61 protein-coding genes (2 of these 61 cut by a window edge) are annotated in these 57,671 nt (G+C 34.7%); 38 read left to right on the top strand and 23 right to left on the bottom strand.

Annotated elements, in window-relative coordinates; genetic code table 11:
* The 8 genes from M947_RS21205 to gyrA all read right to left on the bottom strand — a co-directional run.
* Positions 1 to 474: the 5' portion of a radical SAM protein gene (locus M947_RS21205; protein WP_021288162.1), read on the bottom strand. The gene continues 459 nt to the left of window position 1, outside the view; only the first 474 of its 933 coding nucleotides appear in the window; it begins with the start codon at positions 472 to 474; its stop codon lies off the left edge, out of view.
* An 8-nt stretch (positions 475 to 482) separates the two neighbouring features.
* Positions 483 to 1,523 carry a uroporphyrinogen decarboxylase gene (gene hemE, locus M947_RS21200; protein ID WP_021288161.1) on the bottom strand — a complete coding sequence of 347 codons (1,041 nt, stop codon included), beginning with the start codon at positions 1,521 to 1,523 and terminating at the stop codon, positions 483 to 485.
* Positions 1,524 to 1,569: 46 nt separating this feature from the next.
* Complete coding sequence (locus tag M947_RS21195; RefSeq protein ID WP_021288160.1) at positions 1,570 to 2,088, bottom strand: YqhA family protein; 519 nt, start codon at positions 2,086 to 2,088, stop codon at positions 1,570 to 1,572.
* Position 2,089: 1 nt separating this feature from the next.
* Positions 2,090 to 3,121: an aspartate-semialdehyde dehydrogenase gene (locus M947_RS21190; RefSeq protein ID WP_021288159.1), complete on the bottom strand. Its 1,032-nt coding sequence runs from the start codon at positions 3,119 to 3,121 to the stop codon at positions 2,090 to 2,092.
* A gap of 9 nt (positions 3,122 to 3,130) precedes the next feature.
* On the bottom strand, positions 3,131 to 4,273 hold the full coding sequence (locus M947_RS21185) for a sigma-54-dependent transcriptional regulator (protein WP_021288158.1): 1,143 nt from the start codon (positions 4,271 to 4,273) through the stop codon (positions 3,131 to 3,133).
* Positions 4,274 to 4,293: 20 nt separating this feature from the next.
* Positions 4,294 to 4,704, bottom strand: a complete 411-nt coding sequence (locus tag M947_RS23640) for a hypothetical protein (RefSeq protein WP_021288157.1) — start codon at positions 4,702 to 4,704, stop codon at positions 4,294 to 4,296.
* Positions 4,653 to 5,162, bottom strand: a complete 510-nt coding sequence (locus tag M947_RS21175) for an LPP20 family lipoprotein (protein WP_021288156.1) — start codon at positions 5,160 to 5,162, stop codon at positions 4,653 to 4,655. Before M947_RS21175 ends, M947_RS23640 begins: the two co-directional genes overlap by 52 nt.
* Positions 5,163 to 5,230: 68 nt before the next feature.
* On the bottom strand, positions 5,231 to 7,720 hold the full coding sequence (gyrA, locus tag M947_RS21170; protein WP_021288155.1) for a DNA gyrase subunit A: 2,490 nt from the start codon (positions 7,718 to 7,720) through the stop codon (positions 5,231 to 5,233).
* A 349-nt stretch (positions 7,721 to 8,069) separates the two neighbouring features.
* Here gyrA and M947_RS21165 point away from each other — a divergent pair, with 349 nt between their 5' ends.
* Complete coding sequence (locus M947_RS21165) at positions 8,070 to 8,408, top strand: P-II family nitrogen regulator (protein WP_021288154.1); 339 nt, start codon at positions 8,070 to 8,072, stop codon at positions 8,406 to 8,408.
* A 27-nt stretch (positions 8,409 to 8,435) separates the two neighbouring features.
* Positions 8,436 to 9,320: a patatin-like phospholipase family protein gene (locus M947_RS21160; RefSeq protein ID WP_021288153.1), complete on the top strand. Its 885-nt coding sequence runs from the start codon at positions 8,436 to 8,438 to the stop codon at positions 9,318 to 9,320.
* A 3-nt stretch (positions 9,321 to 9,323) separates the two neighbouring features.
* Here the strand turns inward: M947_RS21160 and M947_RS21155 are convergent, their stop codons facing one another.
* The gene (locus M947_RS21155) at positions 9,324 to 9,761 is read right to left on the bottom strand and encodes a nucleoside deaminase (RefSeq protein WP_021288152.1); all 438 of its coding nucleotides are present in this window, start codon (positions 9,759 to 9,761) and stop codon (positions 9,324 to 9,326) included.
* A 159-nt stretch (positions 9,762 to 9,920) separates the two neighbouring features.
* On the opposite strand from M947_RS21155, the gene M947_RS21150 reads away from it, so the two are divergent.
* Together M947_RS21150 and M947_RS23285 are read left to right on the top strand one after the other, a co-directional pair.
* Positions 9,921 to 10,868: a GGDEF domain-containing response regulator gene (locus M947_RS21150; RefSeq protein ID WP_021288151.1), complete on the top strand. Its 948-nt coding sequence runs from the start codon at positions 9,921 to 9,923 to the stop codon at positions 10,866 to 10,868.
* Positions 10,852 to 14,553, top strand: coding sequence for a PAS domain-containing protein (locus tag M947_RS23285; RefSeq protein WP_021288150.1), 3,702 nt, complete (start codon positions 10,852 to 10,854; stop codon positions 14,551 to 14,553). Before M947_RS21150 ends, M947_RS23285 begins: the two co-directional genes overlap by 17 nt.
* Positions 14,554 to 14,708: 155 nt before the next feature.
* Here M947_RS23285 and gdhA read toward each other — a convergent pair whose 3' ends face one another.
* Both gdhA and M947_RS21140 read right to left on the bottom strand, forming a co-directional pair.
* Complete coding sequence (gene gdhA, locus M947_RS21145) at positions 14,709 to 16,061, bottom strand: NADP-specific glutamate dehydrogenase (RefSeq protein ID WP_021288149.1); 1,353 nt, start codon at positions 16,059 to 16,061, stop codon at positions 14,709 to 14,711.
* A gap of 168 nt (positions 16,062 to 16,229) precedes the next feature.
* Positions 16,230 to 16,976 (bottom strand): response regulator transcription factor, encoded by a 747-nt coding sequence (locus tag M947_RS21140; RefSeq protein WP_021288148.1) that lies wholly within the window; start codon positions 16,974 to 16,976, stop codon positions 16,230 to 16,232.
* Between the two features lie 223 nt (positions 16,977 to 17,199).
* Between M947_RS21140 and thiS the strand changes: the two genes are divergently transcribed.
* Positions 17,200 to 17,400 carry a sulfur carrier protein ThiS gene (thiS, locus tag M947_RS21135; protein ID WP_021288147.1) on the top strand — a complete coding sequence of 67 codons (201 nt, stop codon included), beginning with the start codon at positions 17,200 to 17,202 and terminating at the stop codon, positions 17,398 to 17,400.
* Here the strand turns inward: thiS and acpS are convergent.
* Positions 17,368 to 17,742, bottom strand: a complete 375-nt coding sequence (gene acpS / locus M947_RS21130) for a holo-ACP synthase (RefSeq protein ID WP_021288146.1) — start codon at positions 17,740 to 17,742, stop codon at positions 17,368 to 17,370. The genes thiS and acpS overlap by 33 nt on opposite strands.
* Positions 17,743 to 17,889: 147 nt before the next feature.
* Between acpS and M947_RS21125 the strand changes: the two genes are divergently transcribed.
* The 9 genes from M947_RS21125 to M947_RS21090 all read left to right on the top strand — a co-directional run bounded on the left by M947_RS21125 (position 17,890) and on the right by M947_RS21090 (position 25,848).
* Positions 17,890 to 19,761: a sensor domain-containing diguanylate cyclase gene (locus M947_RS21125; protein WP_021288145.1), complete on the top strand. Its 1,872-nt coding sequence runs from the start codon at positions 17,890 to 17,892 to the stop codon at positions 19,759 to 19,761.
* A gap of 100 nt (positions 19,762 to 19,861) precedes the next feature.
* Positions 19,862 to 21,004 carry a methyl-accepting chemotaxis protein gene (locus M947_RS21120; RefSeq protein WP_021288144.1) on the top strand — a complete coding sequence of 381 codons (1,143 nt, stop codon included), beginning with the start codon at positions 19,862 to 19,864 and terminating at the stop codon, positions 21,002 to 21,004.
* 106 nt (positions 21,005 to 21,110) lie between these two features.
* Complete coding sequence (locus M947_RS21115) at positions 21,111 to 21,422, top strand: EF-hand domain-containing protein (RefSeq protein ID WP_021288143.1); 312 nt, start codon at positions 21,111 to 21,113, stop codon at positions 21,420 to 21,422.
* A 162-nt stretch (positions 21,423 to 21,584) separates the two neighbouring features.
* The gene (locus M947_RS21110; RefSeq protein WP_021288142.1) at positions 21,585 to 21,986 is read left to right on the top strand and encodes a DUF1924 domain-containing protein; all 402 of its coding nucleotides are present in this window, start codon (positions 21,585 to 21,587) and stop codon (positions 21,984 to 21,986) included.
* Between the two features lie 10 nt (positions 21,987 to 21,996).
* On the top strand, positions 21,997 to 22,503 hold the full coding sequence (locus M947_RS21105; RefSeq protein WP_021288141.1) for a diheme cytochrome c: 507 nt from the start codon (positions 21,997 to 21,999) through the stop codon (positions 22,501 to 22,503).
* 12 nt (positions 22,504 to 22,515) lie between these two features.
* Positions 22,516 to 23,628: a cytochrome b/b6 domain-containing protein gene (locus tag M947_RS23460; protein WP_021288140.1), complete on the top strand. Its 1,113-nt coding sequence runs from the start codon at positions 22,516 to 22,518 to the stop codon at positions 23,626 to 23,628.
* Positions 23,594 to 23,995 (top strand): Spy/CpxP family protein refolding chaperone, encoded by a 402-nt coding sequence (locus M947_RS21100; RefSeq protein WP_021288139.1) that lies wholly within the window; start codon positions 23,594 to 23,596, stop codon positions 23,993 to 23,995. The genes M947_RS23460 and M947_RS21100 overlap by 35 nt, the downstream gene beginning before the upstream one ends.
* Positions 23,988 to 24,653, top strand: coding sequence for a response regulator transcription factor (locus M947_RS21095; protein WP_021288138.1), 666 nt, complete (start codon positions 23,988 to 23,990; stop codon positions 24,651 to 24,653). The genes M947_RS21100 and M947_RS21095 overlap by 8 nt, the downstream gene beginning before the upstream one ends.
* Position 24,654: 1 nt before the next feature.
* On the top strand, positions 24,655 to 25,848 hold the full coding sequence (locus M947_RS21090; RefSeq protein WP_021288137.1) for an ArsS family sensor histidine kinase: 1,194 nt from the start codon (positions 24,655 to 24,657) through the stop codon (positions 25,846 to 25,848).
* A gap of 40 nt (positions 25,849 to 25,888) precedes the next feature.
* On the opposite strand, the gene fliL is transcribed toward M947_RS21090, so the two are convergent.
* From fliL to M947_RS21060, 6 genes are all read right to left on the bottom strand, one after another.
* On the bottom strand, positions 25,889 to 26,434 hold the full coding sequence (gene fliL, locus M947_RS21085; RefSeq protein ID WP_021288136.1) for a flagellar basal body-associated protein FliL: 546 nt from the start codon (positions 26,432 to 26,434) through the stop codon (positions 25,889 to 25,891).
* A gap of 53 nt (positions 26,435 to 26,487) precedes the next feature.
* The gene (locus tag M947_RS21080) at positions 26,488 to 27,141 is read right to left on the bottom strand and encodes a carbonic anhydrase (RefSeq protein WP_021288135.1); all 654 of its coding nucleotides are present in this window, start codon (positions 27,139 to 27,141) and stop codon (positions 26,488 to 26,490) included.
* A 3-nt stretch (positions 27,142 to 27,144) separates the two neighbouring features.
* Positions 27,145 to 27,405 carry a hypothetical protein gene (locus M947_RS21075; protein ID WP_021288134.1) on the bottom strand — a complete coding sequence of 87 codons (261 nt, stop codon included), beginning with the start codon at positions 27,403 to 27,405 and terminating at the stop codon, positions 27,145 to 27,147.
* A gap of 71 nt (positions 27,406 to 27,476) precedes the next feature.
* Positions 27,477 to 28,823: a DNA repair protein RadA gene (radA, locus tag M947_RS21070; protein WP_021288133.1), complete on the bottom strand. Its 1,347-nt coding sequence runs from the start codon at positions 28,821 to 28,823 to the stop codon at positions 27,477 to 27,479.
* A 126-nt stretch (positions 28,824 to 28,949) separates the two neighbouring features.
* Complete coding sequence (gene ftsY / locus M947_RS21065; RefSeq protein WP_021288132.1) at positions 28,950 to 29,831, bottom strand: signal recognition particle-docking protein FtsY; 882 nt, start codon at positions 29,829 to 29,831, stop codon at positions 28,950 to 28,952.
* A 12-nt stretch (positions 29,832 to 29,843) separates the two neighbouring features.
* The gene (locus tag M947_RS21060; RefSeq protein WP_021288131.1) at positions 29,844 to 30,416 is read right to left on the bottom strand and encodes a TlpA family protein disulfide reductase; all 573 of its coding nucleotides are present in this window, start codon (positions 30,414 to 30,416) and stop codon (positions 29,844 to 29,846) included.
* Positions 30,417 to 30,478: 62 nt separating this feature from the next.
* Here M947_RS21060 and M947_RS21055 point away from each other — a divergent pair, with 62 nt between their 5' ends.
* Complete coding sequence (locus M947_RS21055; protein WP_021288130.1) at positions 30,479 to 31,039, top strand: 5-formyltetrahydrofolate cyclo-ligase; 561 nt, start codon at positions 30,479 to 30,481, stop codon at positions 31,037 to 31,039.
* Positions 31,040 to 31,055: 16 nt separating this feature from the next.
* Entirely contained in the window at positions 31,056 to 32,624 is a 1,569-nt protein-coding gene (gene rny, locus M947_RS21050; protein ID WP_021288129.1) for a ribonuclease Y, read from the top strand.
* Between the two features lie 44 nt (positions 32,625 to 32,668).
* Here rny and M947_RS21045 read toward each other — a convergent pair whose 3' ends face one another.
* Complete coding sequence (locus M947_RS21045) at positions 32,669 to 33,400, bottom strand: competence/damage-inducible protein A (RefSeq protein WP_021288128.1); 732 nt, start codon at positions 33,398 to 33,400, stop codon at positions 32,669 to 32,671.
* 5 nt (positions 33,401 to 33,405) lie between these two features.
* Positions 33,406 to 34,299 carry a cation diffusion facilitator family transporter gene (locus M947_RS21040; RefSeq protein ID WP_021288127.1) on the bottom strand — a complete coding sequence of 298 codons (894 nt, stop codon included), beginning with the start codon at positions 34,297 to 34,299 and terminating at the stop codon, positions 33,406 to 33,408.
* Positions 34,300 to 34,637: 338 nt separating this feature from the next.
* On the opposite strand from M947_RS21040, the gene cmoB reads away from it, so the two are divergent.
* Both cmoB and M947_RS21030 read left to right on the top strand, forming a co-directional pair.
* Positions 34,638 to 35,519, top strand: a complete 882-nt coding sequence (gene cmoB, locus M947_RS21035; RefSeq protein WP_021288126.1) for a tRNA 5-methoxyuridine(34)/uridine 5-oxyacetic acid(34) synthase CmoB — start codon at positions 34,638 to 34,640, stop codon at positions 35,517 to 35,519.
* A gap of 13 nt (positions 35,520 to 35,532) precedes the next feature.
* Positions 35,533 to 36,006: a PaaI family thioesterase gene (locus M947_RS21030; RefSeq protein ID WP_021288125.1), complete on the top strand. Its 474-nt coding sequence runs from the start codon at positions 35,533 to 35,535 to the stop codon at positions 36,004 to 36,006.
* A 3-nt stretch (positions 36,007 to 36,009) separates the two neighbouring features.
* Here M947_RS21030 and M947_RS21025 read toward each other — a convergent pair whose 3' ends face one another.
* Positions 36,010 to 36,603, bottom strand: a complete 594-nt coding sequence (locus tag M947_RS21025) for an MBL fold metallo-hydrolase (protein WP_021288124.1) — start codon at positions 36,601 to 36,603, stop codon at positions 36,010 to 36,012.
* Positions 36,604 to 36,734: 131 nt separating this feature from the next.
* Here M947_RS21025 and M947_RS21020 point away from each other — a divergent pair, with 131 nt between their 5' ends.
* The 16 genes from M947_RS21020 to M947_RS20945 all read left to right on the top strand — a co-directional run bounded on the left by M947_RS21020 (position 36,735) and on the right by M947_RS20945 (position 51,124).
* Complete coding sequence (locus M947_RS21020) at positions 36,735 to 37,493, top strand: NAD+ synthase (protein WP_021288123.1); 759 nt, start codon at positions 36,735 to 36,737, stop codon at positions 37,491 to 37,493.
* Between the two features lie 34 nt (positions 37,494 to 37,527).
* A complete protein-coding gene (locus M947_RS21015) occupies positions 37,528 to 38,649 on the top strand; it encodes a DegT/DnrJ/EryC1/StrS family aminotransferase (protein WP_031348105.1) in 1,122 nt (373 codons plus the stop codon).
* On the top strand, positions 38,610 to 39,566 hold the full coding sequence (locus M947_RS21010) for a tetraacyldisaccharide 4'-kinase (RefSeq protein ID WP_021288121.1): 957 nt from the start codon (positions 38,610 to 38,612) through the stop codon (positions 39,564 to 39,566). The genes M947_RS21015 and M947_RS21010 overlap by 40 nt, the downstream gene beginning before the upstream one ends.
* Positions 39,563 to 40,414, top strand: coding sequence for an acetylglutamate kinase (gene argB, locus M947_RS21005; protein ID WP_021288120.1), 852 nt, complete (start codon positions 39,563 to 39,565; stop codon positions 40,412 to 40,414). The genes M947_RS21010 and argB overlap by 4 nt, the downstream gene beginning before the upstream one ends.
* A gap of 55 nt (positions 40,415 to 40,469) precedes the next feature.
* Positions 40,470 to 40,760, top strand: coding sequence for a DUF2018 family protein (locus tag M947_RS21000; protein WP_021288119.1), 291 nt, complete (start codon positions 40,470 to 40,472; stop codon positions 40,758 to 40,760).
* A 7-nt stretch (positions 40,761 to 40,767) separates the two neighbouring features.
* Positions 40,768 to 41,190 (top strand): hypothetical protein, encoded by a 423-nt coding sequence (locus M947_RS20995; RefSeq protein ID WP_021288118.1) that lies wholly within the window; start codon positions 40,768 to 40,770, stop codon positions 41,188 to 41,190.
* Positions 41,191 to 42,078: a polyprenyl synthetase family protein gene (locus tag M947_RS20990; RefSeq protein WP_021288117.1), complete on the top strand. Its 888-nt coding sequence runs from the start codon at positions 41,191 to 41,193 to the stop codon at positions 42,076 to 42,078.
* A complete protein-coding gene (gene hemA / locus M947_RS20985; protein ID WP_021288116.1) occupies positions 42,078 to 43,382 on the top strand; it encodes a glutamyl-tRNA reductase in 1,305 nt (434 codons plus the stop codon). Before M947_RS20990 ends, hemA begins: the two co-directional genes overlap by 1 nt.
* A complete protein-coding gene (gene proS / locus M947_RS20980) occupies positions 43,379 to 44,683 on the top strand; it encodes a proline--tRNA ligase (RefSeq protein ID WP_021288115.1) in 1,305 nt (434 codons plus the stop codon). The genes hemA and proS overlap by 4 nt, the downstream gene beginning before the upstream one ends.
* Before the next feature lies 1 nt (position 44,684).
* Positions 44,685 to 45,116, top strand: a complete 432-nt coding sequence (locus M947_RS20975; RefSeq protein ID WP_021288114.1) for an FxsA family protein — start codon at positions 44,685 to 44,687, stop codon at positions 45,114 to 45,116.
* Positions 45,079 to 45,903 carry a DsbA family protein gene (locus M947_RS20970; protein ID WP_245541263.1) on the top strand — a complete coding sequence of 275 codons (825 nt, stop codon included), beginning with the start codon at positions 45,079 to 45,081 and terminating at the stop codon, positions 45,901 to 45,903. The genes M947_RS20975 and M947_RS20970 overlap by 38 nt, the downstream gene beginning before the upstream one ends.
* Before the next feature lie 4 nt (positions 45,904 to 45,907).
* A complete protein-coding gene (gene hemC / locus M947_RS20965; protein WP_021288112.1) occupies positions 45,908 to 46,867 on the top strand; it encodes a hydroxymethylbilane synthase in 960 nt (319 codons plus the stop codon).
* An 83-nt stretch (positions 46,868 to 46,950) separates the two neighbouring features.
* On the top strand, positions 46,951 to 48,765 hold the full coding sequence (locus M947_RS20960) for a menaquinone biosynthesis decarboxylase (RefSeq protein WP_021288111.1): 1,815 nt from the start codon (positions 46,951 to 46,953) through the stop codon (positions 48,763 to 48,765).
* Positions 48,766 to 48,858: 93 nt separating this feature from the next.
* A complete protein-coding gene (locus tag M947_RS20955) occupies positions 48,859 to 49,191 on the top strand; it encodes a hypothetical protein (protein ID WP_021288110.1) in 333 nt (110 codons plus the stop codon).
* An 83-nt stretch (positions 49,192 to 49,274) separates the two neighbouring features.
* A complete protein-coding gene (argH, locus tag M947_RS20950; RefSeq protein ID WP_021288109.1) occupies positions 49,275 to 50,663 on the top strand; it encodes an argininosuccinate lyase in 1,389 nt (462 codons plus the stop codon).
* Complete coding sequence (locus tag M947_RS20945) at positions 50,660 to 51,124, top strand: OsmC family protein (RefSeq protein WP_021288108.1); 465 nt, start codon at positions 50,660 to 50,662, stop codon at positions 51,122 to 51,124. Before argH ends, M947_RS20945 begins: the two co-directional genes overlap by 4 nt.
* 13 nt (positions 51,125 to 51,137) lie before the next feature.
* Here the strand turns inward: M947_RS20945 and M947_RS20940 are convergent, their stop codons facing one another.
* Together M947_RS20940 and M947_RS20935 are read right to left on the bottom strand one after the other, a co-directional pair.
* Positions 51,138 to 52,325 carry a transglycosylase SLT domain-containing protein gene (locus M947_RS20940; protein ID WP_021288107.1) on the bottom strand — a complete coding sequence of 396 codons (1,188 nt, stop codon included), beginning with the start codon at positions 52,323 to 52,325 and terminating at the stop codon, positions 51,138 to 51,140.
* A 1-nt stretch (position 52,326) separates the two neighbouring features.
* The gene (locus M947_RS20935) at positions 52,327 to 52,683 is read right to left on the bottom strand and encodes a histidine triad nucleotide-binding protein (RefSeq protein ID WP_021288106.1); all 357 of its coding nucleotides are present in this window, start codon (positions 52,681 to 52,683) and stop codon (positions 52,327 to 52,329) included.
* Positions 52,684 to 52,821: 138 nt separating this feature from the next.
* Between M947_RS20935 and pheS the strand changes: the two genes are divergently transcribed.
* The 4 genes from pheS to M947_RS20915 all read left to right on the top strand — a co-directional run.
* On the top strand, positions 52,822 to 53,814 hold the full coding sequence (gene pheS / locus M947_RS20930; RefSeq protein ID WP_021288105.1) for a phenylalanine--tRNA ligase subunit alpha: 993 nt from the start codon (positions 52,822 to 52,824) through the stop codon (positions 53,812 to 53,814).
* On the top strand, positions 53,811 to 56,153 hold the full coding sequence (gene pheT / locus M947_RS20925; protein WP_021288104.1) for a phenylalanine--tRNA ligase subunit beta: 2,343 nt from the start codon (positions 53,811 to 53,813) through the stop codon (positions 56,151 to 56,153). Before pheS ends, pheT begins: the two co-directional genes overlap by 4 nt.
* Complete coding sequence (gene aroA, locus M947_RS20920) at positions 56,150 to 57,430, top strand: 3-phosphoshikimate 1-carboxyvinyltransferase (protein WP_021288103.1); 1,281 nt, start codon at positions 56,150 to 56,152, stop codon at positions 57,428 to 57,430. The genes pheT and aroA overlap by 4 nt, the downstream gene beginning before the upstream one ends.
* A gap of 126 nt (positions 57,431 to 57,556) precedes the next feature.
* Positions 57,557 to 57,671, top strand: the 5' end (the start) of a protein-coding gene (locus M947_RS20915; protein ID WP_021288102.1) for a 4-hydroxy-3-methylbut-2-enyl diphosphate reductase. It continues 719 nt past the right edge of the window; the window shows 115 of its 834 coding nt (coding positions 1-115); its start codon is at positions 57,557 to 57,559; its stop codon lies beyond the right edge, outside the window.

Raw genomic sequence — 57,671 nt, 5'->3', positions numbered from 1 at the left:
AAACTCTTGTACTTTTTTTACAACCTCCTCTACTCTTATATCTTTGTGAGGTCTATCTATCTTGTTAAAGATATCATTGCTAATGGCATCTAGGGAGAGTTTAACCTGATCTAGTTTTAAAAGAGCATTAAAGACTCTCTCATCTACTAGCATTGCACTATTTGTAAGTATAAGGGTTTGGGTATTGTTTTTTATCTGGTTTATCGCATCTATGAGTTCATCTAGGTGTGGATATAGTGTTGGCTCGCCATTTGCGGTTATGGTTATCACATCTATCTTCTCATCTAGATGCCCTTTTAGTTCATTAATGATTTGTTCAACACTAACAACGTTCTCTTGCGCATCTACTGTAACAGCAGGAGCTAGTTCGCAGTAGAGACAGTCGAAGTTGCATTGTTTTAGGGCAGGGGAGAGGTCTATACCCAAAGAAGAACCAAATCTTCTTGAGTTTATAGGACCAAAAATTGTTTTCAAGATCTTAACTACTTTTTGCTAACTCTTTGACACTCTTTTATAAAGTGTATAGCATTTTCTACTGGAACATCTGGAAGTATTCCATGTCCTAGGTTAAAGATATGTCTCTCTCCTTGCATCGTCTCTTGAATAATTTCTACACACTCAGTAGTAGCCTCTTTTGAGTAAAGACGACATGGCTCCATATTTCCTTGAAGAACATACTTGTCTCCAAGCTTTTCTTTAGCAAGGCTCATTGGAGTTGACCAGTCCACGCCAAATACTTCAAAGTTACCATAGACTTTGTCTAAAAATGCAGGAATACCTTTTGGAAACATAATGATTGGAATATGAGGATACTTCTCTTTTAAAAAGTCAGCGATTTCTACCATATACTTCCAAGAAAACTCATCATATTTGCCCGGCTCAATAGCGGCTGCCCATGAGTCAAAGATTTGAACTACATCTATCCCAGCTTCTATCTGCTTTTGCATATAGATTTTTACAACTTCTGTTACTTTTGCAAGTATTTTGTGTAGAAGTGCAGGGTTTGAATACATCATTTTTTTACAAATATTGTAAGTCTTTGTACCTTCGCCTTCTATCATGTAAGTTGCAAGTGTCCAAGGAGCACCAGTAAAACCGATAAGGGCAGTCTCGCCACCTCTTGCATCTAGCTCTTTTTTTATAAGTTCTATAGTCTCATAAACATAAGTTAGCTTTGATGCGGCTTCTTGTGCGCCTATGAGTCTATCTATATCAGCTTCTGTTTTTATAGGATTATGAAATTTTGGACCTGAACCTTTTATAAACTCTAAATCCATTCCCATCTCGTTTGGAACGACTAAAATATCGCTAAATAATATTGCTGCATCAACTCCAACTATATCTACAGGTTGAAGTGTGACTTCACAAGCTTTTTTGGGGTTATGGCAAAGTTTTAAAAAGTTTCCAGCCTCAGCTCGAACTCTCATATACTCTGGTAGATAACGACCCGCTTGTCTCATCATCCAAACCGGAGTGTATGGAGTCTCCTTGCCAAAACAGGCATCTACAAATATTTTACTCATTCTTATCCTTTAATCGTTGTGTTATTTTAGTCTACTTATCTTAAAACTAATGCTTTTTTCCTACTTTTGATAAAAAGTATAAACCTACTGCCACTGCAGTGATTGAAAGTGCTAAATAGAACAAATCTAGTGCACCTTCATATTTAGTGTAACCAACTTTTTGAAAAAATCCAACTACAAGTACCATAACTATGACTTTTGAGATCTTATCTTTTAACTGATCTAGTGAGTCGATAGCTAGTATTTTGTTCTCAGTTTCTTCTTCACACTTTGCTGCGTCTATATCTGAGATAAAAAGTTCATAGACACCAAATGAGAAGATAAGCATAACTATGCCGATAAGATAAAGGTCAACTGCACCGATAATACCACCAACTACATCTTCATGAAATTTATCTGGATGAGCACCTGTTGTATAAGTTATAAAAACATACTTAGCAGTAGAAATTATATCAATGCTCGCTACTGCAAATAAAATTACAGCACCAACAAGACCAAAAATAACAGCCAAAACAACTATAAATCTTGTGCTCCATAGAGTGTTTTCAAACAGTTTTTCTAACATATTACTTTGCTTCCATCTCTATCCATTTTTGAGCTATACGAACAGCATTCGTTGCAGCTCCGACTCTTAAATTATCAGCAACTACAAATAGATGAATGATGTTTTTTGCAAAGTTATCAGCTCGTATGCGACCTACAAAAGTTTCATTCATATCTACACAAGCTGCAGGCATCGGGTAGATGCTCTCACTAGGTTCATCTACTATAACTATGTTTGGAGCTTTTTGTAAAACATCTGTAACCATCTTTGCATCCACATCATTTTTAAATGTAAGTGTAAGCGCTTCAGCGTGACCACGAAGAGTTGGTACACGCACACAAGTAGCACTTAATGGAACTTCTCTATGCAAAATTTTACTAGTCTCATTTACCATCTTCATCTCTTCTTTTGTATAGCCATTATCCATAAAAACATCTATTTGGGGGATAACATTTAGAGCTATTTGATGTGCAAATGCTTTATGCTGGGCATCATCTAGTTTAAATGCAAAAAAGGCTTGCATTTGTGATACTAACTCTTCCATAGCACTTTTTCCCGCACCAGAAGTTGCTTGATATGTACTAGCATCTACTCTTGTTAAAGCGTAAGCGTCATCAAGAGGTTTTAACACTTGAAGCATCTGAATAGTTGAGCAGTTAGGATTTGCTATGATTCCTTTTACTCTCCACTTAGCAATGTCCTCTGGATTTACCTCAGGGATAACCAAAGGAACATCAGCATCCATTCTAAAGTGAGAAGTGTTGTCAATAACTACCGCACCAGCTCTAACTGCATCTTGTGCATACTTAGCACTAACGCTTCCACCAGCTGAAAAAAGTGCTATATCTATCTCTTCTTTTTCGAAGATATTACTTGTTAGCTCTTTTATCACTACTTTTTTTGAGTTAAATTCAACCGTATCTCCAGCACTCCTGCTACTAGCAAGTGGCACTAATTTTTTTATTGGAAAATTAAGTTCGTCAAGAACTCTCAGTATCTCTTCTCCAACTGCCCCATTTGCTCCAACTACTGCTACATTAAATTTTTTAGACATTTGTTTCTCCTATTGTATTTTATTTTGTAAAAAAAGTTCATCTGTTTTTATAATATCTGATTCACTAAGTATAACTGCACGCTCAATTACTGATAAAAGTTCTCTAATGTTTCCTGGCCAAGCATATGATAGAAGTTGCTTTTTTGCATCTTCGCTGAGTCTTTTTGCCTTAAATGAGTACTTTTTACAGTTAACTTCTATCATTGCATCTGCAATCTCTAAAATTTCATCTTTTCTTTGGCTAAGTGGTGGAATATTTAGAGGAATAGTGTTTAATCTATAGTACAAATCTTCTCTAAATTCTCCATCTTTTATCTTTTGTTCAAGGTTAGCATTTGTAGCTGAGACAACACGAATATCAATCTTAATACTCTTTGATGAGCCTAAACGTCTTACCTCTTTTTCTTGCAATGCTCGAAGAAGTTTTGCTTGAAGAGAGTAGGGCATCTCTGCTATTTCATCTAAGAAAAGTGTACCACCTTGTGCTAGTTCAAACTGCCCAGCTTTTGCTTCAGTTGCGTCAGTGAATGCACCTTTTTCAAAACCAAAAAGCTCACTCTCTATAAGGTTTTCTGGAATTGCCGCCATATTTATCGCAACAAAAGGCTTTTTTGCACGAGGCGAGTTTTTATGTATATAGTCAGCAAAAACCTCTTTGCCAACTCCGCTTTGGCCCAGTAAAAGTATGCTTGCATCAGTCTTACAAGCTTTGTCTGCTATGTTTAAAACCTTTCGCAAAGCACTAGAACTTCCTAAAAATCCGCTAGCATCACTTTTTTTCTTAGGAACCCTTTTTTGTGCTTTTTGGATTTTATCTTCTCTTTTTATAGCTGCTACTAAAGTATCAACATCAAAAGGTTTTAACAAAAAATCTTTAACGCCTAGTTGTATGGACTCTATAGCACGAGAGAGTGTCGCATTTCCTGTCATTATTATGACTTCATATTTGCCATTTAATTCTTTTACAAACTCAATGCCATCCATCTTTGGCATATTTATATCTGTAATGACTAGGTCAAAAGTGCTGTCGAGTTTTTTAAGAGCATCTACTGCATTTTTAAATGTGATGATTTTAAACTCTTTATAGTCGCTCATTGCAATCTCTAAAGATTTTCTCATATTTATATCGTCTTCTACTATTGCAATCTTCACAAAAATATCCTGTTTAAGCCCTATTTTAAAGGTGTAATTTTAGCAAAATTATCATTAAAATCGACTTTGAAACAAGTACTCTTTAGTGTCAAAATTGTTGTGGATCTGTTTATGTGGTTTGTGGTTTTTTCCTTGTGCTCAACACTAAGACCTAGTTTATGTATAAAATCTATAAACTCTTGTTCATTGTTTTTTATAGTCTTTTTTAGATTTTTATCTTTGTATGTTGTAAGGAGTAAAGGAGTTTGGGGGATTCCACTACACTTTTGCATAGCTTTTGAGATGTGGAGTGTTTCGTTGTAAAGAGTGGCATCTTTTACAACAAAACGATAAGATATAATATATTCACTAGCTTGAGTAGAAAGCGAAAAAGTTATAGCTAAAGAGCAAAATCTGAGTAAGAGATTAAAATTTCCATCTCTACTTCGCATAGCCCCTCTTTAAAAGTAGTCTCAACAATGTTTGCATTTCTTACCATCGCTTTTACTGATGTACGGATTGTTGATCTTTTGACCATCATATTTTTGATAGAGTCCTGACCATCAATTCGAACACCAACCACTTTTTCGGCTATAAGTCTGTAAGCATCAGCTGTTGCTGCTCTTTTTGCGAGTGCGTAAGCTTGTGCTGGAGAAGCAGTGTTCATAGGTGCTACGCCCTGCCCAATAACACTAACAAGGATATCAGTCTCTCTACTTAAAACTCGCTCTCCCTCTTTTGCTACAGCTCTAGGCTTGCTCATATCTTTTATATCAGATTGTATGGATTCAACCTTGTTGTCTATAGCACATACCTTAGAATCAATCTGAGATATTTTAGGCTCTAAAGATGAATCAGCAATTATAGATGACGAATATAAGATTGCCACTAGTAGTAGAAGTTTTCTCATTTTATTTCCCTTTGTTTGGCACTTAGTTAAGTGTCTTTATTGTTATGATAATTTAGAATTAGCAACTACTATTCCACATCTAATATATCGATTGGAGTCATATCATCTTCTTCATCTTCTTCATCAGGTTTTTTAGGGCATCTTGAGACACTTGCAACGTCATCGCCTTTTACTATATATACGCCAGATGTATTTCTGCTTGATTTTGAGATGGTTTGCATATCAACTCTTATCATCTTTCCAGCAACTGTAAGCGCCATCATATCCATAGTCTCATCTACCATCAGACAACCAACTACATATTTACCAGTTTTATTGGTCATCTTCATAGCAATAACACCAGAACCACCACGATTCGTTAAACGATACTCACCAGCAGATGTTCTTTTACCGATACCTTTTTCAGATACTACTAAAATCTCTTGCTCATCATTTGCAATGATGTTAGCATCTATGACTTCATCATCTTCATGTTTAAACTTGATACCTCTAACTCCACGCGTACTTCGACCTTGCTCACGGATCTTTTCTATGTCAAACTTTATACACTGTGCTAGTTTTGTAACTATAAACAAGTATTTTATATCTTGATCGGCTATTTTAGCAGTAATTAGCGCATCATCTTCATCTAAAACTATAGCTCTTACGCCGTTGCTTCTGATGTTTGAAAACTCACTTAAGTTTGTTCTCTTTACAACACCTTTTTGCGTAAAGAATACTAAGCTTTTTTCTTCACTAAAGTCTGTTGTTGGTATGATAGAGCGGATTCTCTCATCTGCCATTAGGTTTAGAAGATTTACTACAGCTTTTCCTTTTGCTACTCTGCTTCCCTCTGGGATTTTATATACTTTTAACCAGTGAAGTTGACCACGGTCTGTTACAAAAAGAAGTGTGTCATGAGTGTTACAAGTGAAAAATCTCTCTATAAAATCATCTTCATAAGTAGTTATTGCAGTCTTGCCTTTTCCACCTCTTTTTTGTTTTTCATACTGAGCTAGTGGCACTCTTTTTATATAACCTCTATGAGTGATGGTTACAACCATCGGCTCATTTGGGATAAGATCTTCTATATCTATGTCATCATAATCATCTTCTACTTCTGTTTTTCTTTTGTTTGATCCATAAACTTCAAGAACTTCATCAAACTCTTCACCTATGATGCCATGAAGAACCTCTTCACTTTTTAAGATAGACTCTAGGTACTCTATGAGCTTCATAAGCTCTGCTAGTTCATTTTCAATCTTTTCTATCTCTAAACCAGTTAAGCGGCCAAGTCTCATAGCTACGATACTTGCAGCTTGAATCTCAGAGAACTCAAACTCACTTACAAGATTGTTCTTTGCATCTTCTTCATTTCCTGAGGCACGAATAACGCGGATAACATCGTCAATAATATCGATGGCCTTTTTGAGACCCTCTAAGATGTGCGCTCTAGCTTTTGCTTTTTCAAGGTCAAAAATAGTACGACGGATGATAACAGTTTTACGATGATTTATAAAATGTTTTAGCACATCTATAATGCCAAAGATTCTAGGCTCTTGGTTTAAAATAGAGAGCATGATGATACCAAAAGTAGTTTGCATGCTAGTTTGTTTAAAAAGATTGTTAAGAACAATCTCACTCATAGTATCTCGCTTTAGCTCTATCACGACTCTCATCCCATCACGGTCAGACTCATCACGGACCTCAGAGACTCCATCTATCATCTTGTCTTTTACTAGATTTGCTATGTTTTCTATAAGCCTAGCTTTGTTTACTTGGTATGGAAGTTCATCAATGACAATAACTTCCTTTTTAGCTTTTTGCTCTATATGAGTTTTAGCACGAACTTTGATACGCCCACGACCAGTCTCATATGCATCCATAATACCTTTTTTACCAAAAATGATACCGCCAGTTGGAAAATCAGGGGCTTTTATGTGTTGCATAATCCCACTCAGTGAGATATTAGGGTCAGCTAGCAGTGCTTTTAGCCCCATTAAAATCTCTTTAGGGTTATGTGGAGGGATGTTTGTAGCCATACCAACTGCTATACCTGATGAGCCATTTATTAGCAGGTTTGGAACACGAGTTGGCATAACATCTGGCTCTTTTGTAGTACCATCATAGTTGTCTATCATATTTACAGTGTTTTTTTCTAAGTCTTTTAGAAGTTCGCCTGCATATTTTGTCATCCTAGCTTCAGTATAACGCATAGCAGCAGCGTTGTCACCGTCTATGGAGCCAAAGTTTCCTTGACCATCTACTAGTTGCATTCTCATAGAGAAATCTTGAGCCATACGAACTAGTGCATCATAAACAGCAGTATCACCGTGTGGATGATACTGACCAATAACATCACCAACTATACGAGCAGACTTTTTAAACTTTGAGCCGTGAGAGAGGCTTAGTTTGTCCATCGCATAAAGAATCCTTCTGTGAACAGGTTTAAGCCCATCACGAACATCTGGCAAGGCTCGACCTACGATTACACTCATAGAATAATCGAGGTAACTGTTTTGAAGAGTCTCTTCTATATTTATAGTTTGTACTTCATCATTGTTTAGCAAATCGCTCATATATAACACCTAATCTTGAAAAATAAAATATATTGATAATACCTAAAACACTCTTAAGATATGCGTAAATATGGCTAAAAAAAATATAATGGACCTAAAATGAGTTGATGCGAAACTCTACTATTAGTATTTTTGAAGTGTTTATATATGTTAACATTTTAAAGATTGGATTTTATAGCCTCTTTAAAGCATAGTTGGTATAATTGCTTTATAAAAACTGCTTTATTATTGTAAGAAAACCATGAGTATAGAGTGGCTGTTTATAGTTTATATTACTCAACAAAAATTTATAGATTAACTTAAGTCTATGTGCGAAAGTTTGAGTATATAAAATCCTAGGAGATTATTTATGAAAAAAGTTGAAGCAGTTATAAAACCATTTAAGTTAGAAGATGTAAAAAATGCCTTGGCCAAGATAGGTATAATAGGTATGACAGTTAGTGAAGTTAAAGGATATGGACGTCAAAAGGGTCATAATGAACTTTATCGCGGAGCTGAATATGTTGTAGAATTTTTGCCAAAAATAAAAATCGAAATGGTAGTAGAAGATGAGAGTGTAGAAAAAGTAACTGAGACTATTATACAAGCGGCTAGAACTGGAAAAATAGGTGATGGAAAAATATTTGTTAGTGATATAAAAAAAATTATTAGAATCAGAACAGGTGAAATAAATAGCGAAGCTATTTAGGTAGCAACACAAAAGAGAGTTAAAAAAATGAGTAAAAAAAGTGTATCTTTGGTTTTGGGTAGTGGTGGTGCAAGAGGTTTAGCACATGTTGGTGTTATAAAGTGGCTTGAGGAGAATGACTTTGAGATAAAATCCATCTCCGGTTGTTCTATGGGAGCTTTGATTGGTGGATTTTATGCGGCTGGTAGGCTGGATAACTATGTTGAGTGGATAAAAAATATTGACATTTTAGATATGTTAAAACTACTAGATTTTAAAGGCTCTGGAGGTTTTGTCTCGGGAGAGGCTCTTATGAAAAAAATGGAAGATTTAGCTGGTAACCCACTTATAGAAGATTTAGAGATAAAGTTTACCGCAGTGGCTACAAATATAGATGAAGAAAAAGAGGTTTGGATGAATAAGGGACGGCTCTTAGAAGCCATCAGAGCATCTATCTCATTGCCACTATTTTTTACACCTTACTCTAGAAATGGCAGTCTCTTAGTTGATGGAAGTGTTTTAAACCCAGTTCCCATAGCACCTAGTTTTAATGACTCAACTGATCTAACAATAGCTGTAAATTTAAGCGGGGAAGCTCTAAGTGAACCCCCGCTTAAAAAAGAGAACAATGGCTCTTCTTTTTCTAAAAAAATCCAAGAGTATATGAATAAGCTATCTATGCCAGAATCCATAGCTAAAGAAGATGGCATGCATATAGTGGCAAACAAATCTTTTGAGACTATGCAAGGAAGCGTAGCTAGGATGAAGTTAGCCGCATATCCGCCAGATATAGAGATAACTATACCAAGAAATCTATGTAGTATGTTTGAATTTACAAGAGCAAAAGAGATTATAGAATATGGTTACAAAATAACTAAAGAGACTTTAGAAAAACATGAAGCTTTAACATCACAAGATGACACAAAAGAGTAAAGTTTACTCTCCTATATCTTCATTCCAAAGTTCTGGGTTTGTTTTGATGAAGTTTTGCATCAAAGAGTAGCACTCTTTGTCATCTAAAACCTCCACTTCTACGCCACTTGAGCGTAAATGCTCCTCAGGACCTTGAAATGTTTTGTTTTCACCTATGACAACTTTAGGAATCTTATATAAAAGTGCGGCTCCGCTACACATAAAGCAAGGTGAAAGTGTAGAGTAGAGCGTTGCCTTTTTATAGTCTGAGGCTGATAATCTTCCAGCATTCTCAAGACAGTCCATCTCAGCGTGAAGAATTGCACTGCCATCTTGAACCCGTTTGTTATGACCACGACCTACAATTTTGTCATCAATAACTAGAACTGAACCTATTGGGATTCCACCCTCTTTGAGACTCTTTTTTGCTTCTTCTAGGGCTATTTGTAAAAATTTATTCATCTTTGCGTCCTATATTTTACAGTTGTTAAAGAATTGTACTACAAAAATGTTAAAGTTATTTTATGTTTTAATTATTAGCAAAGTGCTATAATAGGTAACATTATGAGTACATGTTATTTTAATTTTAGAAAAAAATCTCTTATCTAAGGAACATAAATAGTGGACAAAATAGATATAAATAAAAAGCCGACTCTTTTATTAGTTGATGATATGACAACAAACTTACTGCTTTTAAATGATTTGTTAAAAGATGAGTACGAAGTTAAAGTTGCCAAAAATGGAAAAAAAGCTATTGAGATTGCGCTTAGTGATATGGGGGTAGATTTGATACTCTTAGATATTATGATGCCAGAGATGGATGGCTATGAAGTTTGTAAGATTTTGAAAAACAATGAACAAACTAAAAATATTCCCATCATCTTTGTAACTGCAAAAGATAGTCAAGAAGATGAAGAGTATGGCTTAAACTTAGGGGCTATAGACTATATAACGAAACCTTTTAAAAAAACTATTGTAAAACTAAGAGTGAGAAATCATATAGAGTTAAAGCTTAAAAGTGACATATTAGAAGAGTTGTCTATGTATGATGGCTTGACACATATTCCAAACAGAAGGTACTTTGATGAGATGTTTGAGAGACGATATAAAGAGGCTCTGCGTCAAAGTGAAGATTTGACAGTAATTATGATAGATATTGATTTTTTTAAGCCTTATAATGATAATTATGGACATGGAAAAGGTGATGAAGCACTTAGAAAGGTAGCTATTGCTCTAAAGGATACTCTAAAAAGACCAAACGATTTTATAGCAAGGTATGGTGGAGAGGAGTTTGTAGTCCTTCTTAACAATTTACCGCAAGAAAATATCTCAATAGTCGCTAATGAACTCTTAGATGCAGTAAGAAATTTAAACATAGAACATCTATATTCAAAAGTTCAAAATAAAATAACTATTAGTTTGGGAATCTTTCATAAATCAGAAGATTTAAATATAGAAAAAGATGAGATACTATCATCTGCTGATGGGCTACTGTATGAAGCAAAAGAGAGTGGCAGAAATAAGTTTTGCTCAAATAACGAGGCTTTAGTATATGAAAAACAAATTTAAAGCCATATTTGACGCCCAACACAACATAGTTTTAGTGACTAAAGGCGGAAAAAGGCTTACAGAGGCAAACCAAGCATTTTTAGATTTTTTTGGCTATGAAAATATAAAAGAATTTATGACTCATAATAACTGTGTGTGCGAACATTTTATCGAAGAAAAAGGCTACTTAAAGACTAATATGGGAGCTTTAAATTGGATAGAGTATATCTTTAGTAATCCAGAAAAAAAACATCTCGTAAAGATGAAAAAAGAGAATGAGATATATACTTTTAAAGTTTTTGCTCAAAAAATAACAGAAAATTACTTTACTAAAGATGAAATAGTAGTAACTTTTATAGATATAACTAAAGAGCTAAAACAAAAACAGTTGCTAGAAAAAAACACAAGTTTAAATCAGGTTCTCTTAGATAATGGTGCTGTAGCTATTTTGTTGGCATCTTCAAAAAGAGAAATTATTGAATTAAATAAAAGAGCTTGTGAAATGTTTGGCTTTGAAAAAGATGAGTTAATAGGTAAAAGCTTCGAAATTATACATGCCTCATCTAGTTCTTTTAGAGAGTTTACGAGTGAGTATAAAAAACTAATAGACTCAAATATAACAAATATAGAGTATAAATTCAAAACAAAAGATAACAGAATTATCTGGTGTGAAGTTTTTGGAACTCCACTAGATAGAGATGATTTAAATAAAGGCGTCATCTGGAGTTTGATAGATATAACACAAAAAAAATCTGCACAGAGTGAGCTAGAAATAGAGAGAAAGCTCTTCTCTGGAGGTCCTGTTGTGGTTGTAGAGTGGGAGCCAAGCGAGAATTGGCCTATAAACTATATCTCTCAAAATTCTAAGTCAGTTTTAGGTTTTTCAAAAGATGAGATGCTAAGTAGAGATTTTGTATTTTCAGATCTGATTCATAGGGATGATATATCAAGGATAACTAAAGAAGTAAGTAACTATATCTCAAACGGTGCAAATGTTTATGAGCAATCTTATCGATTAAAACTAAAGAGTGGCAAGTATAGATGGTTTTATGATTTTACGCAACTTCTAAGAGATAGCAAAGGCGATGTTGTTGCCATTCGCGGATATATTTTTGATCAAACTCAGCTTAAAGAGACAAAGAAGCTTCTTTATAATGAAAAAAAGAGGTTAGAAAATATCATAGATGGTACCAATATCGGTACTTGGGAATACAATATCCAAACTGGAGATGTTGACGTTAATGAGAAATGGGCTAGCATGATAGGTTATACTATCAGTGAACTCTCCCCCTTAAGCATAGATACTTGGAATAAGTTAACTCATTCTGATGACCTAATACAGAGTAATAAAAAACTTATGGAGTGTCTTGAGAAAAAAAGTGATTTTTATGAATCAAAATGTAGATTGAAACACAAAGATGGTCATTGGGTTTGGGTGCTTGATAGAGGAAAGGTTATAGAGTGGGATAGAGATAAAAAAGCTCTTAAGATGGCTGGAACTCATAGCTTTATAGACAATGAAGAGAGATTAAAACTAGAGGTATTGCAAAGTAAAGAGATGCTACAAGAGCTTTTTGATAACATGAAAAGCGGAGTGGCTATATATGAAGCTTATAATGATGGAGAAGATTTTGTATTTAAAGATATAAATAAAGCCTCACTGATTATGGATAACTTAGCAAAAGAAGATGCCATAGGTAAGAGAGTTACTGAAGTTTTTCCAATGGTCAAAAAGATGGGTCTTTTTGATATTTTTAAGAGAGTCTATGAAACAGGCATCTCAGAATATCATCCTATATCTTTTTATGAAGATGAAAAGCTTAGTGTCTATAGAGAGAATTTTGTTTATAGAATCTCTACTAAAGAAGTTATAGCTATATATAATGATGAAACCCAAAAAGTTTTAGACAAGATAGAACTTGAAAAAAGTGCTAAAAAGGCAGAACTAGCAAACGAAGCAAAGAGTCGATTTTTAGCAAATATGAGTCATGAGATAAGAACTCCGATGAATGCTATCATAGGTTTAAGTGAGCTTATGCAAGATACAAGCTTAGATACAAAGCAACAAGATTTAATATCTAAGATAAGTGGATCTTCAAAAATGCTTCTTGGTATTATAAATGATATTTTGGACTACTCCAAGATAGAAGCAGGGCACCTTAAGCTTGAGTTAGAAGCTTTTGAGTTAGAAAATATTTTTATGAGACTTCGTGTGATATTTAGCGATAGTTTTGAGAAAAAAGGCTTAGAACTTTGCTTTTTAAGTAGGGCTGATGTTCCTAGTGTTATAGTCTCTGATGAGCTTAGAATAGCACAAGCCTTAACTAACTTTTTAAGTAATGCGTACAAGTTTACAGAAGAAGGCAGTATCAAAGTCTCTGTAGAGCTAAAGCAAAAGCTAAGCCCAACAAAAGCACTTCTTTGTTTTAGTGTAGAAGATGAGGGCATAGGAATGAACAAAGAGCAACTCTCTAAGCTCTTTAAAGCTTTTGTTCAGGCTGATGCTTCAACAACAAGAAAGTATGGAGGAACTGGACTAGGACTTGTAATTTCAAAAAAAATTATAGAAGCGATGGGCGGGAGAGTTGAGGTTGATAGTAAAGAAGGAGTTGGGAGTAGGTTTAGTTTTGAGATAGAAGTTGAGGTTAAAGAGTGGCAAGAGGAGTCTAATAAAAAAGACAGAGATTTTAAAGTAGTGGCTTTTGATGATATTTTAAAAAAGCATGAAAAAATCTTAGAGCTACCAGATTTAAGCGGACTCAAAATCTTGCTTGTTGAAGATAATAAAATAAATCAAGAAGTAGCAACGATGATGCTGCAAAGAGTAGGTATAGAAGTATTTGTAGCTCAAAATGGACAAGAAGCTGTATATGAATACAAAGAGTATCAAGATGATTATGACTTGATACTTATGGATATGCAGATGCCAATCATGGGTGGAGAAGAAGCAACAAGGCTTATAAGAGAGTTTGATAAGGTTGTCCCAATAGTAGCATTAACCGCAGCTTCAACCATAGAAGATAGGCAAAAAGCCTTAGATGCAACTATGAATGAGCATCTATCAAAGCCTATTGATTCAGATAAACTCTACTTAATAATCAAAGAGCTTTGTAAAGATAAGATTTTTAAAAACTCAAGTGGAGCCATAATCTTAGATAAAGATTTTTTGCAAAATTCCATTGGTTCAGAGAAACTCTCAAAAAGGATACTTGTTAAATTTAAAGAGCAGTTAGATAGTGAGTTTAAAGATATAGTTTTAAAGCTAAAGATCAAAGATGAAGAAGCTAAAATGGATATTCATGCACTAAGGGGAATGAGTGGAAATTTAGGTGCTAAAGCACTTAGTGAGATTTGTAAAAAGATAGAAGAGTCATTTGATCTGGGTATAAAAAGTAGTGACATAAAAAATCTTGAGACCATACTAAGTAAGACTAAAGATGAGCTAACTAGATTGACACAAGAAGAAATAGAGATAGAGATAAGTAGTATAAAAGATACAAAAGAGTGTAAAGAGGAGCTTATAAAGCTAAAAGAGTTGCTTTTTGAATCATCCGTAATTGATGATGTTTTTTTTAACAACATCTACCTATTTTTAAAAGATAAAGTAACACAAGACAGACTCAAAGAGTTAAAAGATAGTGTGCAAGATTTAGAGTATGATAGAGCTATAGAAGTTGTGGAGAGTTTGCTAAAAGAGAGTACCTAGCTCTGAGAGTGTGAAATAACTTTAGTTTCTCTTGGAAGTGGGACTTCTAGGAACGCTAACCCGTGGCGTTCTCCACGATGAGTCCCGCAAAATAGGCGGAGACTGAAGCCTCACTTCCGAGTTATTCACACCCTCTATAGAGTTAGGGGATTTTTTTAAACTAAACCTTGCTCTATCATAGCATCAGCTACTTTTTTAAAGCCTGCAATATTTGCACCTAGAACTAAGTTTGTAGGTTCTCCAAACTCAGCGGCGGTTTGGCTTGCACTATTATAGATATTTTTCATGATTTGAGCTAATCTTTCATCCACTTCTTCAAAAGTCCAATTTACCATAGATGCATTTTGTGCCATCTCTAACTGACTAGTTGAGACTCCACCAGCATTTGCAGCTTTACCAGGACCATAACAGATTTTTGACTCTACAAAAAGATCAACTGCTTCAGGAGTAGATGGCATATTTGCACCCTCACTCACACAAAAACAACCATTCTCAAGAAGGTTTTTTGCATCATTTAGGTTTAACTCATTTTGCGTAGCACTTGGAAATGCTGCATAACACTCAATATTGTAAACACCATTACAACCCTCAGGATACTCTTCTGATGGAGTGTACTTTGCGTGAGGTCTATGTTTTACATACTCAGTTAATCTTTGTCTGCTTGCCTCCTTTAGCTCTTTTAAAAGTACTAAATCAATACCTTCTGAGTCATAAACCATACCGTTTGAGTCACTACAAGTTACAGGAATAGCACCTAGATGATAAAGTTTTTCTATAGTATAGATAGCGACATTTCCACTACCAGAGACCACACATCTTTTCCCTTCAAGACTCTCACCTCTAGCTTCTAACATATACTTTGCAAAATAGACGGCGCCATAGCCAGTAGCCTCAGTTCTAACTAGTGAACCACCCCAATTTATGGATTTTCCAGTTAAGATGCCCTCATATCTGTTAGCAAGTTTTTTATACATTCCAAACATATATCCAATCTCTCTAGCACCAACACCGATATCCCCAGCAGGAACATCAGTATTTGCACCAATATGTCTAAATAATTCACTCATAAATGCTTGGCAGAATCTCATAATTTCGTTGTCTGACTTGCCTTTAGGGTCAAAGTCACTTCCACCTTTACCGCCACCAATTTGAAGGCCAGTTAAGGCATTTTTAAAAATTTGCTCGAAGCCTAAAAACTTAATAACTCCCGCAGTTACACTTGGGTGAAATCTTAGTCCACCTTTGTAAGGTCCTAGTGCCGAGTTAAATTCTATACGATAGCCTTTGTTTACTTGGATCTCGCCATTATCATCAACCCAGTTAACACGAAAAAGTATTTGTCTCTCAGGTTCGACAATTCTCTCTATAATCTTGTGTTTTCTATATTTTGGGTATTTGAGCATTAAAGGTCGTAGCGATTCTAGTACCTCTTCTGCTGCTTGATAAAACTCTTTTTGATAAGGGCTTGATCTCTTTAAGTATTCAAAAACTTCTTTAACATATGGCATTTTTATTCCTTTGTAATAAAATGAGTATAGATATTACTCTAAAAATATTTAAGAACATGTAAAGGTAGTGCGTTATGGGCGATATTTTGAAAATTTATTATTATTTAAGTAGAGGTTTATTTTTATATGTGTTAAATAATTGTCTTCTAAAAGAGAGTAGTGAAGTTACTACTCTTGTGTTAAAGATATGATTCTATATCCAACTCCATATATGCTCTCTAATGAGTTTGCAGGTAATTTTTTTCTAAGTTTTGAAACTAATTTTCTAATATTTTGGATATCTAAGCTCTCTTGTAATTCTTCGTATTTTTTTGCTATATCTTCATTTGAGTATATTTTACCAATTTTACTGCTTAGTAGTTGCATAAAAATAATCTCATACTTTGTTAAGTAAATCGTCTTGCCATTTTCTATAAGAGAGCTGTTTACTCTGTCAAAAACAACATCAGTGCTTAGTTGAATATTTGGAGAAACTGCTTGACTGCTCGTTGGAGTTTGGTTGGCCTTTTTTGAACTGTTTAGTAAAGCTCTTAGTAGCTCTTGATAGTCAATGGGTTTTTTTACAAACTGTTCGATACCTAAGTTTATGAGTGGAAGAAGATATTTTGTATCGTCATGTGCTGATAATATGATAAGGAGTTGAGAAGGATTTATCTCATAGAGTTTAGAAGTTAGCTCAACGCCATTTATGTTTGGCATCTGAATATCGCTTAGGACTATATCGTAGTAACTAGAAGTCTCCTCTTGGTACTCTTTATATTTTAATAAAGCACTTTTTCCATCGCTTACACTATCTACTCTTTTAAAAAAACTTTTAAGTATTTCAGTTGTACTTTGCCTTAAGTCATCATGGTCTTCTGCAAATAATATAGATAGATTTTTAGTATATTTTAGTATCTCTTTGGAATTTAACATTTCAATATCCAGTTTAAAGTTAGTTTAGAAGATATTAGTATATCTTTAATTGAGTGTAATTTCAATAAATAACGCTACAATTCTAACAATTAAAAAACAATGGAAACTATTATGTTACAAATTGTTATTGTAAGATTGAGAGTTACGCTTAGTTTCGTAGAAAGAATGATGGTAAAATTTAGTCGCATGATGTGGTCTATAAATATTTGAAAAAGAGTAAGAGATGAAGATAATAATAAATGGAAATAAAAAAGAGTTTAAGAGTGATATGACTCTCTTAGAAATACTAAAAGAACTCTCTTTAGAGGATAAAGTTATGGCAGCGGCTCTAAATACACAGATAGTAAAACAAAATGAGTGGGATAGTTGCGTTATAAAGGATTTAGATAAGCTAGAACTTTTGGATTTTGTGGGTGGAGGCTGATTCTATCGCTACAACTGCAATAGCGTAGTCGCCATCATGAGTTATAGAAAGAGAGGTGTCTGTTATATGGAATGCATCGATGAGTCTTTGAGATAACTCTAATTTTGGTGCGCCTTTTTGTGTCTTTGAGATAGTAATATCTTTAAATGCACAATCTTTACCAATACCTACTCCAAGAGCTTTTGAGAGAGCCTCTTTTGCAGCCCAAAAACCAGCGGCAGTTTTGTAGTTTAAAGCAAGTTCTATCTCAGGGGGGGATAAAAATCTCTCTAGTGCCTTTTGTCCGAACTTCTCCATAAGTCTTTGCATCCTAGAAATCTGTATAAGATCAATTCCAATCATTTTAAACCCCAATATAAATTATTTGCGATTATAGCATATTGGAGTTGCCTAAATCACCTTTAAAACACATAATAATACCAATATTAATATGTTCTTTTCTATCAGTATGTTATAAATAGCAAGCTTACAATTGGAGATTGAATTAAAATGTCTCAAAAAAATTTTAAAAAACTTTTTACAATATATTTCATTATATTTGGAACTTTGATCTCTATCTTTAGTGGAGTAATCTCATATAATATTCAACTAAATAGTTTTAAAGATGAGTTAGATACTAAAGCAGATGAGATTATGGTTATAAAAAAGTTTCTTATCTTAAAAGAAGAAGTTGATAACTTTGATAGTATCATAAAGAGCCTCTCTAAGAGTACTGCACTTATAGAGTTTGTAAAGCATAAAGATAGAGATAAACTTTTAAAAGTTGAAGATCTATTTTTAACCATTGCAAATATGAATAGAGATATTATGCAGTTAAGATTTATAAACAAAAGCGGAATGGAAATTATCAGAATAAACAAGCAAAACCGATATGATGAAGCCTCGCTAATACCTAGAGATAAACTTCAAAACAAAGCTAGTAGAGACTACTTTCAAGTTGTCTCTTCTATGAAAGATGAAAAAGTTTGGCACTCTAAGTTTGACTTAAATGTGGAGCATGGAAAAGTAGAACTACCATACAAGCCAACTATAAGAATAGCTCTACCGCTTTTTGATGAATTTCAAAGATTTCAGGGAATGCTGATGGTAAATCTGCTTACAAAAAACCTACTTGATTCCATCAGCAAGTCTTCTACATTTGAGCATTATATAGTTGATAAATATGGAAACTATATAATCCATCCAAATCAAAGATACTCTTTTAACAAATACACAGGGATACAAAGAGCCATCACAAAAGACTTTCCTAAAAATGCTTCAAATATACTCTCAAGACAAGAATCATTTGAAAATAACTATGTATATAAACTAAATGATGTTATCAAAAATGAAGATGAAGCGATTTTAATAATGAGACCAAAAGAGGAGTATCAAGAACAGTTTTTAAGTGACAGAATACTCTCTACCATCGACATTATTATCTTAAGTATCTTAGCGAGTGTTTTGATGGCTTTTTTTGCTTCAAAAAAACCATCAGAGTTGCAAACGGCCCTCTTTGTAGCAAACAGAGAGTTAAAAAGATTTGCATCTATTTTAGATAAGTATGTGGTTAGTGCAAGAGTCAAAAAAGATAGTACTATAGCCGAAGTTAGTAGTGCTTTTGAAGTCTCTAGCGGTTACTCAAAGGAAGAGCTTATAGGAAAACCTATGAGTATTATCCGCCATAGTGATACTCCTTTATCACTCTACACGGAGCTTTGGCAAAACCTGTTAAACGATAAAGCTTGGGATGGGGAGATTAAAAACAAAAAGAAAGATGGGAGTGATTTTTGGCTGGAGCAACACATAGTAGCAGTTAAAGATGAGCAAGGCGAGATAGAGTCTTTTTTGTCGATTAGCCAAGATATCACGCTTAAAAAAGAGTTAGAAGTGCTTTCTTCTATAGATAAACTCACAGGCATCTTAAACAGAAGAAAACTTGATGAATTTTTGGACTATGAGGTAGAGATTGCAAAAAGACATAAACATAACTTGTCATTAATCATCGTAGATATAGATCATTTTAAAAAGGTAAATGATATTCATGGACACCAGGTTGGAGATGTAGTTTTATTTGAAGTGACTAAGATGATCTCAAACCTTGTTAGAAAGTCTGATATCTTTGGGAGATTTGGAGGAGAGGAGTTTTTGATAATCTGCCCACATACAACACAAGATGAGGCCCTTATCTTATCTCAAAAGTTAAAAGAAGAAGTCTCAAGCTACCACTTTAACAAAGTTGGTTACAAAACTATAAGTTTAGGAATAGCACAATTAACAGATGATGATGACGCTCAAAGTCTTGTTAAAAAAGCAGATATAGCACTATATGAAGCTAAAAATGGAGGAAGAAACAGAGCTGTCATATATAGCATTTCATAGATAATCTTACAAGGAAGTATTTGAAGTTGATAGGAATCAAGGCTATCTTTTTTAAATCATACTAAAATTGTCCTAATTAAAAATTAAGTAGGAAAATATTATGAAATCACTCTTTTTTAGAATGCGCTCTATCCATATTAGTGCGTTTATTCTTTTACCCATTAACGCATTCTTTTTTACTGAAAACTTCATTGGAGCCACTGTTCAGTACTTAGTAGCAATTATTTTAATCATTCATGACTTTGATGAAAAAAAATGGGGTGTTGATCTAAGTCGTAAAATAAATAACTCTCTAGAATCTATGGATCTCTCAAAAGAAATCGAGATAGATACTCGTTTTAATTCTGAATCTTCAACTATGTTAAATGCAGTTATATTTTTTAAAAATAAAATTAAAACTGCAATCTTAGGATTTCAAGAGCAATCAAAAACACATGATGAGATTTCTTCAAAACTTCAAGATATTGTCTCTTTTTTAAATGCACAAACACAAAAAGAGAGAAAAATAATAGAAGCAAGTGCAAAAAATGCAGATAATATGAACTTGATTTTTGAAGATATCAACGAAAATGCACAACTAAGTAAAGAAGAGATGCAGCAAATTGATAATTATTTAGGAGACACACAAACAAATATAGTCTCTCTTGGGCAGAAGATACAAAGCAGTGTAGAAAAAGAGACTTCTTTAGCCGAAGAGTTAAATCGTCTTAGCCAAGATGCACAAAAAACAAAAGATGTTCTATCTGTTATCGATGATATAGCCGATCAAACTAACCTTTTAGCACTAAATGCTGCGATTGAAGCAGCAAGAGCAGGAGAGCATGGAAGAGGATTTGCAGTAGTTGCAGATGAAGTAAGACTATTGGCTGAAAAAACTCAAACAAGTCTAGGTGAAATCAATATAATTATAACTGCCGTTGTTGATTCTATTCAAATAATAAGTACTCAAATGAATGACAATGCGAAAGAGATTTACGAGTTACAAAATGTATCTAGTTCAGCAAATGAAGTTATAAAGAAACTCATCACAGTTTCTGGTAAAAATATAAAGCTGTCAAATAATATAGCTAAAAAGTCTTTAGAAGTAAAAGAGGAGACAAAAGAGGTTATGGACTCATCGAAGCAGATTGAAGTTATTTTTAATGAGAACTCTCAACAAATAGAAGAAGTAAGAAAAATCGCAAATACTCTTCACAGTTGGGGTGTTGGTTTAAGAGAAAAATTAAATGAGTTTAAGATTTAAAAAATATAAACTGCTGTAAAGCAGATAGAAGATTTTATATAGTTTAGAATAACATTTAACTATCTATGTGCTACAATATTGCAATACCAAAAAAAGGAGTTTCGTTATGCAAATATTTAGTAAACACATAAGATTATCTCTTGTTGCGCTAAGTTTGTTGTTAGTTACACCTGTAATGGCTCAAAACTCGGGGCGTGACATGCCCACTTTTGAGAGCTTTGATTTAAACAATGATGGCACACTTACAGAGAGTGAGATGAAAGAGGCAAGAAAAATAAGGGCAAAAGAACGCCAAGAAGAAGGCAGAATGCAAAGGAGTGTAAAAAGCCACTATGAATTTTCAAGAATTGACTCAAACGAAGATGGCGTAGTCAGTAAAAAAGAGTTTGAAGATCATCAAACTAGAAGAAGGAGATAATAATTTTGGCATGCTCTTTTTGCATGCCAATCTACTATAAAACACAATAACTACTCCCTGCTATGACTTCTTACTACTGTTAAGAAGTTGTCAAGAAAACTAACATAAATAATTAACACAATCATTTTATACTTCTAACATATACAAATAAAGGAAGAAAAAATGAAACTCATACTTACTCTGTTTCTCTTTTTAAATATCTCTTCTGCTTCGGTTGTGGATGAGTATTTAAACACTCTTGCAAAAGAGGCAAAAATTGAAAATCCAAGTTTTAGTGGATTTGATTTAAAAAGAGGCGAGGAGATTTTTACCTCAAAACATATCGGGAAAAAAGGCAAAGAGGTCTCATGTGTATCTTGTCATGGAGACGATTTAAGCAAAGCTAGTAAGAATTACTTTACTGCAAAAGAGATTGAACCGCTCTCTCCTAAAGCAAACCCAAAAAGGTTTAGTGAAGTCAAAACTATCGAGAAATGGTTAAGAAGAAACTTCAATGATGTCTATAACCGTGAGGGAACAATCCAAGAAAAAGGCGATGTAGTAACATACATCATCAACAAATAAGGAGTCAAAGATGAAGCCATTAATTTTATTAGCAGCACTAGCGAGTGTAGTTTTAGCAGCAAGTTACGATAAAAAAGGTGTTGCTGTGGCAACGGACAAGCTATATGTAAAAGAGTGCGGCTCGTGCCACTTTGCATATCAACCCGGTCTTCTTCCATCAAACTCTTGGCAGAAGATGATGTCAAATCTCGAAAATCACTTCGGCTCTGATGCCTCTTTGGCAAAAGAGGATTTTGATTATATTAGTAAGTATTTAAATAAAAACAGTGCTGAGAAGTTTATGAATTATAAAAGAAGTTCTAGAGTTGTAAATAGCCTAAGAGAGGGAGAAATTCCGGACTCTATATCAAAGACCCCATATATGATTGAAAAGCACAAAGATATAAGAGAGAATCTTATAACACAAGAAGAGGTAAAAGGGATATTTAACTGCACCGCATGTCATACCACAGTGCAAAAAGGTATATATAGCGAGAGAGATATCATGATTCCAAATTATGGAAGATGGGAAGATTAAGGAGATACTACAATGAAGTCTTATATATGGTCACTTCCTACTAGAGTCTTTCACTGGCTCTTTGTAGTGCTAATTTTACTTGCTTTTTTAACGGATGATGATAAGCTACTAAATTATCATGCGATTATCGGTTATGGAATTTTAACTCTTTTGGTTTTTAGATTTTTTTGGGGCTATCTTGGTCCGAAAAACTCTAGATTTAAAGATTTTCCAATGGCTCTTAGAGATATAAAAGAGTTTATATCAAATATTTTTAGCTCTAAACAGAAGTATGTAGGACACAATCCTATTGCATCTTATGTGATGATTGGTATATTTATAGTTGTTTTTCTTACTATAATTACAGGTATATTAACATTTGGTATTCAAGAGGGAAAAGGGTTGCTCTCATCGTTAAATAGCGGCTTTTTTAAAGAGATGGAACTCTTTGAAGATATACATGAGTTTTTATCTAGCATTTTAATTGCCCTGATAGTTCTGCATCTGCTGGGTATCTTAAGCGATAGAGTCCTTCATGCAAAACATGAGACGCTAAACTCTATATTTAGCGGTTACAAGGTGACAAAAGAGGATGAGAGTATTAAGCTAACTATTTTTCAAAAACTTTTAGCTGCGCTATTTCTGGCTATATTTATTGCTTTTTTGCTCTTTAACCTCATAACCCCTTCCAACCCACTGATTGTTTCAAGTCACAAGGGCGTGGATTATAAAAAACAAAATGAGCTTTTTGTTAAAGAGTGTGCCTCATGCCACACACTCTATCCACCGCATACGCTGCCAAAAAGGTCATGGATAGCTTTAATGAGTGATTTAGAGAACCATTTTGAAGATGATGCTTCCTTGGATGAAGAAGATAACAAAAACATTTTAGATTTTTTACTAAAAAATAGTGCTGAGACCTCAACGCAAGAGGTAAGTGTTAAGATTTTGAATTCGATAAAAAATAAAGATATAATAGCAATAACCCACACAGATTTCTTCAAAACTAGGCATAAAGATATTTCAAAAGAAGTTTTTGCACATGCTGATGTAAAAAGCAGAGCAAACTGCAAAGCATGTCATAGTGATATAGAAAAAGGATTGATTGAAGATGATAAAATTAAAAATATTCGTGCTTTTATGTAGTCTGTTTCTCTCCTTTTCACTTTTGGCAGATGATTATGAACATAAACAAAATAAAAACCATATCTATAAAAATCTAGACTATCTAAACCTCAGCAAAGATCAATATAAAGAGATAAAAGAGATATTGATAGATTATAGAAAAGAGTATGAAAAATTTTATAAGAAAAAAGCCAAAAGAGAAAAAGAGCTTCAAGAGCTTATAAGAGAAAAGAAGTTTGACAAAGAGAAGTATGAAAACATTGCACAAGATATACACCAAGAGGCTCTTGAGTTAGAGATTGACACTCTAGAAGAGATTCACTCTATATTATCAGCCTCACAGCGGAAAAAATTTTCATACTATTTGTGGGAGTGGAGAGTTGAATAGAAGAGTTTTGCTTATAGAAGATGACCTGCAGATGCAAAGTTTGATAGCGGAGTACTTAAAGAAGTACAACTTTACCTGCAATGCCTTTGCACACCCGCTTGATGCAATAGAGGAGCTTAAGAAGAGCAGCTCTTACGCTATTGTTATTTTAGATTTAATGCTTCCCTATATTGACGGCTTTGATGTTTTAAAGCGTATTAAAAGCATCTCTGATATTCCGGTTATCATCTCTTCTGCAAGAGGAGATATTGGAAACAAGATACATGGTTTTGATTTGGGTGCTGATGACTATTTGGCAAAGCCTTATGAGCCAAGAGAGCTAGTTTTAAGGATAGAGCATATACTAAAAAAGTCTCTAGAGTCCAAAATGACAATAGGAGAGTTTACTATTGATAAGGCAAACAGAGAGGTTCTTTTAGATAACTACTCAATCGAGTTTACAAAAATTGAGTTTGAAATATTTATATTTTTAGTAGAAAACAGAAATAAAATATCCTCAAGAGAGCAGATTTTAAATGCAACCTCGCTAGATGAAAACACAAAAAACAGAACAATCGATACCCACATAAGTAACATAAGAAACAAGATAGGCGACGACCCCAAAGAGCCAAAATATATCAAGTCCGTCTGGGGCATTGGCTATAAGTTTATGAGCTAATATGTCAATAATTAAAAAAATATCGATACTCTTTTTAATAAGCTTTACTCTTATGAGCATTATAGGGTTTTGGATTGACACCATAAACTCCAAACGAATAGATGACCTTATAAAAGATAAATATCTAAAAATTTCAAACGAGATATTTCAAAACATTGACAATAAAGACAGAGTCGAGAGTCTGATAAACAAATATGATTTAAAAAGAGTTGATGCTCAAGATAAAAAAAACAGAGAGCTTCTCTACTATGAAAAACACACTTTTGGTTTTATCTCTATAAAAAAGGCCTCTTTTGAAGATGAGTTTATTATAGAGATAAACTTTCTTGATGAAAACTATACGCTCAAGACTCCGGATGAGGAGAATATAAATGACAAACTAAAGCTAAATGCTCTTATTTTTTTAGACATAATTGTTTTGTTCCTAATATTTTTGTATCTACTTAAACTTCTCTCTCCACTTAAAAAAATCACAAAAAAGATTGAGAATTTCTCAAGCGGAAATTTTAACAGCAGGATAGATATAGTCTCAAATGATGAGATGGGAACACTCTCAAAAGCTTTTAATACAATGGCAGCATCTCTAGAGGGGTTAATAAAAAGCAGGGAGGAGCTACTGCGAGATATAGGGCATGAGCTAAGAACTCCAATAGCAAAAGGAAAATTTCTCATCCAAAAGATAGAAGATAGTGAGCAAAAAGAGTTGTTAGAAAAGATATTCTCAGATTTGGAGGTTTTAACAAGTGAGCTAATAGAGTTAGAGAAGCTAAACTCTACAGAGCTAAATATCTCAACTTTTAGTGCTGAGACACTTATAACAGAAGCACTCAGCAAGTTATATATAGAGAAGGAGTCAAACATCACACTCCTAATTGAAGAGGATTTTAAAATAGATGCCGATTTGCACTATCTCTCAATTGCAATTAAAAACTTACTAGATAATGCACTAAAATATGCCACCGAATTGCCAATTACCATAAGAGCTTCAAAGCAGAAATTATATGTTATCAACAGAGGCAAAAAACTCTCAAAAGAGTTTGAGTATTACCTAGAACCGTTTACACAAGAGCTCTCACAAAGAGATGGCTTTGGACTTGGTCTTAGTATTGTCAGCAAAATCATAAATAAGCACAACTTTTCCTTGAGCTATTTTCATAAAAATGAAGAAAACATTTTTTGCTTAGACTTTTCCTAACGACAATAAGCCCCTAATACAGAGCTTTAACAAAGCTTGCTTACTGAACTACAAACTCAGTAAAGTAGATACCTTTAATGCGACCATCTGAAATCATTGCATTTAGTGTATCCATAATTTGGTCACTTATTTTTTGCTTGCCCTTTTTAGAAGAGATCTCTTCTAATGACTTTGATGTTAGTATTCTAATGACTCTATCTCTTATAACTGGAGATTTGTTGTCCAACTCTATGCTTAGCTCTTTGCCTTCTAACTCTAGTGACATCGTAACTTTGAGGTATCTGCGGCCTGAGTCGCTCTTTAAGTTTACTGTAAATGTGTCTAGTGGGTATAAAATACCTATATCATCTAATTTTCTTGAGTCACTGTAATTATTCGAAGTTTGTCTAGTTTGTGGTGCTCTTTTTTCACTAGCTTGCGGTGCTACCTTATCGTTTAGAGGTGCGTTATCATCACCAATAAGCATAAAGGCTACTATAGCACCAACGATAATAATCAGTACCAAGACAACAATGATAACTATTATCAACATATTACTAGATTTTTTTTCTGTAACTTGATCTTGAGTGTTTTCTTCTTCTGCCATACTCTTCCCTTAAAAGTTATTTTGCTAGTATATCGCAATATCAAAAATAATTATTAATTATCATTACTATTGTTTAAATCTTTTAGAGGTAAAAACTCATATGCTTCTGCATTGTAGTATTTTATTTCTCCAGTTTCTATATCATAAAGCCACCCATGAATAGAGAGTTCTGATGCTTCAAAAGCTTTTTTTACTAATGGATATGTTAAAAGATTTTCTAACTGTTTCATAACGGAGAGTTTTTCTGTAAGTCTATAAAGCTGTTTTTTGTCGGCATTAGTGCCAAGGCTTAGTATCGCATTCATTTTGGCACTCTTTCCAAGTTCAAGCCATTTTTTCGTATGGATCAGAGATGGATCATTTATCTCTTTATACAGACTGCTGATGGCTCCACAATGAGTGTGCCCACAGATAATAATCTTTTTAACATTTAAAACGCCAACCGCATACTCAATGCCAGAGGCGGTGGCGTGATAATCTTCATCAGGCTTGTATGGAGGAACAAAGTTTCCTACATTTCTGATAACAAACAAGTCTCCAGGATCTGATTGAATCATCAAGTCTGGGATTACTCTAGAGTCAGAACAGCCAATAAAAAGAGCTTTTGGGCTCTGTCCGCTTGTAACTAATTTTAGTAGTGACTCTTTGTTTTCTTTAAAATATTCCTTGAAAAGTTCGTTGCCATGGGCATGCTCTTCTAAGTTCATCTATCAAATACACTTTGTAATCTCTAAAGCTTTTATTATCTCTTCAAAGATACTCCCAGCTTCACGATTATTATCATCATGGTATTCTATTACTAAAACTTCTCTCCCTCCAGAGATACTTGTAGTGTAAGTTTCAGGTTGTTTTTTATGTTTTTTAATTATATTTGCAACACAGTAGTTTACCTGCTCTTTCTCTTCATTGCCCTTATAAGCCAATGATAGCCTAGAAAATCTCTCTTCGCTTCTGAATTCAGCATCTATCATCGATATCCTTTATATATATGTCTTGAAATTATAGTCAATATAGTTTTAAAAATCTATCAACAAGCTAAAAATCAATACCATTCTATAAGTTTTGTTACTTCATCTACTATAAAAACTTTGAGGCTACTCTTCTCAAGAGGTTTTTTTGCTACTAATGCTTTTGTGATATTTTGCATTTTAGCCTCTTTTAATCTTACATCAAGACCATAAACATCCCTTACATCTCCCACTAGTGAGACCTCTCCAATAAACACAGTCTCTTTTGATATCGCACGATTTTTGAAACTACTGATGATGGCAGCTAAGACTGCTAAATCTGCACTAGTCTCACTTATCTTTATACCTCCAGTTATATTTATAAAAACATCATAACCAGAGAGTGGGATCTCTAGCTTTCTCTCTAGAAGTGCTAAGAGCATATTTAATCTGTTAGTATCAAATCCTGTGGCTTGTCTTTTTGAGTTTGGAGTATGTGATTCAGAGACAAGGGCTTGGACTTCAAGTATGATAGGGCGTGAGCCTTCCATAACTACAGTCAAAGCTGAGCCCGCTTGCTGGGAATTTCGGTTAAAAAACCTAGATGCCACATCAGTAGCTGATACTAAGCCATCACCTCTCATCTCAAAAACACCTATCTCACTTGTTGGTCCAAAGCGGTTTTTAAAACCTCTTAGGATGCGTAGCTCTTGAGATGAATCACCTTCAAAATAAAGCACAGTATCGACCATATGCTCTAATACCCTAGGACCTGCAATTGAGCCCTCCTTTGTGATGTGGCCAATGATGAAAATCGCAATATCCTTCTCTTTTGCTACTCTCATAAGTTCAAAAGTAATTTGCCTTACTTGTGTTACTGAACCGGGTGCCGAAGTGATATTTTCAGAGTAGATGGTTTGGATGGAGTCGATGATAAGAAACTCATAAGCTCTATGTTCGAGTTCAAGCAAAATCTGCTCTAATCTAATCTCACTAAGAAGATAAAGGGTGTTTTCATTTGATTTTAAACGATTTGCACGCAGTTTTATTTGCGAGGCTGACTCTTCTCCTGTTACATAGAGAACATTTTTAGAACAAGACGCAATATTTGAGGCTATCTTTAGAAGTAGGGTAGACTTACCAACTCCCGGACTTCCTCCGATGAGAGTAAGTGAGCCTGGAACTATTCCGCCACCTAAAACACCATCAAGCTCAATATCTAAAGAGCTATATCTATAGACTTCATCTTCTATGATGTCGTTTATACTTATAGCTTTTGAAGCTTGATTTGAGCTAGTTTTTGTTTTCTTTACAACCTCTTGTTGATGCTCATTAAGTTCAACAAAAGAGTCCCACGCAGCACAGTTAGTGCATTTTCCCATCCACTTTGGAGTTGTTAGTCCACAATGTTGACACTCAAAGAGAATCTTTTTTTTAGCCATATTTATTGCCTTAATTTTACTTTGTCACGACACTTGTGTCTCTTTTATTTTATAATGATAAAGTATGATAGTTAAGAATAAAAAAAGAAGTTAAAAATATGGCAAAATGTCATATAAAAGAAGAAACTATGCAGTTTCTTCTACAAAAATAGCATCTAAAAGAGTATCTACAAACTCATACTTGTCAAATGGAATGAAATCTTCACTCTTCTCACCAGTTCCAACAAACAAAATAGGAAGTTCTAGTGCATAAGCTATGGAGAAAACAGAGCCACCTTTTGCTGTTCCATCTAGCTTTGTGATGATGATGCCATCTACGCCTATCATCTCATTAAACGCTTTTGCTTGTGAAATAGCGGAGTTTCCTTGCGTTCCATCAAGCACTAAGATGGTTCTATGCGGCGAAGAAGGGTGAGCTTTATCGCAGATTCTTTTTATCTTTTTAAGCTCATTTGCCAGGTTTGTTTGAGTGTGAAGTCTCCCCGCTGTATCGATGATAACATTGTCAAAATTTTTGGACTTTGCAGAGTCTATAGTGTCGTAGGCTACTGCCGAAGAATCATGCCCTTGAGCAGATGCAACTATAGAAACACCTATCTTTTTTGCCCAAAGAGTTAGTTGTTCAATCGCAGCTGCACGAAAAGTATCACCAGCACCGAGGATAACTTTTTTGCCTTCGTTTTTGTATTTAAGGGCTAGCTTTGAGATGGTTGTTGTTTTTCCTGCACCATTTACTCCAACTATAAGTTCAACAAAAGGAGCCGTAAATTCTGGCTCTTTGTAACTTGTGTATGCAAGGGTTGCTAGGAGTTTTGAGCGGAGTATATCTCTTGTTATTTTCTCTTGATAGGTTTCATTTAGAATTTTCTCTATTAGCTCGTACTCAACATCAGCTTCAAGCAAAATATCTTCTATCTCATCTTTTGAAAAAGTTAATTTTTTCTTTGGTACTACGCTTTTTATGGCATCAGCAGTCTTAGATAGAGAGTTCTTGATAAAGCCAAACATCTTTTTAAATCCTTACTTATTTATAGCAAGTTTGATATCGCTCTCTATAAGTTCTTCTTCTATTGAGCCTATGAAATGATTTATATATTTACCATCTTTATATAGTGCCATCACAGGGATTGGGTATCTATCTCCAAGCTTTAGTTCATTTACTATAGTGTCAGCTAAGCGGCGATTTTGATCAGAGTTTACAAGAGTATAGTTTGCGTTGTATTCATTTCTAAAGTCTAGTAGCTTAGAGTTTTCTATTGCCTCTTCTATAGAGATGCCAATAACAATAAGGTCATCTTTATACTTTTCTTGAAGTGAGGTTAGATGAGTCGCAGCTCCACGACATGGTGGACACCAAGTAGCAAAAATATCAAAAAGAACAACTTTGCCCTCTGCACCCTTTAGAATAAAGTCAGAACCCTCCTTTTTTACAACATACTGTTTGTTGTCAAGTGCAGTTAAAACAAACTCATTTTTTGAAATTAGACTGTTTGCATCTTTAGCTATTTCATCGCTTTTAGTTTTATCATCGCTACATGCAACGAAAAAGAGTGCTGATGTTAAAAGAAGTGAGGTGATAGTTTTTTTAAACATTTATAGTGCCTTTGTTGAATTATTATTGTAAAATATACGAAATTATAACCGAAAGATTTTATATGTGTCTTACAAAATCAACTTTTAGACAAAATTGTATCAAAAAGATGAAGAATGCCCCAAGGTCAAATAGATACTATAGGGATGCAATAATAAATAAACGACTATTAAAAGAGATAAAGAGACTAAAACCGAAGTCAATTTTGTTTTACTATCCACTTGAATTTGAAGCAGATATAAGAAAAACACTCTTAAGAGTTCGTAAAGTTTGTGATGTTTATGTGCCATTTATGCAAGATAAAAGTTTTAAAGTAGTACCATTTAGATTACCGCTAAAGAGAAAGAATTTTGGTATTTACGAAGCGGGAAATACACTAAGAAATATAAATAAAATTGATATAGCCATAGTACCTGCGGTTGGGGTTGATGGTAACTTACAAAGAATAGGTTTTGGAAAAGGGATGTATGATCGTTTTTTTGAAAAGTTAAAAAAGAAACCATATACTATCTTTGTGCAACCAGACATTTGTTTTACAAAAGAGTTTATATGTGATGAATATGACATTGCATGTGATTTACTATTAACGCCAAAAATTATAAAAAGACGGAGAACTAGGGGCTAAAAGAACAGGAAAAAAAATGTTTAATGAGATACTAATAGGTGGCTCCGTTGCCACTATAAGTGGTCTTTTTGGTTTTTTTATCTCTAAGAAAATTACTCATGCAAACTTTGATATTTTTGTTGATAAAGCAAAAGCAAAAGCTGGTGCTATAGAAAATGAAGCGCAGCACCTTCTACATAAGTCAAACTTAAGAGCTAAAGAGATTGAGTTTGAAGCTAAAAAAGAGTTTGATAGTGCAAAAGAGCGAGCAAAAGCTCACTTGGCTCAACGAGAAGATGATGTTATAAAAAAAGAACAGAGTTTTAAGAGATATAAACAAAATGAAGAGAAAAGACTTCGTGATGAGGTAAGAGTTTTAGAGGCCAAAAAGATAGACTTAGATAGAAATGAAAAGTCACTAGAGGCACTAAAGAAGCGGTATGAAGAGAAGATTGATGAAGCACTTCATGCTATAGAAAATAGTGCAGGAATGACTCAAAATGAAGCTAAAAAGGTTTTACTAGAGAGTATAGAAGAGAAGAGTCGTGCCGATGTTGCGCATATAGTTAGACGCTATGAAAATGAAGCAAAAGTTGAGGCTAAGAAAAAAGCAAATTATATTTTAGCTCAAGCTACAAGTAGGTTTGCAGGTGAGTTTGCATCAGAGAGGCTCACTAATCTTGTTCACTTAGAAGATGATGAACTAAAAGGTCGCATCATAGGAAAAGAGGGCAGAAATATAAAAGCGTTGGAGATGCTTCTTGGTGTTGATATTATTATAGATGATACACCAAATGCTATTTTAGTTAGTAGTTTTAACCTATACCGCAGAGCAATAGCAACAAAAACACTACAACTTCTTATAGAAGATGGAAGGATTCAGCCAGCTAGAATAGAAGAGATTTTTGAAAAAGTCTCAGAAGAGTTTGAAGACAAAATACTAAGTGAAGGTGAAGAGCTTATCTCTGATATGGATGTAGGAGCTATGCACCCTGAACTGATTAAACTGATCGGAAAGCTAAGATATAGAGCTAGTTATGGACAAAATGCACTAGCACATACTATAGAAGTGGCACACTTGGCTGGGATTATGACATCAGAGATGGGCGGAGATGCAAGACTTGCAAAAAGAGCAGGCTTGCTTCATGATATTGGAAAATCTTTAACCCATGAGTGTGATGGAAATCATGTTGACTTAGGTGTTGAAGTTTGTAACCGCTACAATGAACATAGTGTGGTTATAAATGCTATTTATGCCCATCATGGATATGAAGATATGAACTCTATAGAGTGTGCGGCAGTTTGTGCAGCAGATGCACTCTCAGCTGCAAGACCAGGAGCTAGACGAGAAGTTTTAGAGAGTTTTCTAAAAAGAGTTACTCTTATAGAGGAGATAGCATCAGGATTTTCTGGAGTTAGACAAGCATATGCAATAAATGCAGGTCGTGAAGTAAGAGTCATTGTAAATGCTACCTTAGTCAATGATGATGAGTCTGTGCTTATCTCAAAAGAGATTGCAAAAGAGATAGAAGAGAAGGTACAATATCCCGGAGAAATAAAGGTAAATGTTATCAGAGAGAGTCGTGCTGTAGAGTATGCTAAGTAGAGCTAAAACTTCTAGTAGGTTGTTTAACTTGAACTACCGTGAATTTATAGTAGTCTATACTCTATATTATGTTTTTTTAGCTCCTCTTCAAACATAGTAAAGTACTCTCTAACCTCATTCTCATCATAACCACTCAAAGATAACTCAACATTTGGTTTTTTATCTATAAATATAGGGAGTGACGATAGCTCTATATGTGCTGGTATGAGACTCATTTGAGATATAAGAGTCTCTTCGCTCGTTTTTGCAAGAAGTGTTAGTCTATACTTTAGAGCACTTTTAGAGAAAAATTTTGAGATAACATCGCTTATCATAGGGTGTGCCATCTCGGGAAAACCTGGAGTGAAGAAAAATCTATCCTCTAAAGAAAACCCTGACATATTATTTACAGGGTTAAAAAGTAGTTTAGAATTCTCTGGCAAATCTGCCATATGGACTCTATGTGGGTAAGCTCTTTCGCCAAACCTATCTAAGATATCTTTTTCAAACTCTTTGTGTCTTACTACAGGCTTTGAGGTAAAGATATCAGCCGCTATCTCTCTTGTAAGATCATCAGGCGTGCAACCAATACCACCAAACGAAAACATCACAGACTCTTTATCTGATTTTATAAGCTCAAAACAGTTTTGAAGTAGTTTTAACTCATCTCTTACAATGAAAGTTGCAAAGAGTTCATGTCCATATTTTTTTAATTCATCACGGACAAATTTAAAGTGTTTATCCTCTCTTCTAGCGTTAAGTATCTCAGTTCCAATAATAAGTGTATAAAAATTCATACTTTTTAGTATCCTTCTTCTGTATCATTTATCTCTGAATCATCATATGGATCCATATGTATGAGTGTGTGTACAATCTTATTGTCATCAAAAAGAGCTTTTATCTTTGCTTCGACTCTATCGGCTACTAGGTGAGCATCATATAAAGAAACACTTACATTAAAAACTGCATGAACTGAGATAAAGATATGTGAGCCAGAGATTCTAGTTTTTAAGTAGTGATAATCGTTTAGCTCTTCTGATTCTAAGACATCTTGAATCCTCTGTATATCTTCTTCTGGGAGTGCCACGTCTAAGAGCATTAAAATACCATCTTTAATGATGGGAATAGCAGAGTAGATCATATATAGAGCAATAAGAACTCCTAAAATAGGATCAATCAACTGCTCACCAGTATATGCAATAAGAGCTAAGGCTAAAAGAATTGCACCGTTTGAGAGAAGATCTGTTTTATAATGAAGTGCATCAGCTTTTATAACCATATTATTTGTTTTTTTAGCAACAAAGTTTAAAAATAAAACAAGCCCAAGAGTTATGATAAGTGAAGCTGCCATAACCCAGATACTGCTTTGCATAAATGACATCTCTCTAGGATGAGCAATCTTTACAAGGGCTTCATAGAGTATAAAAATAGCCGAAAAAGATATAATAGTTCCCTCAACCACAGCAGCGAGAGGTTCTAACTTGCTTTTTCCATAATTAAACTTATCATCAGGATTTTTCTCAGCAGTATTGAGTGCAAAGTAATTAAACATAGAAACAATGAGGTCTAAAAAACTATCAATAGCGGATGCTAAAACAGCAATAGAACCACTCAAAATTCCAACTGTCGTTTTCATTAAAACTAAAATAGCTGCAACTGTTGTTGAAACCACAGTAGCTTTTTTCTCTAAACGCATTAATATTCCTTAATTTTACTTTGTAAAATGAAGGAAACCCTTCACTTTATTTTGTCACGGTATCGGGAGTAATCCCGCTAACTACGCTAATACCCCAAGGGCACTTCCTTCGGCAGGAAGCCCTCGGCACTTGTGCCTCTTGTTATTTCCTCTGGCTCCCACGCTCTGCGTGGGAGTCTATATATAACACCTAAAAATATACATGAGTTCCAACGCGGAGCATTGGAATTAGCAAAGGGTTTCCTTCACTTTATTTTGTCATGCGATTTTGTATTACACTATTGTTCATTATAATTTTTGGTACAATTGTAACAAAAATTACTGATATAAAGATTGATATGAACCTAGATGAGATAAGAAAAGAGAGACAAAAATGGATGACATGGAAAAATATCAAACCACTTCGTGATGCTTTGGGTACTCTGCCTGATGGTAGCTTTGAGATTACATTAGGAGAAGCTATAAAGATAAGTTCAAATGAACCTTGTGATGTATATAGTGTTGCAAAGCTTTTGATGCCTTGGAGAAAAGGGCCTTTTGATGTTTGTGACACATTTATAGATGCTGAGTGGAAGAGTAATATCAAGTATAACCTGCTTAGAAAACATTTTGATTTAAAAAATAAGAGAGTTGCCGATATAGGATGTAACAATGGATATTATCTGTTTCGCATGCAAGAGGACAATCCAAAGACTCTAGTAGGCTTTGATCCATCACCTCTTTATAAGACGCAGTTTGATTTTATAAATCATTTTGTAAAGAGTGATATTGTTTATGAACTCTTGGGAGTTGAGCATCTGCCAGTTTACGAAGAGAAGTTTGATACCATCTTTTGTTTGGGTGTTTTGTACCATAGAAGTGATCCAATAGCAATGCTTAAGTCTCTTTATCGTGGGCTTGATAAGGAGGGTGAGGTTATTCTTGATACCTTTTATATCAAAGGTGATGAAGAGATGGCACTTTGTCCAAAATCATCTTATTCAAAGATACCAAATATCTACTTTGTTCCAACAATACCAGCTTTAAAAAACTGGTGCCACAGAGCTGGGTTTAGTAGCTTTGAGGTTTTGGAGACTATGCAAACAGACGCAAGTGAGCAGAGAAAAACTTCGTGGATAGAAGGGCAGTCATTGCAAGACTTTTTAGATCCAGAGGATAATACTAAAACTGTAGAGGGTTACGACGCACCTGCAAGAGTATATGTACGACTGATAAAATAAGATAAGGGTATTTATGAATGAAGAAAATGATAAGGATCTAGAACTTGATGACTATAGAGAAGATGAGCAAAACTCAGTTGTATTAAACACGCATGAGAATATAAATCGTGATTTGTGCGGAGAAATCATGAGGATAGAACAAGGCTATGTAGAACTCCGCCTAACTACAAGCACTGAGATGGTTGCAGATGAGCAAGGACTTATTCATGGTGGTTTTATCTTTGGAGCAGCTGATTTTGCGGCGATGGCGGCAGTAAATGAAAAAAATGTTGTCTTAGTTGGGAGTGAGAGCCATTTTCTCTCACCTGTAAAGTTTGGAGATGAAGTAAACTTTGTAGCTAGAGTTAGACATAAAGAGGGAAGAAAAAGAAATGTTTATGTTGAGGCCCATGTTTTAGATATAAAGATATTTCATGGAGAGTTTAGAACAGTAATAACTGAAAAACATGTCTTAAAACTCAAACTTCTCGATGCAGAGGAATCTTAAGCCTTAGAGATTTTGTATCCAGTAGTCTGCGTAAGCTTGCTCTTGTTTTATGGTGGTAGTTCCTCCATGACCAGGATACAGGGTCTTGTCAAAATCAAACTTTTTAAACTTTTGTAGTGAAGCTTTCATATCTTTGGGAGATGAGTATGGAAAGTCAGTTCTTCCTATTGATCTCTCAAAAATAAAATCTCCGCTAAACATGGCATCTTCTATCTCTATCATAGAGCTTCCCTCACTGTGTCCAGGAAAGTGGTGAAACTTCACTTTGATACCATCAAAATCGAACTCTTCATCTGGCTTAACTTCTATATCCGGAGTAGATGGAGGTAGTGCCGGCATCCACGAGCTATCTTTAAGCATCTTTACATCATCTCTTGGCGTATAGAGTGGGATGTTTAGTCTCTTTTGTAACTCATCATTTGACCAAACATGATCAAAATGACCATGAGTGTTAAGAATGGCTACTGGATTTTTAACATTTTGCTCTACCCAAGACGTGGCTCCAACTCCTGGATCAATGATAAAATCTTTACCATCAACGCTTACTATATAGCAGTTGGTTTGGTAGTCACCCATAGCTTGAACATTTATCTTCATAGTTTCTCTTTTTTGTTTGGATTGTAACAAAATAATATAAAAAAATAGAACTAAATTTTCAATAGTGCAAATTGTGTATAATTTTTGATATAATAATTTTTGTTAAAGATTTTTAAAGGTTAGAAAAAAATATGAACAAATATGCACACATAACAGAATACTTAAAAGGGTTTTTAAAAGCCGAAGTATCAAAAAGAGGCTTTAAAAAAGTTCTAGTAGGGCTTAGCGGTGGATTGGACTCTGCTGTCGTTGCCGTAATAGCACATAGAGTTTTTAAAGATGAACTTTTGTGTGTTAAGATGCCATCACAATACTCTTCGCAAAACTCACTTATAGATGCAGATACGCTATGCAACGACTTCTCTATAAGAGCTATTACAGCTTCTATAGAGCCGATGCTTAGTGCTTATGAAGAGCTAAACCCCGATATGGATAAGTTGAGAATAGGAAATTTTTCATCTCGCATGAGAATGGCTACTATCTTTGATATATCTGCTAGAGAAAATGCTCTGGTTTTGGGTACTAGTAACAAAAGTGAGTTGATGCTGGGTTATGGAACTATTTACGGAGATCTAGCTTGCGCTATAAATCCCATAGGTGATTTGTACAAAAGTGAGATTTATAAACTAGCTAAGTATTTAGGTGTACCAAAAGCCATTATAGACAAAGCTCCTTCTGCTGATCTGTGGGAAGGACAGAGTGATGAGGATGATTTGGGTTACACCTATGCCAAGATTGATTCTGCTTTGAGACTTTTGGTTGATGAGAGATTAAGTAAAGAGGATATTTTAAAAAAAGATATAGATAAAGAGATGCTAGAGATGCTAATAAAAAGAGTCTCTAACAATAGCTTCAAAACAGAGATGCCAAAAATTGCGAAAATGGTCTAAAGACTTTAGAAATTAACTTTAAGGATAAAATATGATGAAAGTAGCTTTTAGTAGATATGAGAGTGGACGAGAAGAGCATGGAAATGTTGCAGATGTTTTAGATGGGGAAAATTTAAACCAAGTATCAAAACTTGAAGAAGAATTTGCCGCTTATATAGGTTGTAAATATGCACTTGCAACTTCTCATGGAACTTCTGCTTTGCATCTAGCGATGTTAGCACTTGACTTAAAAAGGGGTGATAAAGTAGTTTGTAGTGTGAACGCTTTTCCAAACGTAGCTGAGGTTGTAAGACACTTTGATGCTGAGCCAGTTTTTGTGGATATTGAAGCAAATAATTACAACATAAACTTAGATCTATTAGAGGCTTATCTAGAAGATAACCAGTCAAAAAAACTAAAAGCGGTGATTGTTACACATATAGCTGGTGTTAGTGTTGATTTGGATAGACTCTACTCAATAGCGAAGATTTACAATGTTAAAATAGTTGAAGATGCAAGTGAAGCTTTAGGAGCCTTGTACAGAGGTAAAAAAATAGGCTCAACAGGCGGACATATAACTTGTTTTAACTTCTCTCCGCATCTGAAAAAAAATGTTTGTAATGGTGGTATGCTCGTTAGTGATGATGATGAGATTATAGAAAGAGCCAAACTTTTAAGTAACCATGCGATAGTTAGAGATGAAGATGCACTAGAGTATATCTACGATGTCGTAGATATAGGAAATGATTACTCTATGGGCGAATTAAATGCTGCTTATCTTAGAGCGCAACTTGTAAAACAAGACTCAAATATAAAAAGACAACAAGACATAGCAAAGGTATATAGTGACACACTTGCATCAACTGAGCATGTGACTATCCCAAATATGAATAATGAAGAGCACCCCTTTTCACTCTATATTATAAAAGTAGATAAAAATCGTGACTCTTTTGCGTTAGAGCTGAAAAAAGCTGGTGTAGAGTGCGGAGTTCACTATATTCCTCTGCACCTGCTTTCTTATTACAAATCAAAATACTCGTTAAAAATAAATAACTATCCTATAGCACTACAAAGTTTTCAACAAGTCCTATCACTTCCAATCTATGCAAGTATGAGCGATGAAGAGGTTAAATTTGTTTGCCAAAAAGTAAAACAGATAGCAAAAACAAGAGTTTAAAAGAGTTGAAGAAGAGTTTAGTTTTCTGGGTTGAGAGATACTTCTATAAGCCAACTCTTTTTGATAAACTCCTCTCTTGTTTACTGCTCCCTCTTAGCTGGATATACTGCTTTGTTATGTTTGTGCGATTTAAGAGTAAAACTATAAAAGATTTTGATATCGATATAGTAAGTGTTGGCAATTTAAGCGTTGGCGGAAGTGGTAAGACTCCCCTTGTTACTGCTCTTGCATCAAGGTATGCTGATTCAGCAGTTATCCTTCGTGGTTATGGGCGAAAAAGCAAAGGACTCATTGTAGTAAAGCAAGATGGAAAAATCTTATGCGATGTAGATGTTAGTGGAGATGAGGCTATGATATATGCAAAAAAACTCTCCTCTGCCATAGTAATAGTAAGTGAAGATAGAGCAAAAGCTATAAAAAAAGCTAAAGAGATGGGAGCTAAAATTGTTTTTTTAGATGATGCTTATTCAAAGCATGATATAAAAAAACTAGATTTTCTTATAGATGTAGATACAAAAAACAGAAGATGTTTGCCATCAGGCGCATTTAGAGAGAGACTTTGGGCTACAAAAGATGCCATAACTCTAAAAGAGAATAGAGATTTTAAAAGAGTAGTGCATCTTAGAGATAAAAGTGATAAAATGTCACTTGTATCTGCGATTGCTAGACCATCAAGACTTGATGAGTATTTACCAAAGGGTGTGATAAAAAAGCACTACTTTGAGGACCATCACTTATATACAAAGGGTGAGTTAGAGGATATTTTAAGAAGTGATGGCACACACTCGCTTTTACTAACTTATAAGGATTTTGTAAAGGTTGAAGCTTTTAATCTGCCTATATCTCTGCTAGACTTAGAAGTAGAGGTTGAAGGTGCGGTATTTGATATTATTAATAACTATAGGATGAGAGATTGAAAAAAAAGATAGAAACGGTAAAAACACTCCTTGATGCACTGCCATTTATTAAAGAATTTAGGGATGAGATAGTTGTTATTAAGTATGGTGGTTCGGCCCAAACATCAGCACAATTAAAAGAGAAGTTTGCAGAGGATATTCTTTTAATGTATTTAGTTGGCATCAAGCCTGTTATCGTTCATGGTGGTGGCTCTAAAATCACAGAGATGCTGGATGCTCTAAATATTGAGTCAAAGTTTATAGAGGGTCAAAGAGTTACAACTAAAGAGGTTATGCGAATTGCTGAAATGATACTAAGTGGAGAGATAAACAAAGAGATAGTGTCACTTTTAAACTCGCACGGTGCAAAAGCTATTGGTGTAAGTGGTAAAGATGCGCACTTTATAACTGCAAAAGCAAAAGACTTTGCAAAGTGGGGACTCACTGGAAATATAAATGCAGTAAAACCTATAGTTATAACTAAATTAATTGCTGATAATTTTGTTCCTGTTATTGCTCCAATAGCGGCAGGGGAAGAGATGGGACACCCTGGGTTTAACATAAATGCAGATCTGTGTGCATCTTATGTTGCAAAGGCTATAGGGGCGAATAAAATAATCTTTTTAACAGATACTCCGGGTGTTTTAAACAAAGATAAAGAGTTACTAGAGACTCTTACAAGAGATGAGATAGAAGTGCTAAAGTCTGATGGAACTATACATGGTGGAATGGTTCCAAAGGTTGATGCTTGCCTTGAAGCCATCGAGGGTGGAGTAAATAAAGCACATATTATAGATGGTAGAATAGAACACTCAATGCTTTTAGAACTCTTCACTACAGAGGGAGTTGGGACACAAATCATTTTGTAGTTAATGAAAGAATTGTATAATCTCGAAATATGTAAATAAAACTAAGGGATAGTAAATGTCAAAATATAGTGCACTGTTTGAAGATGAAGATGATGTGTTTTTAGGTTCGCCAACAAGTAAGTTGATGGATATAATGTTCAATGCTAATAATGATGTTGTTAGATTTGATTTAGAAAATTTTATGAAAAAAAGAGCTGCAATGGAGTTGCTTTTAGAAGAGCATCTTGGAGAAGATTTTCTTAGTAAAGTTGATCAGTTTATAGTCTCAAACCAAGACGAGGTAGGCACTAAACTCAAGAGTCTTAGTATAGAATTAATGGGTGAAATAGTATCTAAGAGTGAGTAGGCTTTAGATGAAATTTTTACAAGTTTTTCTTCTTTTATCACTTATTTATAGCTTAAGTTTTGGTGATGAATATAGAGAAAAAAAGACAATCTCCTTGGCAAAGGATGAACAAAAGAAAATTCTTGTAAAATACGAAGATAGTTCAAAACTCTTTAAATTTAGCTGGACGCTGTATAAAAACCTGGGATTGGTAATTCATCGCTCATACGACAAAGTTATAGCTCAAAACATACTCTACCAAGAGATGAGAAATCGTTTTTTTAGACTTGAGCTTAGAAGTCGTGGAGCAAACCGCTTTAATCCTCCATATCTGCTAGTTAAATTTAAAGAGTTTGATTATGAAACTAAAAAAGCAATATTTGAGCTTTTTTTGTATGACAAAGATCTTGAAATAGAGCTCGTAGATCTTAATAATTTTAAAGAGGTGTGAATGCAAAGAGTTGAGTGTGAGATTGCTAGGCTTATAAAAGAGGTTGATTATGATGAAGTTACTCATCTTTTTAATAAACTCGCAGGTGGAAAAAGACTTCGTGCAAAATTAATTTTAAAGATAGCATCAAAGCATCCAAAAGCCCCACTTTTAGCGGCTATAGTTGAGCTTATCCACGCGGCGAGCTTGCTTCATGATGACGTAATAGATGAAGCAACGATCAGAAGAGGCGCGGAATCTGTAAATGCAACTGATGGAAGTAAAGTAGCGATAATGCTTGGAGATATCTTGTACTCAAAAGCTTTTACTGAGCTAGTTGGGTTTGATAAAGATATAGCAAAAGTGATATCTTCTTCTGTAACCGCGCTTAGTAAGGGTGAGATGCAAGATGTAAAGATGGCAGATGAATTTAACGAAGATGAAGATAAATATTTAGATATGCTCTATCTAAAGACTGCAACTCTTATAGAAGCAGCTGCTTACGGGGCTGCTCTTTTAGAAGACAAAGATGCGAAAAAACATGCCATCTATGGTAGAAATCTTGGTCTATCATTTCAAATTGTAGATGATATCTTAGACATAACCGCAGATGCAGCTACTCTTGGAAAACCTGCGATGAACGACTTTGTAGAGGGAAAATGTACATTACCTTATATCTATCTTTATAAAGAGTTAGATAAGAAAGATAGGCTTAGACTAAAAAGTTTACACGCAAAGTCTATAGATGAAGAAGAGACTCTTTGGATAAAATCTAAGATGCAAAAGCATGGAAGTATAGAGAAGTCATTTCTACTTGCAAAAAAACTATCCCAAGATGCAATGAACGCCATAAAAGGTGATGAAGAACTAACTCAAATCCTCCAAACCATGATAAAAAGAAGTTACTAATGCACTACTTAAATATAAGCTTTTCACATAAAAATTCAACTATGGAGATTAGAGAAAAACTCTCTTATCCAGATGATGAGCATCTACATGCTTGTTTGAGTAAACTAAATGAGAGTGAGGCTATAAATGAGACTATACTTATCTCAACCTGTAATAGGATGGAGATATTTTGTAGCTGTAGCGATATTGTATTAGCTACACAACATATCTTTGAAAAGCTCACGGCCCGTGCTGAAATTTCTATAGAAGAGTTAGAAGGAAGAGCTGATATATTTGATGATAGCAGTGCTATCCATCATCTCTTTAGTGTTGCCTCTTCGCTTGATTCTATGGTCGTTGGTGAGACCCAAATAGCCGGGCAACTAAAAGATGCTTTTAGATTCTCTTATGATAAAGGTCACTGTGGTCAAAAACTAGCCCGTGCTATGCACAACGCTTTTAAGTGTGCAGCACAAGTTAGAAATGCAACTGATATCTCTTCAAAACCAGTCTCCATAGCAAGTGTAGCAGTAGCTAAACTAAAGTCAGTTTTAGAGAGTGTTGAGGGGATGAAGGCTTTAGTTATAGGTACTGGAGAGATGTCTGAAATAACGGCCAAACATCTAGTCTCAAATGGTGCAGATGTTTATATAATGAACAGAACAAAAGAAAAGGCTTTCGTGTTAGCACAGGAGTGTGGTGCTAAGGTTTTGGACTTTGACCAACTCTCAAAAGCTGTAAATGAGTTTGAGATTTTATTTACTGCTACTTCAGCTCCTGAGCCTATCATTACAGATGAGATTATTAAGTCATGTGAATTTGATAGATACTGGTTTGATTTGGCACTTCCTAGAGATATTAACTATCACAAAGGAGAGAGGATTAACCTATATCAGATAGATGATTTAAGAACTATAGTTGATGAGAATAGAGGTCTAAGAGAAGATGAGGCTAGAAAGGCTCATACCATTGTAGGAAGAAGTACAGTAGCGTTTTTTGAATGGCTTGATACTTTAAATATAGAGCCGATGATAAAAGATATATACTCAAAAGCTTTTGAGGCTGCAAAGATAGAGAGCGATAGAGTTATAAAAAATAAATATATCCCAAAAGAGTATGAGCAAGAGATCCGTAAGATGTCCGAGCAGGTTATAAAACGCTTTTTACACGATATGACCTCAAAGATGAGAAGTGTATCACAAGACTCAAAATCAGATATGATAACTGGAGCTTTGCAGTTTTTGATTAAAAATGAAAAACAAGAGATACCAGATAAATATAAGTGCGAACATGACCTAAGTATCGCACAAAGGGGAAGCAAATGAGAAGAAGTCGGGCTTTTATACCAACTACAAAAGAAGCGCCATCAGATGCAACCTTGCCTAGTCATCAGTTTTTAGTTAGAGGTGGATTTATAAATCAACAGGGTTCTGGACTCTATAATTTTTTACCACTTGGAAAAATAGTTTTAGAAAAAATCAGAGCTATAGTAAAAGAGGAGCTGGATAAGGCAGGATGCAACGAAGTTCAACTAAGCTTTATAACTCCTATGAGTCTTTGGCAGAGGAGTGGTAGAAGCCAGACTATGGGCAAAGAGATGCTTCGCATCAAAGATAGACATGAAAACAGCTTTGTGCTTAGTCCTACAAATGAAGAGGCTATAGTTGAGCTTGTTAAAAATAGAGTAACAAGTTATAAAGATTTACCGATAAATTTGTATCAAATAAATACAAAATTTCGTGATGAAGCAAGACCTAGATATGGACTTCTCCGTGGCCGTGAGTTTTTGATGAAAGATGGATACTCTTTTCATGCTTCTGAGGATGATATGATAAGAGAGTTCCACCTTATGCAAGATACTTACAAAAAAATCTTTACAAGACTTGGACTTGATTTTAGGGTGGTTGAAGCTGACAGTGGAGCTATTGGTGGGAGTGGAAGTAGAGAGTTTCATGTTCTTGCAGATAGTGGAGAGGATACTTTAGTGGTTTGCGAGAGTTGTGAATATGGTGCAAATATAGAGACCCTTTACGAGGATGAGAAAAAGATAGAGGAGCTAAAAGAGAGAAGTTATGAAGATCTACAAACTCAAGACCTTGATGATAGATGTTCATGCGGAGCAAAACTTAGCTTTAAAAAAGGTATAGAAGTTGGGCATATTTTTCAGCTTGGGACTAAGTATTCAAAAGCGTTAGAGGCAAACTTTAATGATGAAAATGGAAGAGCAAAAGCATTTGAGATGGCAACATTTGGCATCGGAGTTAGCAGGCTTGTAGCTGCGGTTATTGAACAAAACCATGACAAAGATGGTTGTGTCTGGACAAAAAGCACAACTCCATATATGGTAAATATCTTAGTTTCAAACATTAAAGATGATGAGCAGGTGAAACTAGGCGAAGATCTTTATAGTAAGCTTTTAGATAGTAGTGTTGAGGTTATTTTAGATGATAGAAAAGAGAGATTTGGCTTTAAGATGAAAGATGCAGAGCTTATAGGATTTGTTTATACCATCATCATAGGTAAAGAGCTATCAAATGGCATAGTTGAGATTTATGATAGAAAAACTAAAGTAAAAACATCTGTAGAAGCGAGCAATGTTTTTGCTAAGATAATGGAACTTATATAAGATGATTTATTTTTTAATATATCTTTTTTTAGAGGTCTTAATATCTGTAAATATCTCCTCAACCATCGGTGGGCTCTTCACTTTTTTTGAGATAATAATAACTGCACTTATCGGGATTCTTATACTTCTTAATTTTAGGGAGACTCTTTTTCAAAATATTACAGCTGTCTCTTACCACGCAATAGATCTACAAGAGTTTCAAAGGTTAAACCTCTTTACAATCATAGGTGCTTTTTTACTAATAGTGCCGGGATTTATGACAGATATTATAGGTGCCTTAATGCAGTTTAGCATTTTTACGAGGATGCTTGTTAACCGTTATAATGTACAATCGTCGAGCAAGTATAAGAGTGAAGATATACAAAAAAATCAGAAAAAGGATTCAGATGTCATTGATGTTGAAGTTATTACTAAGCACCCTGATAGTAAGTAGTTGTTTAGAGGCAAATACAAATGCAGATATGGAGGCTTTTTTAAAAAAGTCGTTTTCTGCTAATCCAAACATATTAAAATTAGATGTAAAAGTTCATAAAAAAATTAAGCTAGATCAAGTTGATGGCTGGAGCGCTTTTATAGTAAATGTAGATGCTAATGTAAAAGATAAACAAGGTAGTCGTGATATTAACCAAAAAATGATTTGGTTCTCAAACGGAACTACTATTTCACCAGACCTTATAGACTTAAAAACAGGAAAATCTCTAAAAGATTCAGTCTCTCCATCTTTTGAGTCTTCTCACTATAAGAAGCAAAACCTGATATATGGAAATGCTGATGCAACTCATAGAGTAGCTATTTTTTCAGACCCTCTATGCCCATTTTGTAGAGACTTTGTTCCAAAAGCGATAGAGTATATGAAAAAAAGTCCGAAAAAGTTTGCCCTTTACTACTATCATTTTCCATTAGAGTCTTTGCATCCAGCAGCTCTGACACTTGTAAAAGCTGCAACAGCAGCCGAGCTAAAAGGTGAAAAAGATGTTGTTTTAAAACTTTACAAGGTTGAAGTAGATGCACGTGAGAGAGATGAGAGTAAGATACTTGCAGCGTTTAATAAAAGTTTGAAGACAAATATAACTCTGCAAGATATAAAGTCAAAATCTGTAGTACAACATTATACTAGTGATATGAAAATAGCAAGTGAGTTGATGGTAAATGGAACGCCTACAGTGTTCTTTGATGATAAGATAGATAAAACAAAAGCAAAATACCAAAAGGTAAAGTAGATATATGAAAAAGTTAGTAATAGCCACTAGAGTCTCAGATTTGGCACTTTGGCAGGCTTACCATGTAAAAGCAAAGATAGAAAAGAATTATCCAGAGATAGAAGTTGAACTAAACAAGATAGTAAGTGGTGGTGATAAGGTTTTAGATAAACCACTAGCCCTCATCGGTGGAAAAGGTCACTTTACAAAAGAGCTCGAAGATGCAATGCTCGCTTCACGGGCTCATATGGCAGTCCACTCACTAAAAGATGTACCGACTTATATTCCTGAGGGCTTAGAGTTGGTCGCAGTGACAGCAAGGCAAGACCAAAGTGATGTTTTTTTATCTCATAAGTATAAAGACTTAGATGATTTACCAAGGGGTGCGGTAGTTGGAACAACAAGTCTAAGAAGAAGAATGCAACTACTTTGCGAGAGACCAGATTTGCAAGTAAAAGACTTAAGGGGAAATGTAAATACAAGACTAAGAAAGCTTAAAGAGGGTCAATATGATGCCATTATACTAGCTTACATAGGTCTGCACAGACTCGATTTGTTAAAAGATATTCCATTTAAAGAAAAATTGTCATTAGATATGATGATACCACCTATGGGACAAGCTGCTCTTGGAATTGAGATAGTTTGCAAAGATGAAAAAGTAAGAGAGATAGCAAAGAGTTTAAATGATGAAGAGACTTATATCTGTACACAGATAGAGAGAGATTTTATCTCTAAAATAGGTGCAGGATGTTCAGCACCTGTTGCTTGTAACGCTGTTATAGAAAGTGACAAAGTTATTTTTAGAACTATGATAGGCTTTAGTGATGGAACAAAAATCATGCAGGAAAAACTTATAGTAGATGTGAAGAAAAGTCAAAATTTAGGTTTAGATATGGCTAAAAAGATGATAGATAATGGAGCGTTAGAACTGCTCGAAGATGCACAAAAATGTGCTTTTAAAGATGAGATGCCACAAAGATTATAAATTAAATATTATTCTCACCGAAAGGCGAAGCTTTAGTGAGGGGAATTTTAAAAGAATTCACTTCTTTTAAAAAGGAGACAAAAATGCATAAAACTATAGAGTTACTAAAAAAGCACGGTGAATTAAGAGTTATCGAGGATGAGTTAGATATCTATCTTGAGATTCCACATTTGGCATATGCAGAGGTTAAGAAAAAAGATGGCGGAAAAGCTATACTTTTTACAAATGTAGTTGATAATAAAAATGGTAAAAAATTTGAAGAGCCTGTGCTTATGAACCTATTTGGTTCATACAAAAGAACTGAACTTCTCTTTGGAAGAACTATAGAGTCAGTTGCAGATGAGATTACAAAACTTTTGCATATGAAGCCACCAGCAGGTTTCATGGATAAAATTTCTATAGCAGGCGAGCTTTTTTCACTAAAAAATATCTTTCCAAAAAAGACAAATAAAAAAGGTGCATGTCAAGAAGTTGTATATATGAATGATGAGATTGACCTTAGTAAAATCCCTGTTCTAACCACTTGGGAACAAGATGGTGGACCTTTTATAACTATGGCACAAGTCTATACTCAAAGCTTTGATGGGACTATGGTAAATGTCGGAATGTATAGACTTCAAGTCTTTGATAAAAATCATTTAGGAATGCATTGGCAGATACATAAAGACTCATCCCACTTTTTCGACCAGTATCAAAAGGCTGGAAAAAAGATGCCAGTTACTATTGCTATAGGAGGGGACCCCCTATATACTTGGTGTGCTACAGCTCCCCTGCCTTATGGGGTAAACGAGCTTTTAATGTATGGTCTTATCACTAAAAAACCAGCTAAACTAGTTAAGTCTTTAACTACGCCTCTATATATTCCACAAGATGTTGATTATGTAATAGAGGGCTGGGTGGATACACAGGAGATGCGTATTGAGGGACCTTTTGGAGATCATACTGGTTACTACACTCTAGCAGATTCGTATCCTGTTATGCAAGTGAGCGCAATTACGACAAGAAAAAAGCCAACATATTTAGCTACAGTAGTTGGTAAGCCACCGCTTGAAGATAAATATATGGGTTGGGCTACAGGAAAGATATTCTTTCCACTTTTAAAGACAACGGTACCCGCTTTAATAGACTATCATATGCCAGAAAATGCTGGTTTTCATAATTTAATACTAGCTAAGATGCAACCACTCTACAAAGGTCATGCAAAGCAGTTTATGCATGCTTTTTGGGGAACTGGGCAGATGAGTTTTGTAAAGCATGCTATCTTTTTAGATGAAAATGCCCCTAAGCTAGATAATTATGAGGCGCTTGTTTCATACATTTTAGACAGATTTGCTCCTAAATCACTTTTTATCTCAGAGGGCGTTTTAGATGCACTAGATCACTCATCTCCAGAGAGTCTTGTTGGTGGAAAACTAGGCATTGATGCAACTGCTGCAAACAAAGTTGAAGCTCCACACCTTTTGGGTGATGAAGAGTTGCTCTCAAAAATAAAAGAGTTGATTCCTGATGCTTCGTCCGTTCATCAATATATGAGGAGAACAAAAAATCCTATTACAGTGATTAGTGTAGATAAAACTAAAAGTGTAAAAAAATACTTTGATGCACTAATAGAACTTAGTACAAACATAAGAATTGTAGTATTTGTGGATGAAAAAAAGAATGATATTATAAATCCATACATGTTGGTTTGGCGTGTTACAAATAACATAGATGCTCAAAGAGATATCTTTATATCAGGCTTGATGGTCGGTGTTGATGGTACAAATAAGAGCCAAATAGATGGATTTACTAGAGAGTGGCCAGATGATGTAGAGTGTACTAGTAGTGTAGTCAAATCTCTTAAAAATAAAGGGCTTTGGGATTTAGATGAAAAACTAAATAATAAGTTCCAACTCTAGCTTTTAATAATAAGACGTGATTAGATGTTTTCATAAGCTTTCTATAATATCTTCTAATGTAATATAGCTATAATTATACTCGAGGTATGTCTTATGAAAAAAATCTTTATAGCTCTTACGATAGCTCTTATCTTTTCTTCTTATTCTAACGCTGCAGTTTATAAAGGGCAGAGGATCTTTATAAAAAAATGCGTGGAGTGCCATCAGCAACGTCAAACATTTATCTCTTTAAAAACCACATATGAGTGGGAAGACCTTATGCGCGATAAAGGAAGAGAGTTGGCATATATCCATCTTAAAGATGAAAAAGCAAAAGAGTCTTGGAAGTATTTTAAAAGCTCTTCATATACTAAAAAAGCAAAACATTTAGAAGATTTTTTACTAGAGTATGCCAAAGATAGTGGAAATGTCCCTGCTTGTAACTAGCCTTCATTTATAATTCAAATATTTTAGATAAAATACAAAACTTATTTTCTACGAGAAAATCTAGTGCAAAGCAAGGAATATAAATGAAAAAAATGTGGTCAGGTCGCTTTTTAGCAAGTGCATCAAACTTATTAGATGAGTTTAATGCTTCAATCATGTATGATAGAAAACTCTATATTGAAGATATAGAAGGCTCACTAGCACATGCACAGATGCTAACACATCAAAAAATATTAACTAAAGAAGAGTTAACTCAGATAACAGATGGCTTAGCACAAGTAAAAAGCGAGATAGAATCAGGTGAGTTTGTTTGGAGTATCCATGATGAAGATTTGCATATGGGGATTGAAAAACGCCTAACTGCCATCATTGGAGATGCTGGGAAAAAACTACATACTGCAAGAAGTAGAAATGACCAAGTTGCAGTTGATTTTCGTCGTTGGGTATTAAAGAGAAACTTGGATATTATAGAGTCTCTAAAGCTTTTAATGAGTGAGATTTTAGTGGTGGCAAATGAGCATACCCAGACGCTTATACCCGGAATGACGCACTTGCAACATGCTCAACCTACTAACTTTGGTTTTCATCTATGTGCATATCTTTCTATGTTTAAGAGAGATATAGAGAGATTACAAGACTCATATAAGAGATGTAATGTCTCTCCTCTTGGTTGTGCAGCCTTAGCTGGAACTCCGCATAAAATCGATAGAGACATGACAGCAAAACTTTTAGGGTTTGATAGTGTGAGCGTGAACTGTTTAGATACTGTGAGTGATAGAGATTTTGCATTAGAGATTTTGTTTAACATCTCAACTATGATGATGCACATCTCAAGGCTTAGTGAAGAGCTTGTTATGTGGTCTAGTTATGAATTCTCATTTATTGAACTTAGTGATGAGTACTCAACTGGCTCATCTATAATGCCACAAAAGAAAAATCCAGATGTTCCAGAGCTTCTTCGTGGAAAAACTGGTCGTGTCTATGGCTCCTTGATGGGACTGCTCACTGTTATGAAAGGGCTTCCTCTAGCCTATAACAAAGATACTCAAGAGGACAAAGAGGGTGTTTTTGACTCAGTTGAGACTGCTCTAATCTCACTTGAAATTTTAAAAGAAGCTATAAAAACTATGGAAGTAAAATCTCATAATATGCAAAGTGCTTGTTCGGTTGGACATTTAGCTGCTACAGATTTGGCTGATTATCTGGTTGAGAAATGTGGCATCCCATTTCGTGAAGCTCACTTTATAACAGGTCGAGCAGTTGCAAAAGCTGAGGAGCTAGGTATTGACTTGAGTGATATAGAGTTTAAATACTTAAAAGAGATAGACGCAAGAATAGATGAAGATGTCTTAGAATATCTCGTACTTAAAAATTCTATGAATGCAAGAACTTCAGCCGGTGGAACTTCGACTGTAAGAACTAAAGAGCAGTTAGAGTTTTTTAGAAAATTTTTAAAGGATAATAAGCAATGAAAGTAAGTATAAAGCACAAAGATGGCATGAAGTTTGAGGCAAAAACTTCAAAGAGTAGTTTTATAATAGACTGTCCAGTTATCTCGCCTATAGAGTATTTTTTAGCTGGAATAATCTCATGTAGTGCATCAGATATAGTCTTAATTCCTAAAAATCAGGATAAAACAGTAACAAATTTAGTTGTTGATGGGGAGGTTGTAAGAAGTGAATCTCATCCATGTAAATTTAACACCCTGCATCTGTCTTATAGCTTTGACTCTGATGGAGATGATTTGTTGGCTAAAAGATGGGTTATGGCATCTTTAGAGACATACTGTTCAACTATAAATACTATCCGAGACTCTACTGCAATATCCTACACTATCACTCACAATTCAGAGCTAATCTGTCAAAATGAGCAGATGATTTCAGGCGGAGGCTCAAAGATAGATATGGGCGAAATAGAGTCTTGTCCATCTTGAGAGAGATAAAGATTTAGATGCCATAAAGCTTATGATAAGAGCCCATTCTCGAACTTACTCTCTTTAAATAATGCTTAGGTTCATCAAATCTCAAATCTTTTAAAAGCTTGTTATAAACTTCTTTGGGCTTTTTTTCGTTTATAAGTGGAGCTGCTTTTTTCATATTATATGTTTTTGTAAAAGCCCATGCAACATTTCCAGCACCAGTATTATACGCTGCAATCGTGCAGTAAAGTCTACTTGTAGGGTCTTTTATATCTTTTAGATACCTGTAGTAGAGGATATGAAGATAAGCACTTCCCATCGTGATATTGTTAGTGCTATTGTAGAGATAAGTTCCGCTTACAAGTTTTTTTTCATTATATAAAAAGTTATATGTATCAATTCCGGCAGTTTTTGGAACTATCTGCATCAGCCCATATGCAGGAATATGTGATCTCGCTCTTGGGTTAAAGCTGCTCTCAGTTTGCATAACTGCAAAGACAAGGGAGATTGGAATTTTTTGTTTTTGTGCATGTTCTTTTACATCAGCATAGTAGACTTTTGAGCGTTTAATCATAGTATCTTTTGGAAGTGTTACATTTAAAGTGTAAACTTTTGCATCTTCTATCTTAGATGATTTTTTTGCTTTTATATCATCATAAACTACATACTTTTGTACATACTCTTTAACATCTTTTTGAGAAGGAGTCTTTTCAAAAATCACAGTTGAGAGTATAGGCTCAGCTTTTACTTGTGCGTCTACAACTGCTGATGGTTTTTTTATCTTTTTAAGCTTTAGTTCTAATGGATCGCTATCTTGCAAAGTTTTAGTATCTATGGTTATGGTCTTTGCAAGGGCTAGTTGGAGTTTTTGCTTTGCTTCTTCTTGGCTTTTAGCAATAGCTTCTATGGTAATTGTCTCATTTTCAAAGTCAACATCTGTTCTTGTTTGTTTATCTTTTTCATAAGATACCCAATTTTTTGGAGTTGAGAGTTTAGGTTCATCCCAAAAAACTTCAAGTCCTTTTTTATACTCATTGTAGACTCTTTTTTGTTCTTTTGTATAAATCTCAAACTCACTCTCTTGAGTCTTTTTATATGTGTCAAACTCGGTAGTTTTAGAGTTGAAGTTTTGCATTTGCTCTTTTTTAAAGTCTTGCATATTTTGCGCTAAAAGCATAGATGATAGGCAGACTAAAAGCAATGCATTTTTATACATCTTAGAAGTGACCTTTTGGATCTGCATCGCTAAAGTGATCCCATTTAAGTTTTGCTCCGCCTAAGATATGAAAATGTAAGTGTGGGACTTCTTGAGCACCATTTTCACCAATGTTTGTTACAACTCTATAGCCACTTTTTTGGATTTTTACCTCTTTTACTACTTCTTGAATAAAGTCCGTCATACCAGCCATAGTCTGGCTACTAACTTCATCAAAACTATCTACATGAGCCTTTGGAATGGCCAAAATATGTACAGGGGCTTTTGGGTTTATATCATGAAAAGCGAGAAATTTATCATTTTCTAGTACTACATTTGAAGGCAACTCTTTTTTTACTATTTTACAAAATATACACATATTTTTCCTTTTATTTTTATGGGTGTTGATTAAATTATATCACATAAATAGGTAAATGAAGCTATATGTAAATTATAATTGACTATAATCATTTCAAAATTTAAGAGGCATATTTGCCTCATGATTATGGAGACTCTATTGAAAGAGTGGTATGACAAAATTAACAAAGTCAAGAGTGTTGAAGCTCTTGAAGAGATTCGCATCAGTGTATTTGGAAAAAAGGGTGTCTTAGCAGCAGAGTTTGCCAAGATGAAAGATGCAAAAGGCCAAGAAAAATCTAAAATAGCAAAAGATTTAAATATGCATAAAAACTCTTTAATGAGTGAACTTAGTGCAAAAAAGGTAACCTTACAAACAGCAGAACTAAAAAAAGCTATGCAAGCAGAGGCGATTGACGTCTCAATGTTTAGCATGCAAAGTGAAGTAGGGGCTTTGCATCCTGTAATGGAGACAATGGATAGGATAGTAGAGTACTTTTGTGCTATGAATTTTGCAGTTAAAACTGGGGATATGATAGAAGATGATTTTAATAACTTTGAAGCTTTGAATCTGCCAAAGTATCATCCAGCTCGTGATATGCAAGATACATTTTATTTTAAAGATGAGATGTTACTTCGCACACATACATCACCTGTTCAGATTAGAACCATGATGGCTCAAAAACCTCCCATCAGGATGATAGCTCCTGGTGCTGTTTTTCGTCGTGACTATGATCTTACTCATACTCCAATGTTTCATCAAGTTGAGGGTCTTTTAGTTGATGATGAGAGCAAAGTCTCTTTTGCCAATTTAAAGTATATTTTAGAAGACTTTTTGAAGTATATGTTTGGTGATATTAAGGTCCGCTTTCGTCCATCATTTTTCCCTTTTACAGAGCCATCAGCAGAAGTTGATATCTCTTGCGTTTTTTGTAAAGGTGAGGGCTGTAGAGTCTGTTCTCAAACAGGTTGGTTAGAAGTTTTAGGATGTGGAATAGTTGATCCAAATGTTTTTAAAGCGGTTAAGTATAAAAATGTAAGTGGTTATGCTTTTGGTTTGGGTGTTGAGAGATTTGCTATGCTTATCCATCAGATTGGAGATCTTCGTTCACTCTTTGAAGGAGATATAAAGTTGCTGGAGCAGTTTCAATGATAGTTACAAGAAGTTGGTTAAATGAGTGGATAGATCTTAGCTCTGTCACAACTGAGGATTTGGCTAAAAAGCTTAACTCTATTGGGCTAGAAGTTGACCGTATTCATAGCTACAATGTTGCTAAAAAAATAATAGTAGGTAGAGTTTTGGAGTGCGAAAAGCATCCTGATGCTGATAAGCTAAATATTTGTAAGGTTGATATTGGCACAAGTGTTCGCCAAATTGTTTGTGGTGCCTCAAATGTGAGAGCTGGACTTGATGTGGCAGTTGCAACTATTGGTGCATGTATGCCAAGTGGAGTTGTGATAAAGCCTGTCAAACTTCGAGGTGTTGAATCTGAAGGAATGATTTGTAGTGCTACTGAGATAGGGCTAGAAGATGCACAAGAAGGCATCTTAGAGTTAGATAGTAGTATCGGCGAGTATGAATTAGGTCAAGAAGTTTGCACAATTGATACACTAAATGATGAGCTTATAGAGATAGAACTAACTGCAAATCGTGGAGATTGTCTTAGCATTAGAGGTGTTGCAAGAGATTTAAGCGCAGCTTATGACAGACCTCTTATAGAGACTATGATAAATGAAGATGAAGACAAAAGAGTAGGAATAGGGCGAATTTTAAGCCTCTCACATGAAACTCAGCTTGATGTAAACCTTCGCTACAGAGCAGTTGATGTAAAAGAGTTAACTCTTCCTCTTATTATTAAGTTAAGATTAGCACAGTTAGAAGAATCAAGAGGCACAGATATAGAGTCGCTTATGCTCTATGTAACACATAGTAGTGGTGTTATTTTAAGAGCTTATGATTATGGGTTTTTCTCTACCGAGGGCGAGTCCATAGCAAAAATCGAGCTTAAAAAAGATGAAAATTCTTATGCAAGTATCTACTCTAATGCAAGAGATGAGAAAGCATCAACTATTGGAATTATCCAAGAAGATGCGTCTAAAGCAAAAGATGATGAGAGTACTATTTTAATAGAAGCTAGTTATATTCCACCAGATATTATCTCTAAAAAAATGCAAGAGTCAAAGATAGACTCTGGACCTATGTACTATAGAACATCAAGAGGAAGTGAACCTGAGCTTAATCAAGGACTTGATTTTTGTTTAAATATCATAGAATCATACTCATCTTCACTTGTTTATGGTGGAACTATAGAGCTTGGTGACTCTTATGAAGATAAGATTATAACAGTTACAAAAAAAGAGATAGATGAGATTATTGGTGCCCAGATTGATAGAGTTAGGATCACTAAAATTTTAAGAAACTTAGGCTTTGATACAAACAAATCATCTCAGGACAACTTTGTTATAACTGTACCTAGATTTCGTCATGACATCACACATAAGCAAGATATAGTTGAAGAGATAGTGCGTCTTGTCGGAATTGACAACATTCCATCTAAGCCTTTGGTTTTTGCTGAATCTTCTAAACTTCAAGATGATTATTTTGCATACAAAAAAAGAACTATCTATAGACATAGAGCTGCACAGAGTGGTTTTTTTGAAAATGTAGCCTTTGTTTTTGATGAAAAAAAGGTTTTAAAGGAGTATGGATTTGAGACAATTCATGAAGAGTTAGAGTTAATAAATCCAATAGTAAACACACTTGACACTTTACGACCTACACTTATGACTGGTCTGCTTAAAGCTGCCTCACACAATGTTAAAAATGGGAAAAACTCCATAAAACTATTTGAAGTTGGCTCAGTCTTTAGTCCAACTAGAGATGAATCTATAAAGATGGCTTTTATGTTTAGTGGGGATAAAGAAAAAGATAGTCTTTTAAACGCTGGAAAACCTCACAGTGTTAATTTTGCACACTTTAGTCAAAAAATCTCAGATATTATAGGAGAGTTTGAACTAAAGGAGCATGAGAGTAAACATAAACTTTCACATACCTATCAGTGTGCTTCAGTTATACAAAACGGCGAAATAATTGGAGAGCTTTTTCGTGTGCATCCTAGTGTTGAAGAGAGTTATGACCTTTATGCTACTTACCTTTGTGAGCTAGACTTTACAAAACTCTCATATGGACTCAAGACTGCAAAAGCATCATCAAAATACCAAGCATCGATAAGAGATCTTAGTATTATAATGCCAAAATCTATGAAGTATGAAGAAGTTAAGAGCGTGATTGAAAAAAATGCAACAAAAGAGCTTGTTAGATTTTATCCAGTGGATAGGTATAGTGATAAAGCTTTAGGGAAAAATATGAGTCTCTCTATCCGTTTTGTGCTTCAATCATATGAAAAAACATTAGAAGAAGAAGACATTACATCAACAATGGATACTATTTTAAAAGCTCTGAGTGAAGAGCTAAAAGTAGGGCTTAGATGAGTGAAGTCATAGTTAGCAATGCGAGTAGTTTTTTTCTAAAAACAGATGATATCGCATCTGATAAATCAATATCACATCGCTGTGCTATGTTTGCAATGTTGGCTAATGGAACTAGCGAGATAAAAAACTTTTTAAGAGCTGAGGATACTCTAAACTCTTTAGAGATTATCAAAAATCTTGGAGCTAAAGTTAAAGATGATGGAAATAGTATAAAAATCACCTCTGATGGCATTAAAGAGTCTTTTGAGATTTTAGATTGTGGAAACTCTGGAACTGGTATCAGACTTTTTTGTGGACTCTTAAGTTCTGCAAAGGGTCATTTTATCTTGACTGGCGATAAATATCTTAGGCTAAGACCGATGAAGAGAGTAACAGAGCCTCTTCGTGAAATTGGTGCTATTATAGATGGAAGAGATGAGTCAAACTTAGCACCGCTTAGTATTCGTGGAGCTAGCCTTAAAGCCTTTGATTATGAGAGTAAAATTGCATCTGCACAAGTTAAATCTTGTATGATTTTAGCGGCACTTAGTGCTGATGGAGTCTGTTCATACACTGAACCAGAGCTCTCTCGTGACCATACTGAGAGAATGCTCAAAGGGATGGGAGCAGATATAAAGGTTGATGGACTAAAAACTACAATAACTCCTATGAAAAAGCTTTTATCTCCTCTTAGTATTAGAGTTCCAGTTGATCCATCAAGTGCCTTTTTCTTTGCAGTTGCCGCGGCTATCACACCTAATGCAAGTATAGTTTTAGAGGGTGTTACACTAAATCCTACTCGCATTGAAGCTTTTAAGGCACTTGAGAGAATGGGAGCGGATATTAGCTATGAGCTAACTGAGAACAAGTATGAACCAATAGGCGATATACATGTAAAATATGCTCCGCTTAAGGGCATCGTAGTAGAAGATAATATCTCATGGCTTATAGATGAACTCCCAGCTCTCTCTATCGCTTTTGCATGTGCAGAGGGTGAGAGTGTAGTTAAAAATGCCGAAGAGTTACGTGTAAAAGAGTGCGACAGAATCTCTACAGTAGTTGAGGGTCTACGCTCAACTGGCATAGAAGTTCATGAGTATAAAGATGGTTATAAAGTTCTAGGTGGCGAGATGAAGAGTGCAAGAGTTGATAGCCATGGAGACCATAGAATTGCTATGAGCTTTATCATCGCAGGGCTTAGATGTGGGATGAATGTTACTAATATAGAGTGCATCAACACATCTTTTCCAAACTTTTTTGAACTACTACAAAAGATAACAAAAGTAGAATTTAAATAAAGAGGAATTTTCTTTGGACTTGTTCAAAGAAAAGGAGACAAATATAAAAAAGCCTCTCGCCGACAGGCGTAGCTTTAGTGAGAGGAATTTTCTTTGGACTTGTTCAAAGAAAAGGAGACAAATAATATGAAAATTGAACTAGCTGAAAATTATGGATTTTGTTTTGGAGTCAAGCGTGCTATTAAGATAGCAGAAGAGAATAAAAACTCTGCTACTTATGGACCTCTCATACATAACTCAA

Origin of the sequence: Sulfurimonas hongkongensis (genome assembly GCF_000445475.1) — a bacterium.
GTDB lineage: Bacteria > Campylobacterota > Campylobacteria > Campylobacterales > Sulfurimonadaceae > Sulfurimonas > Sulfurimonas hongkongensis.
This window is presented reverse-complemented; position numbering and strand designations above follow the sequence as displayed.

Coding starts and splice junctions, on each gene's coding strand:
- hemE (WP_021288161.1), bottom strand. CDS start 1,523: ATGAGTAAAATATTTGTAGATGCCTGTTTTGGCAAGGAGACTCCATAC.
- M947_RS21195 (WP_021288160.1), bottom strand. CDS start 2,088: ATGTTAGAAAAACTGTTTGAAAACACTCTATGGAGCACAAGATTTATA.
- M947_RS21190 (WP_021288159.1), bottom strand. CDS start 3,121: ATGTCTAAAAAATTTAATGTAGCAGTAGTTGGAGCAAATGGGGCAGTT.
- M947_RS23640 (WP_021288157.1), bottom strand. CDS start 4,704: ATGCGAAGTAGAGATGGAAATTTTAATCTCTTACTCAGATTTTGCTCT.
- M947_RS21175 (WP_021288156.1), bottom strand. CDS start 5,162: ATGAGAAAACTTCTACTACTAGTGGCAATCTTATATTCGTCATCTATA.
- gyrA (WP_021288155.1), bottom strand. CDS start 7,720: ATGAGCGATTTGCTAAACAATGATGAAGTACAAACTATAAATATAGAA.
- M947_RS21165 (WP_021288154.1), top strand. CDS start 8,070: ATGAAAAAAGTTGAAGCAGTTATAAAACCATTTAAGTTAGAAGATGTA.
- M947_RS21160 (WP_021288153.1), top strand. CDS start 8,436: ATGAGTAAAAAAAGTGTATCTTTGGTTTTGGGTAGTGGTGGTGCAAGA.
- M947_RS21155 (WP_021288152.1), bottom strand. CDS start 9,761: ATGAATAAATTTTTACAAATAGCCCTAGAAGAAGCAAAAAAGAGTCTC.
- M947_RS23285 (WP_021288150.1), top strand. CDS start 10,852: ATGAAAAACAAATTTAAAGCCATATTTGACGCCCAACACAACATAGTT.
- gdhA (WP_021288149.1), bottom strand. CDS start 16,061: ATGCCATATGTTAAAGAAGTTTTTGAATACTTAAAGAGATCAAGCCCT.
- M947_RS21140 (WP_021288148.1), bottom strand. CDS start 16,976: ATGTTAAATTCCAAAGAGATACTAAAATATACTAAAAATCTATCTATA.
- thiS (WP_021288147.1), top strand. CDS start 17,200: ATGAAGATAATAATAAATGGAAATAAAAAAGAGTTTAAGAGTGATATG.
- acpS (WP_021288146.1), bottom strand. CDS start 17,742: ATGATTGGAATTGATCTTATACAGATTTCTAGGATGCAAAGACTTATG.
- M947_RS21125 (WP_021288145.1), top strand. CDS start 17,890: ATGTCTCAAAAAAATTTTAAAAAACTTTTTACAATATATTTCATTATA.
- M947_RS21120 (WP_021288144.1), top strand. CDS start 19,862: ATGAAATCACTCTTTTTTAGAATGCGCTCTATCCATATTAGTGCGTTT.
- M947_RS21115 (WP_021288143.1), top strand. CDS start 21,111: ATGCAAATATTTAGTAAACACATAAGATTATCTCTTGTTGCGCTAAGT.
- M947_RS21110 (WP_021288142.1), top strand. CDS start 21,585: ATGAAACTCATACTTACTCTGTTTCTCTTTTTAAATATCTCTTCTGCT.
- M947_RS21105 (WP_021288141.1), top strand. CDS start 21,997: ATGAAGCCATTAATTTTATTAGCAGCACTAGCGAGTGTAGTTTTAGCA.
- M947_RS23460 (WP_021288140.1), top strand. CDS start 22,516: ATGAAGTCTTATATATGGTCACTTCCTACTAGAGTCTTTCACTGGCTC.
- M947_RS21100 (WP_021288139.1), top strand. CDS start 23,594: ATGATAAAATTAAAAATATTCGTGCTTTTATGTAGTCTGTTTCTCTCC.
- M947_RS21090 (WP_021288137.1), top strand. CDS start 24,655: ATGTCAATAATTAAAAAAATATCGATACTCTTTTTAATAAGCTTTACT.
- fliL (WP_021288136.1), bottom strand. CDS start 26,434: ATGGCAGAAGAAGAAAACACTCAAGATCAAGTTACAGAAAAAAAATCT.
- M947_RS21080 (WP_021288135.1), bottom strand. CDS start 27,141: ATGAACTTAGAAGAGCATGCCCATGGCAACGAACTTTTCAAGGAATAT.
- M947_RS21075 (WP_021288134.1), bottom strand. CDS start 27,405: ATGATAGATGCTGAATTCAGAAGCGAAGAGAGATTTTCTAGGCTATCA.
- radA (WP_021288133.1), bottom strand. CDS start 28,823: ATGGCTAAAAAAAAGATTCTCTTTGAGTGTCAACATTGTGGACTAACA.
- ftsY (WP_021288132.1), bottom strand. CDS start 29,831: ATGTTTGGCTTTATCAAGAACTCTCTATCTAAGACTGCTGATGCCATA.
- M947_RS21060 (WP_021288131.1), bottom strand. CDS start 30,416: ATGTTTAAAAAAACTATCACCTCACTTCTTTTAACATCAGCACTCTTT.
- M947_RS21055 (WP_021288130.1), top strand. CDS start 30,479: ATGTGTCTTACAAAATCAACTTTTAGACAAAATTGTATCAAAAAGATG.
- rny (WP_021288129.1), top strand. CDS start 31,056: ATGTTTAATGAGATACTAATAGGTGGCTCCGTTGCCACTATAAGTGGT.
- M947_RS21045 (WP_021288128.1), bottom strand. CDS start 33,400: ATGAATTTTTATACACTTATTATTGGAACTGAGATACTTAACGCTAGA.
- M947_RS21040 (WP_021288127.1), bottom strand. CDS start 34,299: ATGCGTTTAGAGAAAAAAGCTACTGTGGTTTCAACAACAGTTGCAGCT.
- cmoB (WP_021288126.1), top strand. CDS start 34,638: ATGAACCTAGATGAGATAAGAAAAGAGAGACAAAAATGGATGACATGG.
- M947_RS21030 (WP_021288125.1), top strand. CDS start 35,533: ATGAATGAAGAAAATGATAAGGATCTAGAACTTGATGACTATAGAGAA.
- M947_RS21025 (WP_021288124.1), bottom strand. CDS start 36,603: ATGAAGATAAATGTTCAAGCTATGGGTGACTACCAAACCAACTGCTAT.
- M947_RS21020 (WP_021288123.1), top strand. CDS start 36,735: ATGAACAAATATGCACACATAACAGAATACTTAAAAGGGTTTTTAAAA.
- M947_RS21015 (WP_031348105.1), top strand. CDS start 37,528: ATGAAAGTAGCTTTTAGTAGATATGAGAGTGGACGAGAAGAGCATGGA.
- M947_RS21000 (WP_021288119.1), top strand. CDS start 40,470: ATGTCAAAATATAGTGCACTGTTTGAAGATGAAGATGATGTGTTTTTA.
- M947_RS20995 (WP_021288118.1), top strand. CDS start 40,768: ATGAAATTTTTACAAGTTTTTCTTCTTTTATCACTTATTTATAGCTTA.
- M947_RS20990 (WP_021288117.1), top strand. CDS start 41,191: ATGCAAAGAGTTGAGTGTGAGATTGCTAGGCTTATAAAAGAGGTTGAT.
- hemA (WP_021288116.1), top strand. CDS start 42,078: ATGCACTACTTAAATATAAGCTTTTCACATAAAAATTCAACTATGGAG.
- proS (WP_021288115.1), top strand. CDS start 43,379: ATGAGAAGAAGTCGGGCTTTTATACCAACTACAAAAGAAGCGCCATCA.
- M947_RS20975 (WP_021288114.1), top strand. CDS start 44,685: ATGATTTATTTTTTAATATATCTTTTTTTAGAGGTCTTAATATCTGTA.
- M947_RS20970 (WP_245541263.1), top strand. CDS start 45,079: ATGTTGAAGTTATTACTAAGCACCCTGATAGTAAGTAGTTGTTTAGAG.
- hemC (WP_021288112.1), top strand. CDS start 45,908: ATGAAAAAGTTAGTAATAGCCACTAGAGTCTCAGATTTGGCACTTTGG.
- M947_RS20960 (WP_021288111.1), top strand. CDS start 46,951: ATGCATAAAACTATAGAGTTACTAAAAAAGCACGGTGAATTAAGAGTT.
- M947_RS20955 (WP_021288110.1), top strand. CDS start 48,859: ATGAAAAAAATCTTTATAGCTCTTACGATAGCTCTTATCTTTTCTTCT.
- argH (WP_021288109.1), top strand. CDS start 49,275: ATGAAAAAAATGTGGTCAGGTCGCTTTTTAGCAAGTGCATCAAACTTA.
- M947_RS20945 (WP_021288108.1), top strand. CDS start 50,660: ATGAAAGTAAGTATAAAGCACAAAGATGGCATGAAGTTTGAGGCAAAA.
- M947_RS20940 (WP_021288107.1), bottom strand. CDS start 52,325: ATGTATAAAAATGCATTGCTTTTAGTCTGCCTATCATCTATGCTTTTA.
- M947_RS20935 (WP_021288106.1), bottom strand. CDS start 52,683: ATGTGTATATTTTGTAAAATAGTAAAAAAAGAGTTGCCTTCAAATGTA.
- pheT (WP_021288104.1), top strand. CDS start 53,811: ATGATAGTTACAAGAAGTTGGTTAAATGAGTGGATAGATCTTAGCTCT.
- aroA (WP_021288103.1), top strand. CDS start 56,150: ATGAGTGAAGTCATAGTTAGCAATGCGAGTAGTTTTTTTCTAAAAACA.